The following is a 51,298-nucleotide window of genomic DNA, read 5'->3' as shown; positions in this document are numbered from 1 at the left end:
GAGCGCAGCCGCCAAGGCCGCGCCCAGCACGCGCTGGCCGGCGTGCGACCCGGCACTCACGGCCTCCGAGCCCGCGCCACCGCGCGCGATGGCGACCTGGGCGCCATGGCGGAAGGGGCCGGCGCCTCCGCGACGCGCCTGCCAACGCCCGAGGGCGTCCGCCCGGCGCGCTCCTCCCCCGCCATCCTTCGCGGCCACGCGCCCCAGACGGCGCCTCGTCCTCTCTTCCACGTGTCCTCCTTCTGCAGGCTTGTCGCAGCAGTGCAAGCCCTTTCGCGTATTCTCTTACTTATATATAGGTAGGGTTCTCTTCATTGCGAGCCGCAAGATGCCGCACCGCTAGAGCGACTCCCGCAGCTGCGGCGCACGCCCGAGCGAGATCTTCAGGTTGCCGTTGAGGCAGCGCAGCTCATCGATGAGCGCCTTCTCCTGCCCGGGCTGGCGCATCCGCAGCTGATACTGGAGCTGGAAGAGGCTGCCCATGTTGGTGGTCTGAACCTCCACGAGCGCGTATTCCGCAGCGTAGCGACCAAGCACCTCGTCAAAGACGCCGTCGTACTCGAGGTCTTCGGGGATGGAGACCTTGAGGGTCTTGCCGGGCTCGTGCGGGCGGCCGAAGGGCGTCGCCACGAACAGCACGTTCACCACCGCCACGATGGCCGTGAACACAACCGCGAGCACCAGGTACCCCATGCCCGTGGCCAGGCCGACGGCCATGGCGAGAAACACGCTGCCGATATCCTTCGCGCTGCCGGGGATGGAGCGGAACCGCACGAGATTGAACACGCCCATGACCGCGATGCCTGCACCCAGGTTGCCGTTGACCAGGGTGATGACCATCTGGACGATGAGCGGCAGCAGGGCGAGCGTGACCACGAAGTTCTTCGAGTAGCTGTGACGGAACATGTAGACGCCTGCGCAAGCCATGCCCAGCACGATGGATGCCAGGCAGCAGACGAGGAAGTCGGCGGGAGACACGGCCGAGACGAGCGAATCGGCCGTGCCGAAGACAGAGGTGAATGCCGCATCAAGCACAGCGGCCTCCTTTCACGAGCGAGCGCCAGTTTTTCGGGCGCGGATGGCACTGATTGGCGTTTTGGTACGGTGGCGGGGACGATTCGGGGGCGATTTGCTGGCCTTGAGGGGGATTTCGGCGCTCGCCGAAAATCTGACCTGGGGAAACGCCGGAGCCTGGAGAGAGCTGGCCAGCCTGCACCGTACCAAAACGCCAATCAGTGCCATTTTCGGCGGGAAAGGTGGCTTTCGCGGTCAGCTGATAGGCCGCGCCGTACTTGGAGAAGGACGCGGGGTAGGCGCGGACCTCGGCGAGGAGGGCCGCGAGCCAGCGCGGGTAGGGGCCGGCGTTCTTGATCTCCATGATGGCCTCGGCAGCGGGAATGACGGGATGCCATGCCAAGGCGGAGGCGGGGGCGGGGGCGGGAGCAAGCGGCACGGAGGCAGGGCCGAGAGGCGCTGCGCCGTCGGGGCCAGGAAGCGCCGCGGCATTGGAGCCGAGGGGCAGCGCGCCGTCGGGGCCGGAAGACGGCGGGAGGCCGGAGCGGAAGTCGAGGAAGACCAGGCGGTCGTCAAAGGTGACGCGCGGTCCGGCCTCCGCCGGGTCGCGTGGCGCCCAGGCCACGCGCTCGCAGCGAATGGCCATCGAGGGCGCGAGGCGACCGTGCCGGACGAGGGCCGCGTCTAGCTCGCGGGCGATCTGGCGGCTGCGCGGCGCGAGCGACGCCTGCTGAAGCGCAGCATCGGCCAAGGGGCGTGCCGCGCAGGCCTCCTCGTAGGGCACCCCGTCGAGGTAGGCGACGGCAGCGCCCAGCGAGAGGCTGACGCGTCGCTTGTAGACGACGCCGCGAAACTTCTTCTTGATCTCGAGGAACACCGGCATGCCAAGATCGGCGGCAGCCGGGGCGGCCAGGCCTGCGCCACCCGAGACGGCAGCCGGGGCGGCCAGGCCTGCGCCGCCTGCGAAGGCAGCCGCGAGGGCGCGGCCGGCAGGCTCGCCGTAGGCGCGGAGACGCAGCTTCTCCTTATAGGGCGGCTTCTCGAGCGAACGGTCGATGAGCGTGCGCTCCGGGGTGTCGAGGTAGAGGCTCGTGATGCACGCGCGCCCATAGCCGTCCGGCGCCAAGGCCGCGGCCAGACCCTCCTCCAGGGCGGCGCGTCGGGCGGCGTCCAGCCGGTACTTCTTCTCCACGCGCTGGAACACGTCGGCATAGGCGGGCATAGGGCATCCTCTCGGGGCGTCGGTCGGCAAGGGGCTCCGGCGAGGCCACGGCCCCGCCGGACGGGAGGGGCGCCGCCGTGCCGGGCAGAAGCCGGTGACACGGCGGCGTGCGGAGGCGCGGCTCGTCAGACGAACGACCGCACCGCCGCAGGTGCCGGGGAACACCGCAGCGCATCCTACGGGAGGGCGCTGAAAACTTCCTGAAACCCCCGCCCGTCCCTTTCAGGAACTTTTCAGCCGGCCCGCTACAATGGGGGCATGAGAGAAGGAGGCCCCGTGCGCATACTCATCGTGGAAGACGACGTCAGCCTGGCCGCCGCCCTGGCGCGCATCCTTGAGGACAACGGGTACGCAGTGGATGTCGTGCACGACGGGAACGCAGGCGTGGCCTGGGGAGAGAGCGGACTCTACGACGTGATCATCCTCGACGTCATGCTGCCAGGCCAAGACGGGTTCTCCGTGGCACGCGCCCTGCGCCGCTCCTCGGTGAGCACGCCCGTGCTGCTGCTGACGGCGCGCGACGCCACCGCCGACAAGATAGCCGGGCTCGACGCCGGCGCCGACGACTACATGACCAAGCCCTTCTCCCCCGCCGAGTTGATGGCGCACCTGCGTGCGCTCACGCGTCGCCAGGGCGATGTGGTGTTCGAGCGGCTGGCCGCCGGCGACTTGTCGCTCGACCTGGAGGCCATGGATCTGGGCTGCGGCGGCAAGACGCTGCACCTCTCCGCCAAGGAGTTTGCCCTGATGAGGCTGTTTATGGGAAATGTGGGGCAGGTGCTCTCGAAGGACACGCTCATCGAGCGCGCCTGGGACGTGGGCTCGAACGCGGGCGACAACAACGTGGAGGCCTACGTCTCGTTCCTGCGCAAGAAGCTGCGCCACCTGGGCTCGACTGCGCAGATAGAGACCATTCGCGGTGCCGGGTACCGCCTGGCGGAGCACGCGGAGGACGCACGGTCATGAGCGGCGATGCCGGGGCGGGAGCAGCCCAGCCCATGCTGCGGCGCCTGCGGGTGAAGTTCGTGGCGCTGTCGATGACGGTGGTCACCCTCGCCCTGGTGGCGGCCCTCGCGGCCATCGGCTACCTCGACTACCGCCAGAGCGTCGACGACGTGTACGACGAGCTGCGCCAGACCCTCGGCCTGGCCGCATCGGTCGACGCCGGGCATCGCGGCGACGGGAGGCTCTTCGGCGAGCCGACCCTCATTCCCGAGAAGCGCCACCCCCTCGGCGAGAAGGCGCAGGGAGGCGAGGCGCCGGAGGCTCCCGCGCCGCCTAGCGCTGAGGAGCCCCCAGCGGACGAGGCGCCGAGCGACGACACGCCAGCGCCTCCGGAGATCGGGCGCGGCGACGGCCAGGGCCTGACGCCCATGGCGGTCTACCGCGTGGACGCCCAGGGCACGGCGACGGCTCTCGGCCGGTTCACCACGGCCTCCGTGGCGCCCGACTTGCTCCCCAAGGCCCTAGCCGACGCCTTGGAAGACGGCAGCGCCCAGGGGTACTTGGGCGACCTGGGGCTGTTCTTCGCCACCCGTCGCGCCGGCAGCGACGTGCTGGTGGCCTTCGCCGACCAGACCGCCGCCTCGTCGTGGCAGAACCTGGCCCTCACGCTGATCGGCGTAGGCGCCGGCGCGCTGCTCATCTTCCTGGCGGTGAGCATCCTGTTCGCCCGCTGGGCTCTGCGCCCCGTCGAACGGGCATGGGAGCAGCAGCAGCGCTTCGTCGCCGACGCGTCGCACGAGCTGAAGACCCCCCTCACGGTGATCCTGGCCAACCTGGCCATCGTGCGCAGCCGCGGCGAGGAGCTGGTGGCGGCCCAAGACCAGTGGCTGGCCGGCACCGAGGTGGAGGCGCGACGCATGCAGTCGCTCGTCGGCGATCTGCTTGACCTGGCGCGCACGCCCGATCCGGCGGCCCTGCGCGCGGGGTTCAGCACCGTCGACCTGAGCGACTTGGCGGAGGGCGAGGCGCTCCAGTTCGACTCCGTGGCGCTTGACCGCGGGGTCTCCATCGCGTGCGATCTGGAGCCAGCAGTGCGTGTGGAGGGCGACGCGGCGCGCCTTGAGCGGCTGGCCGCCGTGCTCATCGACAACGCCTGCAAGTACGCCGAGCCCGGCAGCGAGGTGACCGTGCGCCTGGCCTCAGAGGGCCGCGAGGCCGTGTTGAGCGTGGCCAACCGCGGGCCGCTCATCGCGCCCGAGAACCTGGCGCGCGTGTTCGACCGCTTCTTCCGCGTCGACGCGGCGCGCACCCGCGGGCTCGTCGCCGACGCCGACGAGCCCGCAGCCGGCGGCTACGGCCTGGGCCTGGCCATCGCCCGCGAGATAGCCCGCGACCACGGTGGTGTCATCAGCGCCGCGAGCACGCCCTGCGCCCCCTCCGCCGAAGACGGCGGGGAGGCTATCACGGTCTTTACCGTGAGGCTCCCGAAGGCGTAGCGCGAGGCCGTGCGGGCGCCGGGCGGGCGGCGAAGGAGCGGGGCTGGCGCACGTGGTCGCGGGAGCGACGGGCGGCGAAGGCGAGGCGACCGACGCCCCGGCCCGCGACTGCGACCCGGAGGAACCCGAGGGCTCGGACGAGGCGCCGGAGCTGGACGAGGGCCCGCACTCCGCCGACGCCGCCTCTTCCTCTGAGCCCTCGGAGGCGCGGCTGGCCATGCTCGGGGAGATCGGCAGCCAGGCCGAGGCCGGCGCGAGCACTGCAGGCAGCGCCGACCAGCTGCGCCTGCAGTGCGAGGCCATCGCCAACACCTATCTGCTCTCCAAGCGGGAGGCCGAGGTCATGTTCTTCCTAGCGCGCGGCTTCAAGTCGTCTTACGTCCAGGAGAAGCTCTACGTCTCCGAGGGCACCGCCAAGACCCACATCCGCCACATCTACCGCAAGCTCGACGTCCACAGCCAGCAGCAGCTCATGCGCCTGGTGGGCACGGTGGAGCTGTAGGGAGGCGCTAAGCCCCCGAACGGCGAGGCTCGCCGTTCGGGGGCTTAGCGCCCTTGCCGCACGAAAAGCGCTGAAGCGTGCGGGGCTCCGTGCGGGCGGCGGCACCCGGCGGTGGAGGGCGGCAGTTGGGGGTTGCCCGGCCACCCAAAACCTTCGGAAAACGGGGCCCGTCTGCAAATTGGGACGGTTTTGCACTCTTGGCATGGTGCTTGGCGACCGCTTTGCAAGCAGTCGCCCCTATGCGAACCCCACTCACCTGGCCTTTTGCGAGCAGTCTCCCGAACGCCCCTTCGTCGCAGCCCGGAAGAGAGTGCAAAACCGTCCCAATTTGCGCGCAGGGGGGCGTTTTTCGAAGCACGTCCGCTGCGAGGCGCCTTGACGCTCTCCCGATACTCGCCACCTGCCGGGTGGGCCTGCCGAGGCGCCGCCTGCCCGGCGCGCTCCTCGGCGCTAGCGCTCCGCCAGTCCGCGCCTTGCGCCGGGCGGCAATGGCAGCGGCTTGCCGCAGCGGGCGCAGCGCACCTCGCCAGCGGCGTTCTGGGTGCCGCAGAACGCGCAGTAGCCCGCCGGCCTCACCCGCGCGTCGGAGGACGGCGGGCCGCACTTGCCGCAGTGGATGCACGCAAAGCACCGGGGCATGACCGCCGCCTACTCCGGACGTCGGGCCACGAGCGCCCGCATGGGATGGACGAGTCCAATGACGGCTACCACGACGGCAAGCCCGATAAGCACGGGAAACACGGCATCGAGCCCAAGGCCGGGCAGCGCCACCATGGATGCGGAGAACACGTAGGGAGCGAGGAACGGCCCCAGGTTCATCATGGAGGTCATGACGCCGCTGACAAAGGGCACGCGATCGGGTGGCGCGATGTTGCCTGCGGCGTTCTGGGCCGCCGTGAAGAAGGCCGACCCCGCGAACCCAAGGACGAACACGCCCAGGGCGTAGACGAGCGGGCTCTCAGCTAGAAGGCACGGGACGATGCCCACGGCGATAAGCAGGGCCGCCACGCCGAACAGGCGCCCCCTGAGCCAGCGGATGAGCACGGGGAACAGCAGCCCGCACAGGATGGTTCCGATGCCGCAGCAGTTGATGACGAGGGCCGCCTCGCCCGGGCCGGCCAGCCCGCGCCAGTCGAGCACCGACGACGTGACCACCTGCACGGTGACGACGCATGTCCACCCCGCCAGAGCGAACAAGGCGTAGCCGGCTACCGCCGGCGGCACCGCGCTCCTGGCGCGGCCCCCTTCCCCTGCGTCAGCGCCCGCGTGCGACGGCGCGGCCTTCACGGCGTCTTTGGCCTCAGGCATCCACGCCAGCACCGCCGCGAGCGGCACGAGCCCGACGAGATAGGCCAGAAACGAGTAGTTCCAGCCTAGCTCGGTGAGGTAGCCGGCCACCGTGGTGTAGATGATGTTGAAGACAAACTGGATGGTGATGCCCAGGCCCAGAAGCCGCGAGCGCTCTTCACCCTCGCACAGGGCGATGATAGCGGCGTTGCCCACGGGGAACATGACGCCCAGGCCCAGACCCACGACGACGCGCGAGACGATGACGATCCCGTAGTCGGTGATGTCAGGCAGGAGGAAGGGGAAGGCGCCGCCGAGGGTCATCACGAGAATGCCCCCGATGGCGGCCCGCCTGAATCCCACGCGGGGCAGCAGGGCGCCCGACGCGACGCTGACCGGAACCGACACGATGCCGGTGATGGAGTTGGCCAGCATGATGGTGGTGATGTCCGTGCCTACGAAGTGATGGGAGAACGCCGCGATGGACGGCGTGAGAATGGCGAACTCGCTCATGGTGCAGAACAGGGCGAGAATGCCGATGACGCTCGTCGTGCCCAGCGAGCGCGACGAGGAAGCACGCAAAGCCACAACCCCTCCTCTCTTGGGTTGACGGACGCGTCCGCCAACCCGGCAAGGGCCGGCCGGGCACTACGTCCGGCCGGCCCCACGAGGCGGCGCGGCCACCCCGCCGCGCCGCGCTCGGCGGATGTCTAGAGCTCGAGCTCGCAGGGAGTCCACAGCACCTGCTTGGGCTTGCGGGCTAGCTCGACGGCCATCTCCTCGATGGTACCGAAGCGGATCACGTCAGCCAGGCAGTTGTGCATGCACACCGGCTCGCGGCCGTCGCGGATGCGGTCGGCGCACAGGTCGCACAGGTCGGTGGGAACGGGGATCTTGTTCCAGTTGAAGCAGCTTCCCTCGTCCTTGGCGTCGTCCTTCCGCCACGGGCCGTCGTCCATGACGCGGATCCCCCACTTCCCCACGGGGAAGTGATGATGCTCCTTGCAGCTGACCTCGCAGCTCTGGCATCCCGTGCAGAACTCGTAATCGATAAGCAGTCCGTACTGGGGCATGATCTACACCAACTTTCCGAATTTCTCGTCGAACGCGGCCATGTCCACGTCGTAGCTTTCCTTCAGGGGCACCACGTTGCAGCAGGCGCTCTTGTAGGGCGCGCCCAGGCCGAGGGCGTTGTTGTGGTGCGCGGGAACGAGGTCGTTGCAGTTGGACTGCCACACGCCGAACAGGCTGGGCTCGCTGCCGTCCTGCTCGGGGAACCACCAGCCGTGATCCACCTCCACGTGACCCTCGTGCACCGTGGGCATCACGCGGGCCTTGAACTTGGCGCTGCCGAACATGTTGGATATCTCGCACCACTGCCCGTCGGCCAGGCCGATGCGCTCGGCGTCTGCGGGGTTGATCTCGATCATCGGGTTCGGGTCGAGCTCGCGCAGCACGGCCACCTGGCGATGCTCAGAATGGAACGAGGAGTAGCGGCGATGGCCCGTAGACATGATGAAGGGGTACTTCTCGATGATCTCCTCATGGGGCAGATCGCGCTCATGCCACTTGGCGTCGAGTTCCTCGGGGACGAGCGGGTTCTTCTTGAGCTCCAGCTCCTCGGCGGACTTTTCCGGGATGCGCGGGCTCAGATCGGGCTCATAGTAGTAGGGCAGCGGATCCATGCCGTTTTGGGCAAAGGCGGACGACCACAGCTCCACGCGGCCCGTCGGGGTGAGGAAGCCAGGCTGGCCGTCAGGGCGCAGCTTGCCGGTCTCGTACTTCCGGTAGTACACCTTGCGCTTGAACTTGACCAGCTCGCGCACCTCGTTAAACGAGTGACGGCCTTCCAGGCGGTTCTTCTCCAGGTAGTCGTGATAGTCCGGGTACTTCTCGTGGGCGAAGCGGGCCTTGGGGTCGTCGGGGAACATCGCGGCCATGCGCTCGGCCAGCAGGCAGTAGATCTCCAGGTCGGACTTGGCCTCGCCCACGGTGATGGCCTTGTTGCCGCAACCGGTGGTGATGGACGCCGCGCCGTAGTGGGTGCGGTTCACGCCGTCATGCTCAGCCACGGTGGAAAGCGGCAGGAACACGTCGCACACGGCCTGGATGGTGGGCGTGATGAAGCAGTCGGTGCCGAAGGCGAAGTCGATGGAGCGCTGGAAGGCGGCGTGCCAGCGGGTGGGCTCGGCGGAGTTGGTGGGCGCGAGCAGGTTGGTGTTGGCGATCCACGCCATGCGGATGGGGTACGGCTCGTCAGTCTCCAGCGTGTCGAGCACGCAGTCGGCCTGCGCGCCGGTAATCTGGTTGCAGTAGAGCGGGTACTTGTCCATGCCGATGCACTTGTCGCGTTCCTCGTCGGTCATCTGGTACCAGCCCTCGGTGATGAAGGCGCGGGTGTCGGTGTTGTGAGCCGACTGGCCGGCGGCCGCGGCACCCGTGAGGTCCTCGGGCATGGACAGGTCAGCCACGATGTTGCCGCCTGGCACGTCCAGGTTGCCGCACAGGCAGATCATGGCGAGCACGCACTGGCCGGCCTGCATGCCGTTGGTGTTCTGGTCGAAGGCCAGGCCCCAGGCGATGGAGGCGGGATGCGCGGCGGCGTACATGCGAGCCACCGTGTAGATGTCCTCGACGGGAACCTCGCAGATGCGGGCAGCGTCCTCGGGCTTCATGTAGGCCACGCGCTCGGCGAACTCGTCGAAGCCGTAGGTCCACTTCTCCGCGAACTCGTGGTCGTAGAGGTCCTCCTGAATGATGATGTTGCACAGGGCCATGGCGAGCGCCGCGTCGGTGCCGTTGCGCAGGCGCAGCTGCAGGACGGAGCGGGTGGCCAGCCAGTTGACGCGCGGATCGATGGTCACGAGTTTGGCGCCGCGCTTCATGAGGTCGATGATCGCATGGCCGAAGAAGCCGTCGGGGTTGGAGGCCAGCGGCATCTTGCCCCAGAGGATCATGAGCTCGGGCACCGTGTACTCGGGATCGTCGTAGCCGCCCTCCAGGCCGCCGGCGTAGTCGAGCTCGGGATAGAGCGCGCCGAGCACCATCTGGGACGACATCATGCGCGGCTGGTAGCACGCATAGCCGGACTGGGTGTAGGCCAGGTTGGGCGTGCGGAAGATGGACAGCTGGAAGTCCTGCGAGAGCATGCCGTCGCGACCGGTGCCGACGAAGATGGCGAGCGTCTCGCGGCCGTACTCGTCGGTGAGGCGGCGCCAGTTGTCCATGATGATGTCAAGGGCCTCATCCCAGCTGCAGCGCTCCCAGGCCTCGGCGTTGCCGCGCTCCTCCCGGGCGCGCTTCTGGGGGTAGATGACGCGCGTGGGGTTGTAGATGTAGTCCTTGAGCGCCACGCACCGCGGGCACAGGCGGCCGCCGGTGACCGGGTCGTTCTCGTCGCCCTCCACGTGGTCGAGGCGACCGTCCTTGTCGACGTAGAGCTTGATGCCGCACCCCACCGGATGGCAGCCCGGGGGCGACCACACCGAAGACCGGATGACGGTGAAGTCCCCATCTTGGAACTTCCACGGCTTGCCAAGGTCGTTCTTGAATTCCATGCTTCCTCGTTCCTCTCTACTCTCTTGTTTCTCTTCTCAGATGACGGATAGGCAGTTGGATGGCGCGGGGCGGCTAGGCGGCGCGCTTGGCGTCACGGGCGCGGATGACCGCGAACAGGGCGACGGAGCCGATGATGAGCACCGCGCCCACGCCCACGAGCAGGCCGGTGCAGGCACCCCAGCCGGCACTCGACACCACCACGCCCACGAGGCCGAACAGGATGCCGCCGACGCACTGGCCGCAGCTCATGAGCGAGGAGGAGATGCCCGCCAGGTCGGGCCGCGGGGCTATCTCGGCCACCATGGTGAAGAAGATGGCCGGCACCACGCCGTTGGACAGGCCGAACACGATCAACCAGGGAACGAGCAGCTCCTCGCTGATGGAGTACGCCAGGGAGAACGACGCGCCGAGCACAACAGAGGCCGCTACCAGGATGACCAGGCGCTGGCCGTTGCCCGTGACGAAGTTCATGACGACGCCGATGGCGATGCCGCCGACCACCACGGCGATGTTCGCGATGTTCATCATGCCGTTGGCGGCCAGCTGGTCCATGCCCATGGTCTGAACCAGGTAAAGCGTCTCGAAGTTCATGACGCAGGCGGTGCCCAGCGAGAACGCCGCGAAGGCGATCATGGAGATCCAGCAGGACAGGCTCTTGAAGCCCTCGGACATCTTGGGCTTGGGCGCCGCGGGATCCCGCTCCTCGAGGTAGGACACCTGCGGGTCACGGATGGCGGCCACCCACAGCACCGTGACGATGACCAGGAGCGCCACCACGAACCAGAACACGTTGTGGTAGGTCTGCGGGTCGCCAACGGTGAAGAAGAAGCCGGAGCTAGCCATGATGAACATGGAGCCGAGCGGCACCCACACGGAGAACAGGCCCATGGGCACGCCGCGCTTGGACGGCGGGAACCACTCGGAGATGATGACCGGCACCGTGGAGCCGATGCAGGCGTAGCCGACGCCCTCGATGAGGCGGCCGACCATGAGCACCGCCACGTCCGTGGCCGCGGCGCTGATGATGGCGCCCGCCACGGCGCAGACCAGCACGAGCGTGGTGGCCTTGCGCGCCCCGAATCGCATGATGACGGCGGCCACGACGAACGTCATGATCAGGCCGACGTAGCCGTTGAGCGACATGATGTTGGCGAACATGCCCTCATCCATGCTGAGCGCCGGAATGACCAGCGACGCGGTGGCCGGCAGCTTGTTGCTGTTGACCGAGATCAGAATGGAGGCGATGATGGCAATGCACGCCACGATCCACGCCCTGCCAGACTGGAATACCTCAGCTCTCTTCTCTTCCTTCGTCATAGGCGACCCCTTCTCCCCTTCCATGTGATCGATGGCCTTTCGTCTCATTCGACGACAGGAAGAAGGTAGGCGGCGAACGGAGGCTAACTCAAGGAGCGATGGCCTTGGAGCGTTCCGAGTGATGGGACAAATCTGGCAAAACGTCCTTTTAGGTTAGATTTTCATCCTCGATCGCACTATGATCGACTTTGCATTCCGGACTTCCGTCCTTAGCAGACAGGAGACGCCATGGCAAATCAGGCAACCTCGCACAACCGAGTCTACTCGCGCTCATACCTCACGAAGATGAAGGTAGCCGAGGCCATGGACAGGCTCTGTCACCAGAAGCCCTTCAGCAAGATCCGTATCGAGGACATCGTGCGCGAGTCAGGCGTGAGCCGCTCGAACTTCTACCACAACTTCGAGGACAAGAACGCTGTGGTCAACTGGCTGAGTCGGCAATGCCACACCAATGGGATCTTCCGCATCGGCCGCGACCTCACGTGGTTCGAGGGGCACCTGATCACCACCCGCGACATGGCGCGGTTCACCTGCCTCTTCCGCGAGGCGTCCAACTGCGATGACTACGACGCTGCCGTGCCGTCCTTCGTACGCGGACGCCAGCAGAACCTGCGCGAGACCATCCTCGAGTTCCAGCGCAAGCCCCTCACCGACCAGCTGGAGTTCGAGATACTCGCCTTTCCGACCTGCGAGGTGGTCATGGCGTCGCGATTCCGCAACAACGAGCTTCCCTATACGCTCAAGCAGTTCTGCGAGCACCTGGTGGACATGACGCCGCGCGCCCTCTACCAGGCCCTTGAGCACCCTGTCTCAGCGCCCCTCGCCGGGGAGATAGCCGAGGCGCGGGGCTAGACGCGCTCCGGAGGATTCCGCGCCCCCCCTCGCGGCGCTCAACCTTTTGGTTTCAGATGGCCTCTGAGGCTGTTACGGATGAGGCTGCCAAGAGGCCCTTCGTCCATGCCACCTCCACAATGGGGGAATCACTGGCATCGACATGAGAAGGCGAGGGCCTATGAAACTTCCTGACATCAGCCGGCGCACCTTCGTCGCCACCGCCGCGGCGGGCGGGGCGGCCGTGGGACTGGGCGCCGTCGGGGGCGCCGATCCCGCTGACGCGCTCACCCCAGCCGAGCCCCTCGGGGGCAGCTGGGTGCGCACCACCTGCTCGCCCAACTGCACCGGTGCCTGCGGTGTCGAGGCGTGGGTGGAGGACGGCCAGGTGCGCATGGTGCGCCAAGCCGCCGACTACCCCTACGAGCACTACAACCCGCGCGGGTGCCTCAAGGGACTCTCCGTCAACACCATCCTCCACGGGCCCGACCGCCTGACCATGCCCCTCGTGCGCAACGAGGCCGGCGAGCAGGTGGAAGCGGACTGGGACACCGCGCTCGACGACGCCGCCGGCCGGCTGCGCGCCATCATGGACGAGTACGGCCCCAACTCCGTGGGCGTCATCTACCAGGTGCAGGGCACCGGCCACATCCAGAAGGGCGCGCTCGTGCGCATTGCCAACACCTTCGGCTGGTCGGTCATCGGCGGCTATGAGCTCAACGGCGACCTGCCGATGTTCTGGCCCGAGACCTTCGGCTGCCAGAGCGAGGAGCTGGAGTCCTACTGCTGGGAGGACTCGCGGCTCACGCTCATCTTCGGCTCCAACATCATGGTCACGCGCATGCCCGACGCGCACTTCCTCACCTATTCCCAGGAGGCGGGCGGCAAGGTCATCTACTTCGATCCCAACTACTCCGCCTCGGCGGAGAAGGCCGACGAGTGGGTGCGCATCGCGCCCGACTCCGACGGCGCCTTCGCGCTGGCCATGGCCAAGGTCATCATCGACGAGGGGCTCTACGACGCCCACTTCATGGCCACCTACACCGACGCGCCCCTGCTCATCAACTTGGCCACCGGCAAGCGCATCCTGGCCGACGACGTGGCGGGGCTCGCCGCCGTGCCCGACGTTCCCGACTATCGGTCGAGCTTCGTGGCCTTCGACCAGGCGAGCGGCGCGCTGGCCGCGGTGACGCCGCTTGAGCTGCCTGACAACGCCTACGCGCTGACCGGCTCCTTCGACGTGCCCCTCAAGGACGGCAGCACCGTCCAGGCCAAGACGGGCTTCCAGCTGCTGACCGAGCAGCTGGAAGCGTATACGCCCGAGGACGCCTCCGTCATCTGCGGCATCGACCCCGACGTCATCACGCGCATCGCCCGCGAGGCCGCCACGGTGAAGCCGATGCACATCATCTTCGGCGGCGGCACCCAGCAGTGGTACCACGGCGACCTGAAGGGCCGCGCCTGCGCGCTCGTGGCGTGCCTGACGGGCAACATCGGCCAGCTGGGCGGCGGCATCTCCACCTATGTCGGCCAATACAAGACGCGCTTCAACACCGCCAGCTGGATGGTGCCGCCCGACGCCGTCAAGGCGTCCTGCCCGTTCCACTACGCGGTGAACGGCCCCACGCCGCTCATGAAGGCCACCTACCCCAAGGACGGCTTCAAGGCCCTCGTGGTGGGCTGGGGCAACCCGCTCGAGCAGCACAACGTGGCCGACTGGCTGCGCGGCGCGCTGGCCTCGGGCCAGATCGAGTGCCTGGTGAGCCTGGACTTCCAGCGCACCCTCACCGTGGCCGAGTCCACCGTCGCCTTCCCCTGCGCCAGCTGGTACGAGAAGACCGAGCTCACCACCACCCCGCTGCACCCCTACGTGCAGCTCCAGCAGCGCATCGTCGACCCGCCGGGCCAGGCCCAGGAGGAGATCTGGGTGCTCACCGAGCTGGCCAACCGCATCGACCCGTCGAAGGCCGAGGCGTGGCCGCGCTTCGCCCCGGAGGACTCGGAGAAGCGCGCTGACGAGGTGCTGGCGCTGCTGCTGCGCGAGGGCGGCCCCACCATTAACCACCTCACGCCTGAGCTGCTGCGCGAGGGCCCGGGCAAGCTGGCCCACAGCAACCCCGGCGAGAAGCGCATACCCTTCTGGGAGCAGGTCAACGAGCGCATCCCCTTCCCCACCGTCTCGCGCCCGAACCCCCTCGACGTCACCTCCAAGTTCGTGCGCTCCGGGCGCATCGAGTTCTACCGCGACGAGGACATCTTCCTCGACCTGGGCGAGCAGCTTCCCTGCTACAAGCCACCCTTCGAAGACACGGAATACGCCGCCAACCCCGACGCGCGCGAGCTCTACCCGCTGGGCTACACCACACGCAACAGCGCCTTCCGCGTCCACGCCACCTACGTGAACAGCCCGTTCATGCTGGAGATGCAGGACAACACGCCCAAGGTGTGGCTCAACCCCGCCACCGCCGCCGAGCGCGGCCTCAAGAACGGCGACTGGGTAGAGGTCTACAACGACCGCGGCGCCGTGCAGGGCCAGCTCGTGGAGGATCCCGGCGTCTACCCCACGCAGTGCATCTTCGATCAGGGCTGGTGGTCGCACTACGACAACGGCACCAGCTACAACTCGCTCATCTGGCCGTGGATCAATCCCACTAACGAGGCGTACTACCTGGTGAGCGTCTGGTCGCCCAACATGGCCTGGAACGAGACCGCCTGCAACGTGCGCCTGTACGAGGGAGGCCGGCCTCAGGTGGTCACCGACACCGGCAAGAGCGTCCTCCAGGGCGGCGCGGGGGCGGCCTCGCCCGTCGAGTACGGGAAGGAGGCGTAGATCATGCGATACGCCATGGCAATCGACCTCGACCGCTGCATCGGGTGCCGGACCTGCGCGGTGGTCTGCAAGAACTTCAACGCCCAGCCCCAGGGCATCTGGTGGAACCGCGTGTTCACCAGCGGCACCCCGGAATACGACGTGGCCGTGAAGGTGGACGGGCAGCTGCGGATGGAGTTCGTCCCCATCAGCTGCCAGCACTGCACCGACGCCCCCTGCGTCACCGCCTGCCCCACGCAGGCGTCCTACGTTGACGCGGACACGGGCACGGTGCTCATCGACTACGAGCGCTGCATCGGGTGCCGCATGTGCGCGAGCGCCTGCCCCTACGGCGTGCGCCAGTACAACTGGGGGAAGCCCGCCAAGATGGTGGGCCTGGGCGACACCGTCTACGAGTACGGCTACCCGCGCGACTACCGCGACGACGGCCACCTGGTGTACGCGCCCGAGCGCCCCGAGGGCGTCATGGAGAAGTGCACCTTCTGCGCGCAGCTCACCTCCCAGGGCGAGGATCCGGCCTGCTGCACCGCGTGCCCGGGCAACGCGCGCATCTTCGGCGACCTAGACGACGCGAGCTCGGCCATCCGGACGTACCTGGACGGCACCGACCGCGAGCCGTTCACCTTGGGCGACGAGTACCACACCGAGCCCAACGTCTTCTACCTGGCATCCCATGAGGTGTCGCAGGAAAACCCGCTGGAAGACGCGGCTGACGAGAAGGGGGCGTAAGGTCATGGAGAAGTCAACGCGCATCGTGGGCATCGTCGGCGCCGTGCTGCTGGTCGCCGGCGCCGTCGGCTGGGGAATCCAGCTCTCGGGGGGCCTGCTCGCCCACTCGGGCATGACCAACATCTTCCTGTGGGGCGTCATGATAGCCATGTTCGCCTTCCTGGTAGGCTTCGGCGCCGGCTCGCAGCTGGTGGCCAGCGCCATCTGGCTGACCGGCCGCGAGGATCTGCGGCCGCTGGCGCGCACCGCCGCCACGTGGGGGCTCGCCTGCGTGGCCGGCGCCGGCGTGGCCATCCTGGCCGACCTGGGCGCCCTGCGCAACATCCTGGCCATGATCGTGGGCCTGAACCTGCGCTCGCCCCTGGCCTGGGACATGATCGCCATGACGGCGTTCATCGTGCTGGCCGTCATCGAGCTGGTGGCCATGGCCCGGCAGTCCCCGCGCACCCAGCTGTGGGCGGTGCTGGCCGGCGTGGCCGCAGTGGCGCTCCAGGTGGTGGAGGGGCTGCTGTTCTCCACGCAGAGCGCGCATAGCTGGTGGGCCACGCCCATCATGCCGGTGGACTTCCTGGCCGTGGCCTTCGTGAGCGGCTCGGCGCTCATGCTGCTCATCGCCTGCGTGAGCGGCCGGCTGCGGAATGAGGGCGCGGCCGAGGCCCCCAGGGCCGACCATGCCGCCCCCGCCGAGGAGGGCGCCGGGGCCGCGGGGGCCGTCTCGTGGCTGGCGCGCTTCTGCGCCTGGGCCATCGCGGCGCACCTGGTGCTCGCCCTGGCCGACCTGGCCCTGGTGGTCGCCGAAGGTACGCCGCAAGCCGGCGGCGTGCTGGATGTGCTGGGCGCCTACGCGCCGCTGTACGCGAGCGAGCTGGTGCTTCCCGCCATAGCCATGGCCATCCTGTTCTCCGTGGGCCGCAAGGGCAGCCGGCCGTGGTGCGCGACGGCGGCCGTGCTCACCATGGCGGGCATCCTCGCCCACCGGATGATGCTGCTGTACCCGGCGTACAACGCGCCGTCGCTGTACCTCCAGCTGTCGGGGACGCCCTACACCACCGGGCCCTACCCCATCTCGACCGGCCGCTACCTCGACTGGGACGCCACCTTCGGGCTGGCCACGGCCTACGTCCCCGCGCCAGCCGAGCTGCTGGCCACGCTGCTGCCCGTGGGTGTCGCCCTGCTGGCAGCCGCCGTGCTCACCTGGATGGTGCGCCGCGCCGCCTGCCCCGGGGCGCACGCCAACTGCGACTTGTAGGCAACGGGGGGGGCGGGCGCCGCTCGGTGAGCCCACGGGCGCCCGCAGCGGGGCCTGGTCGGGCGGCCTGGTCGAACGTGAGTGGGGCGCCGCTTCCTCGCGCGTGCCCCACTCACGCCTTCACGCAAGAGGGGCCCCGGCGCCGCTTGGCGCCGGGGCCCCTCTGTTCCGCGCGTTCCTACGCGTAGAACAGGATCTCGTTGTACGTGGGCACCGGCCAGTGCTCGTGGGCGACGATGATCTCCATGGCGTCGACGGCCGCGCGCAGGTCGTCCATGACGGGAATGATCTCGTGCGCGTTCATGTTGGCGCGCTCCTGCTGGTCGGTGATTTCGAGCGAGGCGTAGTGCAGCTCGTGCAGCTTCTCGAGCAGCACGTTGACGCGAGCCGCGCCCTCGGTCAGCTGGCGCAGGCGCGCCTCCTGCGGGCTCAGGTCGGCATCGGCCATGACCCCGCGCACCTGGAAGATGTTACGCGCCACCTCGGCCGCGTAGTTGTTGATGGCCGGCAGGTAGTCGCGGCGCACCAGGCGCTTCATGGTGCGGATCTCGATGTTCATGATCTTGTTGTACTTCTCGAGCTTCACCTCGTAGCGGCTGCGCACCTCGGTCTCGGAGAGCACGCCGAACTCCTCGAACAGATCGATGGACTTCTGCGCCACCAGGCAGGGCAGCGCGTCAGCCGTGGTGCGGTTGTTGGCCAGCCCGCGACGGGCGGCCTCCAGGGGCCATTCGTCGGAGTAGCCGTCGCCGTTGAAGATGATGCGCTGGTGGTCGGTCAGCGTGCGCTTGATGTAGTCGATGGCAGCGGCCTCGAACTGCTCGGCCGGCACGGCCTCCATGGTGTCGGCGAACTCCTTGAGCGACTTGGCCATGGCGGTGTTGAGGATCATGTTGCTGTCCGACAGGTTCTGCGCGCTGCCGGGCATGCGGAACTCGAACTTGTTGCCCGTGAAGGCGAAGGGGCTCGTGCGGTTGCGGTCGGTGTTGTCCTTGAGGAAGTTGGGCAGCACGTCCACGCCCAGGTCCATGGCCACGCGCTCGGCCGAGGTGTAGTCATGGTCGTCCACCAGCGCGTCCACCACGGCGCCCAGCTCGTCGCCCAGGAAGATGGACACGATGGCCGGGGGCGCCTCGTTGGCGCCCAGGCGATGGTCGTTGCCGGCGCTGGCGACCGACATGCGCAGCAGCTCCTGGTACTCGTCGACCGCCTGGATGACGCCGGTGAGGAACACGAGGAAGCGCAGGTTCTCGATGGGGTTCTCGCCGGGGTCGAGCAGGTTCTTGCCGCCGGCCGAGATGGACCAGTTGTTGTGCTTGCCCGAGCCGTTGATGGACTCGAAGGGCTTCTCATGCTGGAGGCACACCAAACCGTAGTGGCTGGCAAGCAGCTTCATCTCCTCCATGGTGAGCAGGTTCTCGTCGATGGCGCGGTTGGTCTCGGCGAAGATGGGCGCCAGCTCATGCTGGGCCGGGGCCACCTCGTTGTGCTTGGTCTTGGCCGACACGCCCAGCTTCCACAGCTCGTCGTCGAGCTCCTTCATGAAGTTATTGACCGTGGGACGGATGGCACCGAAGTAGTGCTCCTCGAGCTCCTGGCCCTTGCACGGCGGGTAGCCGAACAGCGTGCGCCCGGTGAGCACCAGGTCGAGGCGGTTCTCGTAGTCCTTCTCGGAGATGAGGAAGTACTCCTGCTCAGCGCCGAGGGTGGTGGTCACGCGGGTGGCGGCATCATCGCCGAACAGCTCGAGGACGCGGTGGGCCTGATCCTCGATGGCGCGCATCGAGCGCAGAAGCGGCGTCTTCTTGTCGAGGGCCTCGCCGGTGTAGGAGCAGAAGGCGGTGGGGATGCAGAGCACCTCGTCCTTGATGAAGGCGTAGGAGGTGGGATCCCACGCGGTGTAGCCGCGGGCCTCGAAGGTGGCGCGCAGGCCGCCAGAGGGGAAGCTCGACGCGTCGGGCTCGCCCTGGATGAGCTCCTTGCCGGAGAACGTCATGATGGCGCGACCGTCGTCGGTGGGGTCGATGAAGCCGTCGTGCTTCTCGGAGGTGATGCCGGTGAGGGGCTGGAACCAATGGGTGTAGTGAGTGGCCCCCTTCTCGATGGCCCACTCCTTCATGGCATGGGCGACCACGTTGGCCACGTCGATGTCGAGCGGCACGCCCTCCTTGATGGTTCGCATGAGCTGCTTGTAGGTGGCCTTGGGCAGGCGCTCCTGCATCGTGTGCTCGTTGAACACCATGGATCCGTAGATGTCTGAGACTTTCGCCATCGGGGTACGCTCCTCACTTGTCTCCGTGTCCCGGTCGGCTCCCTGCTCGCCGCGGACGCGTATCTGGAAAAGATACCACGCGAGATCGAGAGCCTCCCTCTCAACTGCCGTCTATCAAGCTAAAGGCCGAATGTTTCCAGGAGTTTTCTAGGCAGGGAAGGCTGTGTTGCGTGACCGGCACGACGCGACCGGCGCCAGCATTTTGCGGACAGGCTTCGCGTTTCTGTTGACTTTTGTTAGATATAGTCTAATATAGGTATTGGTCTGAAGCACAGGAGAAGCCGGGATCTCACCCCCTAGAGATTCCGGCTTCTCCCGTTTTCACCCCCCCCCGAGCGAGCTCCCGCGCCGGGGGCTTGCGCGCCAAGCCGGGCGCGTCGAGTCGCCCCCGCCCTGCCGCCTCACGCCGAGCGCCCCTTGGTGGGAGACCCCCTGGCGAGCCCCCCCCCTGGCAGGAACCCCGGCCGAAGCGTACTGTTCCTGGCGAGCCCTCCCCTGGCGGGCACCCCGACGCCCCCCCCCGATGGCGCGCCACCTCCCGACTGCGGAAGGTGCAGCCGAATGCACGTTCTTCGCCGAAATTTGGCCATTTCGTTCGAAATTCCGAGGCATGGCAACCCTCCAACACCTTGCTTGACAACGTTTGCCCAGGTCGGAAAAAACGACCAGTCGCAACCATCAAAAAAGACGCCGGCAAAGCCCGCTCCCTCTCGGAATTTCGAACGAAATGACCAGAAACGGCCCTTCCTGCTGCGCCAAGCCGCGGAAGGGCGCCGAAAACCGTCCGATGGAAGGAGTCACCCATGCCCGAGAACACCTCCGCGACCGCGCCGGCGACCGCAGCCGGCGCCGAGCCCACGGCACCGGCGCTCGACCCGCAGGCCCGCGCGGCGCTGGCTGCGCTCATGACCAGCCGCGCCAACGTCTACCGCTTGCCCTCACGTTGCTACCGCAGCGAGGTAGACAACGCCCTGGCCCGCGATCTGACCAGCGAGTTCGCCTTCGCGAGCGATGACCCGACCCTCGTCGAGGCGCTGGATACCATGCGCACGGCGCTCGCTGACACCGACGAGGCCGCCCTTGAGCAGCTTGCCGTCACCTTTGACCGGGTGTTCTTCGGCATGGGCCCGCTGACCGCGCGCCACGCCTTCCCCTACGAGTCGGTGTACACGAGCGACCGCGGCATCATGATGCAGGACGCCTACGCCCAGGTGGTGCGCGCCTACCGCGAGCAGCACCTGGCCAAGGACGCCTCCTTCACCGAGCCGGAGGACCACCTGGCCGTGGAACTAGCCTTCATGGCCACGCTAGCCGACCGAGCCGAGTCCTTCCTCACGACAGGTGACGCCTCCGGCGACGAAGCGGCCGACCAGACGGTGCGCCAGTCGCTGGCATTCGCTCAGAGCCACCTGCTGAGCTGGGTCGATCGCTTCTGCATCGACCTCGATGCTGCGGCATCGGCCGACGGCGCGGACGGCTTCTACCCGTCGCTCGCCCGCTTCACTGCGGCCTTCGTCCGCGAGGACGCGCTGCTGCTGAACGACATGCTGGACTGACGAGGCGCCGCCCGGCCTCCGCAAGGCCGGGCGCCCTTCGCAGGAGCGCCTGGCTCTGCGTGTCCGCGAAGGGGTCCGAGCACGAGAACCAAGGGGGAAAGAGATGAAGGGGATGGATAAGGACAACGCCGCCCCCCAAGGGGCGGAGGGCACAGGAAAGGCCAACGACGCGCAGGTCACGCGCCCGAACGCCGCGGCGGTTCTGGAGAACGGGAGCAGCGCGGCGTCGGGAACCGTGGCGGCAGGCGTCGTGGGCGCCGCACTCGACACCACGCCCACGGCGACCGCCGACGCACCCGCAACCTCCGCCACCACCGCGCCCGCCGACGCGGCACCCATGGCACCCGCAGCGACCGTCGACGCCGTGCCGGCGCTGACCCCAACGCCGCGCGCGGTCGCAGCAGCCTGGCGGCGCAGGGCCTGGTGCTGGCCGTGCTGCTGGCGGTATCGCTGGTGGTCCACTTCCCCGCGTTCTGCCTGTTCTGCCCCATCGGGCTGGCGTTCGGAACGCTGTTCGCGGCGAGCCGCATGTTCGTCACCTGGCAGCCGGGCTGGGAGCTCATCGCGTTCCCCGCCATGCTGCTGGCCGAGGTGTTCCTGCTGCGGCGTTGGTGCGCGGCCATCTGCCCGCTTGGCTTCTTCTTCAGGGTCATGGCCAAGCTGCACGTGCGGCTCCCGTTCCTGCCGCGGCCGCGCGCCCGCGCGGGGAAGTGCCTCTACGGCGAGGGCTGCCGCACGTGCGCCACCGTCTGCCCGGAGGACCTCTGCGTCGCCACCGCCACCCCGCGTGACCTGGAGGACTGCACCGGCTGCCTCGACTGCACAGAGCACTGCCCCACCAAGGCCGTCACGCTGAGCAAGCCGAAGGAGAAGTAGGCTCGCACTCGGAGAGCCCCCGGGGGGATCAGGGAAGGCGAGCGGGACGCGAGAAGCCTCGGGCGCGCCTCCGGAGAAAGCGCGCGCAGGAAAGGCAAGCCGCTGCACGCGAAGTAGGGGGTGCCCGCAAAGGCACCCCCTACTAGTTAGAGGCTCCAGTCGGCCTGGCAGGTGTGGAGGAGGTGGTGGGCCCTCTCGGAGAGAGGGGCTCCCAGGAACTCATCGTAGGCAGCTGCCACCTGGGGATTCTCGTGGCTGAAGCGCGTGGGGCGCTGACGGTCCAGGCCGTAGAGCACCTGGCCGCGCTCACCGGCCAGCTCGCGTCCTTCGCGGATAGGCTGCCCGCCGCCACCCGCGCAGCCGCCGGGGCAGGCCATGACCTCCACGAAGTCGTACGCCGCCTCGCCCGCCTCCAGGGCGTCCAGCAGCCGGGCAGCGTTCGCCAGGCCGCTCGCCACGGCCACGCGCACCGGCGTGCCGTCCAGGTCGAAGGTCTTCTCGCGCCAGCCGTCCAGGCCGCGCACCTCGCTGAAGGCGTCCGGGTCGGGGTTCTTTCCCACCGCCAGGGCGTAGGCGCTGCGCAGGGCCGCCTCCATCACGCCGCCGGTGGCGCCGAAGATGACCGCCGCCCCCGTGCCCTCGCCCATGGGGTCGTCGAAGGCCGACTCGCCCAGCGCAGCCGGGCTCAGCTGCTTGACGCGCATGAGGCGCGCCAGCTCGCGCACGGTGAGCACGGCGTCCACGTCCGGCTGGTCGCCGCGCGCCATCTCCCCCACCGCAGCCTCGTACTTCTTGGCCACGCAGGGCATCATCGACGCGCAGAAGACGCGCCGGCCGTCGGCGTCCATGCCGAGCTTCGGGCCCACGTACTCCTTGAGCGTGGCGCCGAACATCTGCTGCGGCGACTTGGCCGAGGACAGGTTCCCCAGCCACTGCGGGCGATGCGCCTTCAGGTAGCGCACCCAGCCGGGGCAGCACGAGGTGAACATCGGCAGCGCGGGCACGGCGCCAGGGCCGGCCCCCGCGACGCCCGCCGCCCCGGCAGCACCGCAGGCACCGCCCTCCGCGGCGCCCGCCGCCCCGGCGTGCGCCAAGCGCTCCAGGAATTCCGACCCCTCCTCCATGATGGTGAGGTCGGCGGCGAAGTCGGTGTCGAACACGTAGTCGAAACCGAGGGCGCGCAGGGCGGCCACCAGGCGGCCCTCCGTAGCTTCCTCACGCGAAATTCCCAGGTCATCACCCCAGGCGGTACGCACGGCCGGCGCCACCTGCACCGCAGTGACCACGTTCGGGTCGGCGAGGGCGGCCAGCACCGCCGCCGTATCGTCTCGCTCGCGCAGAGCGCCGGTCGGGCAGTGGGTGACGCACTGGCCGCAGAGCACGCAGCCGGCCTGGTCGATGGGCAGGCCGTCGCGCACGGCCACGTCAAGGCGCGTGGCGCGGTTGCGCACGTCCCACACGTCGCAGCCCTGCACCTTCGCACATACCTGCACGCAGCGCAGGCAGCGCACGCACTTCGCGCTATCGCGAATGAACGGGAAGCTGGCATCCCACGCATCGCGGGTGATGGCGGTCTCGTAGGGGACGTCCATCACGTTGAGATCGCGCGCGAGCGACTGGAGCACGCAGTTGCCGCTGCGCACGCACAGAGCGCAGCGCGCATCATGCTGGGAGAGCAGCAGCTCCACGTTCACGCGACGCGCCTCGAGCACGCGCGGCGTGTCGGTGTGCACCGCCATTCCCTCCTCGAGCAGCGTGTTGCAGGCGGCGGCCAGCCTCTCGCGGCCCTCCACCTCCACCACGCACACGCGGCATGCACCGATGTCGGAGAGCCCCTCCATCGTGCACAGCGTAGGAATGCGGAATCCCGCCGCGCGGGCAGCCGCGAGGATGGTCGCGCCCTCCGGCGCCTCGACGGGCGCTCCGTTGATGATGGCCCTTACCATGACAGGCTCCTTCCTCCGCGCAGCGCGCCCAGCCCGAAGCGGTCGCAGCGCAGGCACCGGCCGGACTCCTGGGCGGCCTCCTCGTCAGTCAGGCAGCCCTCCACCGGGGCGAAGTCGCCTCGGCGCTCGGCCGCAGGGCGCTCCGGCGCGTCCGCGCGCCCGCAGGGCCCGCATCCTCCGCCCGCCGGGGCGGGAATGTCGCCGTCGAAGCGGATGTCGTGGCTGAAGCCCAGGTGGGCGTCGATGTTGCGCGCCGCCGCCTTGCCAGCCGCGATGGCGCGGATGACCGTAGCGGGGTCCGTCTCGCAGTCGCCGCCGGCGAACACGCCGGGCAGCCCCTCCACCTGGCCGAACGAACCGGCCACTACCCGGCCCCACTCCACAGGGACGCCGTCATCGACCAGGCCGTCTGAGTCCACGCCCTGGCCGATAGCCACGAGCACGCGGTCGCAGGGCAGCGTCATCGGCGGCGCATCGGCGGCGCGCGGCTTCGGACGGCCGCGGTCGTAGGCGCCGATGACCTGGGGCTGAACCTCCAGCCCCGTCACGCGCCCACCCTCTGCCACCACACGCAGGGGGGCGTGCAGCGCCAGGATGTCGCAGCCTTCCGCGATGGCGCCCTCCACCTCCTCGCGCTGGGCGGTCATGTCCTCCGCGCGGCGCCGGTAGACCACGGTTACGCTGGCCGCGCCCAGGCGCACCGCCGAGCGCGCCACGTCCATGGCCACGTTGCCGCCGCCCACCACGGCCACGCGCTCGCCGGAGAAGTCCGGCTGGAGCCCGTCGCCGATAGCGCGCAGCATCTGCACGGCGGAGAGCACGCCCTCTGCGTCCTCGCCCGGAACGCCCAGGCGCTTCTCCGCGTGGGCGCCGACAGCCAGGTACACGGCGTCGAACTCCTCGCGCAGGGCCGTCAACGTCACGTCGCCGGGCACCGACACGCCCGTGCGCGCCTCGATCCCCTGGGCCAGCAGCCAATCCAGCTCGCGATCGAGCTCCTCGCGCGGGAACCGGTAGGCGGGGATGCCGTAGCGCATCATGCCGCCCAGGCGGTCGCGTTGCTCGAAGACGACGGGCGCGTGTCCCATGAGCGCCAAGTAGTAGGCGGCGGTGAGACCCGCAGGCCCGCCGCCCACCACCGCCACGCGCCGACCCGTGGCCGGATGGCGGAAGGGCGCGGCGGCGGGGCTGGCGGGGTCGAAGGCCTCGGGGGCACGCTCGACCGCGTAGCGCTTGAGGCCGCGAATACCCACCGGCGCGTCCACCACGCCGCGACGGCACGGCACCTCGCAGGGGTGCTCGCAGATGAGCGCGCAGGCCAGCGGGAAGGGATTGTCCTTGCGGATGAGGCGCACGGCGTCGGCCGGGCGGTCGGCATGCACGAGGGCCACGTAGCCGGGGATGTCCACGTGCGCCGGGCAGCCGGAGCGGCAGGGCACCGCCTCACGCGGGCCGGCGGCGCAGCGCCCGCACCCCACATGGGAGGCGAAGTCAGCCGCATGGCCGTCCAGGGCCCGCAGCACCGCGGCGCCCGCCTCGTAGCCGATGGCGCAGTCGGCGCTCTCATAGGCCGCGCGGGCCGTGCGCTCCAAGGTGCGCAGGTCGGCCGCATCGGCGCCGCCGTCGAGGATACGGCCGATGAGCGCGGCCATCTGGGCCAGGCCCACGCGACACGGCACGCACTTGCCGCAGGACTGCGCGGCGCACAGGCCCACGAGCGCGCCGGCCAGCTCCACGGGGCACGCCCCTGCCGATCCGGAACGCGCGCGGCGGGCCAGCTCCTCTCGCACGTCGGCCATCGCCGCCTGGGCAGCCGTCGGCCTCTCGATCTCCATCAGGGGCATGTCGCTTCCTCCTACTCCTCGGGGGGTGCGAAGACTGATACGCGCAACCTTATCATTACCGCCCGCTCCCCCTGACGCCGGTGGCGGGCGCTTCGGCCTGCGGCGCACAGGCATCGGAAGACACCGTGCTAGAATGCTCGGCCATACCGACGCACGGAAAGGAACCGCATGACCCTCGCCACGCCGCGCACGCCTTCGAGGCGCCGAATCGCCGCCCTCCTCCTCGCCGCGCTGACGGCGCTCGCCGTCTTCACCATCGCGGGATGCGCAAGCCCTGCGCCCTCCCCCTCGACCGACAACCCGGCGCCCGGCGGCGCACCGGCCGAGGAACCCGTGACGCTGCGCGTGGCCTCGCTCAAGGGCCCCACCTCCATCGGCCTGGCGTCGCTCATCGCTGAAAGCGACAGGCTTTCCGCTGACGACGACCCTGCCGCGCCGGACCCCAGCCAGGGCGATACAGCGCCCGCTGCGATGGGCGACGCCGCAGCCTCCGGTGAGTCGCCGGCCTATGCCTTCACCATCGCCGGCACCGCCGATGAGATAGTTCCCGCCCTGGCCAGCGGGGATGTGGACATCGCCCTCATCCCCGCCAACCTGGCGGCCACCCTCTACCAGCGTACGGACGGCGGTATCCGCGTCATCGACGTGAACACGCTCGGCGTCCTCTACGGCCTGTCCGGCGACGAATCCGTGCGGTCGATGGCCGACCTGGCCGGCCGCACCGTCTACCTGACCGGCAAGGGCACCGTGCCGCAGTACACGCTCGAGTGCCTGCTCGACGCCGCGGGCGTGCCGCTCGACGCCCTCACCTTGGAATACCGCTCCGAGCCGGCCGAGGTGGTGGCGCTCCTCGCCGCCGACCCGAGCGCCGTGGGCATCGTGCCGCAGCCCTACGCCACGGCCGCCCTCGCGCAGAACGAGACGCTGCGCACGGTGCTCGACCTCACCGAGGAGTGGGACCTGCTGGCAGCGCGCAGCGACCAGTCGGCGCGCGTCTTCGGACGCCTGGTCACCGGCGTCACCGTGGCCCGCGCCGCGGTGATCGACGAACACCCCCAGGCCGTCGCCGCCTTCGTGGAAGCCCACCGCGCCTCCGCCGCCACCGCCGTGAACGACCCTGCCGCCGTGGCGCCGACCGTGGTCGACCTGGGCATCGTCGGCAGCGCGGCCGTGGCGGAGCGTGCCATCCCCCAGTGCAGCATCGTCTGCCTGACCGGCGCCGAGATGCAGGATGCCCTCGCCGGCTACCTGGCCATGCTGGAGGAGCGGGCGCCCCAGGCCATCGGCGGCCAGCTTCCCGACGACGACTTCTACTACCTGGGCTAGCCTGCCATGCGGAAGGGAGCGATGGAAGGGGACCGGAGCGAACGCGAGGGCGGCGGCCTGCGCCGCGTCGCACGGCGCGGCGCCATCGTCCTCGCCTGGCTCGCGCTCTGGCAGCTGGCGGCCCTGGCCGTGGGCAACGCGCTCCTGCTCTGCGGCCCCGTCGAGGCAGCCGCCGCCCTTGCCCGCAACCTGGCCGACCCTGCGTTCTGGGCGGCGACGGCACGCTCCTTCGAGCGGATCGCCCTCGGGTTCGCCGTGGCCTGCGCCCTGGGGCTGGCCGCCGGCGCCGCAGCCGCGCGCTGGGCAAGCGTGCGCGACTTCCTGGCGCCGCTCCTTCACGTGGTGAAGAGCACGCCGGTCGTATGCGTCATCGCGCTGCTGCTGGTAGGGGCCGGCGCGAATCGCGCCACCTCCCTCGTGGTGGGGCTCGTGGTGGCGCCGCCGTTCTACTTCGCCGCCCTCGAGGCACGCGGCGCCCGCGATCGGGCCCTCGACGAGATGCTGGCCGTTTTCTCCGTGCCGCGCCTGCGCCGCTGGACGTGCGTGCGCTGGCCCGAGGCCGCCCCCTTCCTGCGCGCCGCCGCCAAGACCGCCGTCGGCATGGCTTGGAAGGCGGGAGTGGCCGCCGAGCTCATCGGCCTGCCCGCGCGCTCCATCGGCGAGCACATCTACCTGGCGAAGCTCTCGCTCGACACCGCCGACATCATTGCCTGGACGGTGGCGGTGATAGCCCTGGGCTGGCTTTGCGAGAGGGCCGTCGTGGCGCTCATCGACGCCCTCGCCCGCCTGCCCCGCCTCCTCCTGCGCGAGCGCCCGGACGGCGGATCGCACGCTTCGCCCAGCGCGCCGGCGCCCTCGCCCGCCGCCGGTGCCAACGCCGGCGGCCCAGCTACCGCACCCGCCCCCGACTCCATGCCCGGCGCCCGCGTGCAGCTGAGCGGCGTCGCCAAGTCCTTCGACGACCACCTCGTGCTGGACGACCTCTCGCTCGACGTGGAACCTGGCGGCCGCCTCTGCGTCATGGCGCCCTCTGGCACCGGGAAGACGACGCTCTTGCGCCTGGTAGCGGGACTCGAGCGGCCTGATGCGGGCGCTGTTCAGGTACAGCCGCCCCGGGTGAGCATGGTGTTCCAAGAGCCGCGTCTCGTCGAGGAGCTCACCGGTCGAGAGAACCTCGCCCTCACCGCCCGCGACCCCGCCGAGCGTGCCCGCGGCACCGCCTTGGCCGACGCCCTCCTTCCCGACGCGCCCGGCCTCCTCTACCGCCCCGTCGCCCAGCTCTCCGGCGGTCAGCGCCGCCGCATCGAGCTGGCCCGAGCGCTGGCCCATGACGCCGCCCTCGTCATCCTCGACGAGCCCTTCGCCAACCTCGATGATGCCTCTCGGGAAGCCGCCGCGCGCCTCACCCTCCAGGCCCTCGGCTCGCGCACCCTCCTCATCGCCACCCACCACCTCGGCACCCCCGAGGCCCTCCGTGCCCGCATCCTCACGCTCAATTGAGTTAAACGTTTAACACCTTCGTCCTGAATTCCCCATGATTGAGTTAAAAATCGCCCGATTTTTAACTCAATCATCTCCTTATCACGCCTACTGAGTTAAAATAGCGACAGAATTTAACTCAATGAGAAGGTTCGCCTATGACTTACCGAGACCTCCGCAAGCTCTTCCACGACCCCGCAGCCGATGCCGATGGCGCCTACGAGAGCCGCTTCAACGACCCGCGCACCCTGCACCTCGACACAATGGTATCCGGCGCACCCGCCTTCGTCTTCATGGCCCCCGAGATCTACGAGGCCATGTTGGAGGCGGCCCGGCTCGACAAGGAAATCCTCAAGCTCGAACTGTCCCTGCCCGGCCGCGCCCTTGAGAGCTACCGCGACAGCTGTCTCATCGACGAAATCGTGCTCACCAACGAGATAGAGGGCGTCCGCTCCACGCGGCGAGAGATCGGCGAGGTGCTCGAGCGCCTGCGCGAGAACGACCGCAACGGCCGCTTCCTCGGCATCGTGCAGAAGTACGCGCTACTCGAAAGCCGCTCCCCCGTCGCCACCGAGACCTGTCCCGACATCCGCGCCATCTATGACGACCTCGTTCTCGCTGAGGTGAGGGCAGCAGACCCCGGCAACGTCCCCGACGGGCGCTACTTCCGCCGGGGGGTCGTCCACGTTGTCGACCAGGCCGGCATCCCCATCCATGACGGCCTGGAGCCCGAGAGCCGCATCATCGAGGAGCTCGACAACGCCCTGCGCCTGCTCAACGACGATGGCGTCGAGCTGCTCGTCCGCGTGGCGCTGTTCCACTTCCTCTTCGGCTACATCCACCCCTTCTATGACGGCAACGGGCGCACCAACCGCTTCATCAGCAGCTACCTCATCGCCCAGGAGTACGAGCCCCTCGTGGGGCTTGCCCTCTCCTTCGCCGTCAAGAACGACATCAACAAGTACTACAAGGCCTTCACCACCTGCGAGCATGCGCTCAACCGCGGCGACCTGACTCCCTTCGTCATCTCCTTCTGCGAGATCATCGTGCAGGCTATGCGCAACCTCCGCGATTCCCTCGTCGAGAGGCGACGCGCCTTCGAGCAGTGCGTGACCGCGACCGACCGCCTCGTGCCGCCGGAGAGCCGTGACGTCGCCGAGGTACTGGCCACCGCCACGCTGTTCTCCTTCGAGGGTATCAGCGGCATCAACATGGCCCGCGCAGTCGGAATCTCCCGCCAAACGCTGTACAAGCGCCTTGAGCCCCTGAAGGAACTGGGGCTTGTCGAGGCGTTCAAGGTGGGGCGCAAGACCCACTACGCCCTCGATCGGGAGCGCCTTGAAGCGCTCGTCGCCGAGGCCCCGCTTTCCCCGGCTGACCCGGAATTGAGTTAAACGTTTAACACCATCGCCTGAAATTCCCGCAACTGAGTTAAAAATCACCCGATTTTTAACTCAGTAAGCCCCACATCCCCTCTTGCTGTTAACCGCTTAACACCTGCAACAAAAAAGGCCTGCTCTTTCGAGCAGGCCTTCTCTGGTATCGCGTACGCGAAACTAGCGCTTGGAGAACTGCGGGCGCTTGCGAGCCTTCTTCAGGCCGTACTTCTTGCGCTCCACCATACGGGCGTCGCGGGTCAGGAAGCCAGCCTTCTTCAGCTCGGCGCGGTAGTCGCCAGCAGCCAGCAGGGCGCGGGAGATGCCATGGCGCAGGGCGCCGGCCTGGCCGGACACGCCGCCACCGGTGATGTTGGCAATCACGTCGAAGTGACCCTGGGTGTCAGTCACCTTGAACGGGGTCTTCGCGTAGTTGAGCAGAGCCTCGCGGCCGAAGTACTCCTCGCCATCGCGGCCGTTGACGGTCACCTTGCCGGTACCGGGAACCAGGCGCACGCGGGCGACGGCGTTCTTGCGACGGCCGGTGCCGTAGTACAGAGCTTCACCTGCCATGATTAACCCTCCATCTCAATCTTGCGGGGCTGCTGAGCCATGTGCGGGTGCTCCGCACCGGTGTAGACCTTGAGCTTCTTGCCCATGGCGCGACCGAGCGTGTTCTTCGGCAGCATGCCCTTGACGGCATGCTCGATCACGCGCTCCGGATGCTTGGCCATGGCCTCGGTGAAGGTCTCGGACTTCAGCCCGCCGGGGAAACCACTGTGGCGGTAGTAGCTCTTGGACGCGGCCTTCGTGCCCGTCACGCGAATCTTGTCCGCGTTGATGATGATCACGAAGTCACCGGTGTCCACATGGGGGGTGTACTGCGGCTTGTGCTTGCCCTTGAGAATCTGAGCGGCCTTGGTGGCCACGCGACCGAGCACCTGGTCAGTGGCGTCGATCAGCACCCACTCGCGCTCGACCTCGCCGGGCTTTGCATGATACGTCTTCACTTACGTTCCTCCAATTAGCTTGCAGGTCCTGTCCGGCGGCTGAAGCCTCCGGCCCACGGGGTCGCGCGTAGCCATGAGACCGCGCCCGCTCCCGCGAGCGGCGGAGCCCGCCTCGCAGGGGTGTTTGTTTTCAAAAGTGCAGCTGACCTCGGGTGTTGGTTTCCTACGCCAACGCACGCGGTGTGGGCCTGGACTCCCTCCTTGCGCGCTTCCGAACTCGCACTGCCGTTACGGGGCTTTTGAAAGCGAACTTTTGCATTGTATATACGCGCTTCGACCAAAGTCAACGAAAACCAGGCAAAGCTGACGAAAATTCCCAGCTAAAGCGGGCAAAGCGGCTGGATCGACAACCGCGCCGCACCCAGAGAACGGCCCGCGGAACCGCCACGACGGCACGGCCCGACCGGAAGCATCGGCGCCGACGGGCGCGTCATCCGAGGTGTACCCGATGTCGCTTCCTCAGGCAACGCGGAGGGGCCCGACTGAAGTTAGCCTTAGTTTACGCTCGCTAAAGAATCGCCTTTCCTGACATCGTCGAGGGGTTTCATCATTATTATATTTGGGTAACTTTCGTCCCCACCCTCTCCGGAAGGCTGTATCGCGCCATGGAATCGATGGATCCGTTTCTGTTCATAACCCTCGTCACCCTGCTGGCCGGTGCCGGCGGAACGGGGCTGGGCGGCCTGGTCGGCGCCCTGTTCAAGAGCGAGTCGAACCGCACGGTCAGCCTGCTCCTCGCCTTCGCGGGCGGCGTGATGACCGCCATGGTATGCTTCGACCTGCTTGCCGAGGCGGTGGAGGCGGCTCAGGAGGTCCACGAGCACGGGGTGTTCATCGCCGTGGCGGCCGTGGCCGTCGGCGTGGCGGTCGTTTACGGACTCAACTACGTCATCGACCGGCGCACGCGCCACGAGGTGCCCCACGTGGCCGACGCCGACCACCCCGCCACCCATGACGACATCGACGAGCTCATTCACGCCGACCACTTCAACGAGCACAAGCGCAACAACGACTCACGCGTATCGCTGGTGGTGGCCGGCGTCGTCATGGCCTGCGCCATCGCGCTGCACAACATCCCCGAGGGCATGACCATCGGTGCCAGCTTCGCCATCTCGGACAACCTCATGCTCGGCACCGGCATGGTGATGGCCGTGCTCATCGGCCTGCACAACATCCCCGAGGGCATGGCCGTCGCCGTGCCGCTCATCAGCGGCGGCATGGGCCGCGTGCGCGCCACGCTGCTCACGGCCGCCTGCGGCGCGCCCACGCTGCTGGGCGCGTGGCTCGGCTTCTGGCTGGGCGACATCGGGCCGCTCGGGCTGTGCCTGTCGCTTGGCTTCGCATCGGGCGCCATGCTCTACGTGGTGTTCGGCGAGATCCTGCCCGAGGCCTACCTCATCTACCGGTCGAAGGCCCCCGCATTCGCCATCATGGCCGGTCTCGCACTCGGCCTCATCATGATCTGCCTCTAGGATCCGTCGCCCTTCCTCCGCACCTCGAAGGCGAGGGGGCCGCTCGTCGCCTGGCCCTCGGCTATCCATCGAGCTGGACGGGCGGCGCCGAGTCGCCGCCCGTCGCTGACAAGCTTGCCCCACAGTCGGAGGCTGTCGGCCGCCTTCCGACGCGACCTGGTCACACGCCCCACGAGAGCGCGGCAGGCTGCACTCATCGCTCCTCCCAATTCCGTCGTCGCCAGCACGCGAAGACGGCCGCACCTTGCACGCGATTTGAGCGTTTCTGGCCATTTGCTTCGAAATTCCGAGACAGAGCTGGCAAAAACCCCGATTTTCCGCCTTGGATCACATCGATGAAAAATGCTGACCAGGCAAAACGGTGGCAAGCGCATGGAGGGAACAGGGTCACGCCTCGGAATTTCGAAGCAAATGGCCAGAAACGCCCCCTCCGCCTGCAACGGGCAGAACCAAAGCGGCCCAGTGTTTCACGTGAAACACCGGGCCGCGCGCAGGCGATCGGGGTCTCCCAGCTCCTCGACGCCCTTAGATGGCCGCCAGCGCCTGGTCCAGATCGGCGATGAGGTCCGCGGCGTCCTCGATGCCGCAGGACAAGCGCACCAGATCCGGCCCTATGCCGGCAGCCGCCAGCTCCGCCTCGGTCATCTGGCGGTGGGTGCTGGCCGCGGGATGCAGCACGCAGGTGCGCGCATCGGCCACGTGCGTGGCGATCTGCGCCAGCCGCAGGTTCGCCATGAACGCCTCAGCCGCCTCGCGCCCGCCGGCCACGCCGAAGCTCACCACGCCGCAGCTACCCTCCGGCAGGTACTTGGCCGCGCGCTCATGCTCAACGTCGCCCGGCAGCGACGGATGGCGCACCCAGGCCACCTTCGGATGCGCTGCCAGATACTCGGCCACCGCCAGGCCGTTGGCCGCATGACGCGCCATTCGCAGGTGCAGGCTCTCAAGCCCCAGGTTGATGAGGAATGCGCTCTGCGGGCTCTGGCAGCAGCCGAGGTCGCGCATGAGCTGGGCCGTCGCCTTGGTGATGAACGCCCCGCCTTGGCCGAACCGCTCGGTATACACCACGCCGTGGTAGCTCTCGTCAGGCTCGCACAGACCGGGGAACCTGTCGGCATGCGCCTGCCAGTCGAACGTGCCGCCGTCCACGATGACACCGCCCACGGTGGCCCCATGGCCGTCCATGTACTTGGTGGTGGAGTGCGTCACGATGTCGGCTCCCCACTCCAGCGGCCGGCAGAGCACCGGCGTGGGGAACGTGTTGTCCACCACCAGCGGTACTCCGTGGGCGTGGGCCGCAGCCGCGAATCGCTCGATGTCGAGCACGGTGAGCGCCGGGTTGGCGATGGTCTCGCCGAACACGAGCTTCGTGTTGGGGCGAAACGCCGCCTCGAGCTCGGCGTCCGAGCAGTCGGGCTCGACGAAGGTGCACTCGATGCCCATGCGCCGCAGCGTGTGGGACAGCAGGTTGAACGTGCCGCCGTAGATGGACGCCGACGACACGATGTGATCGCCCGCCCCCGCGATGTTGAAGACGGCCATGAAGTTGGCGGCCTGGCCCGACGACGTGAGCATGGCGGCGGTGCCGCCCTCCAGCTCGGCGATCTTGGCCGCCACCGCATCATTGGTGGGATTGGCCAGGCGCGTGTAGAAGTAGCCGGACTCCTCCAGGTCGAACAGGCGGCCCATGGCCTCGCTCGTGCCGTACTTCCACGTGGTGTTCTGGTAGATGGGAACCTGTCGCGGGTCGCCGTCGCCGGGGCGCCAGCCGCCCTGGACGCACGTAGTGCCGATGGTCTCGCTCATGGGATAGCCTTTCGTCGTGCCGGAGAAGAACGCCGCCTATTGTACGATGAGGGCACAGCTGGCGTCTCCCTCGCATTCGATATAGCCAGCTACCCGATAAACGAATAAGCAGATAACCGCTCTGCGCCTCCGCCCGCGTAGCCTTCTTATATAGTAGGATGCGCCAAACGCGCGCCCCTGTGCCCGCACAGCCGCGCGCCCGCGCCGCCGCCAGCAAGCCGGCCAGGCGCGACCCTGCCCCAACCAAAGGAGCCCGCCATGCCCATACGCATCCCCGACTCGCTACCCGCCACCCAGGCGCTCGAAAGCGAGAACATCTTCGTCATGACGGAGTTTAGGGCCATGCACCAGGACATTCGCCCGCTCAAGCTGCTGCTGCTCAACCTGATGCCCACCAAGATCACCACCGAGACGCAGATCCTGCGCAAGCTGTCCAACACGCCGCTGCAGGTGGAAGTCGAACTGCTCCAAACCGCCAGCCACGACTCCAAGAACACCGCCGCCGAGCACCTTGAGGCCTTCTACACCACCTTCGACCAGGTGCGTGACCGCCACTTCGACGGCATGATCATCACCGGCGCCCCGGTAGAGCAGCTCGACTTCGAGGACGTCGATTACTGGGACGAGCTGTGCGACATCATGGCCTGGTCCGCCACGAACGTGCACTCCACGCTCCACATCTGCTGGGGTGCGCAGGCCGGCATCTACTTCCACTATGGCGTGCCCAAGCACGGGCTGGACGAGAAGATGTTCGGCGTGTTCGCGCACCGCCTGACGAAGCACACCTCGCCGCTCGTGCGCGGCTTCGACGACGACTTCTGGGCGCCCCACTCGCGCTATACCGAGGTGCGCGCCGCCGACATCGAGGCCCATCCCGACCTGGAGCTGGTGGCCATCTCCGACGAGGCCGGCGTCTACATCGCCAAGTCCACCGACAGCCGTCACTTCTTCGTGTTCGGCCACCCGGAGTACGACCGCGAGACCCTGCGCGCCGAATACGACCGCGACATCGCGAAGGGCCTGGCCATGGCGGTGCCGGCCCATTACTTCCCCAACGACGACCCCGCCCGAGAGCCCGTCGCGCGCTGGCGCTCGCACGCCCAGCTGCTCTACACCAACTGGCTCAACTACTACGTCTACCAGACCACCCCCTACGACATCGACGCCATTGGCACCGACGAGGAGGCGGAAGGCCCCAGAGCCGAAGCCCGCACGAATGTTTCACGTGAAACATCGTCGGAAGCCCCGGCCGCCCGCACCTCCTGCGAGGCAGCGGGCGGCGCCGATGAGAGCGGCACGGGCGAGAAAGGCGCGGAAGGCGCGAACGCGAACGCGGAGGGCGCGAACGCGAACGCGGAGGGCGCGCGGGACAGGGACGCAAGCGCCGAAGCCCGCACGAATGTTTCACGTGAAACATCGGCGGAAGCCCTGGCCGCCCGCACCTCCCGCGAGGCAGCGGGCGGCGCGCGAATCGCAAACGCGGGCGCAAGCCGCACCGACGCGGAAGCAGGCGCATAGCGATGGCCATCGATCCGCGGAAAGATCCGAACGCGACCGTCGTCACCACGCCGCTGCCAAGCCAGCTCGCCCGGAAGCAGGCCGCCCGCGCGGCGGCCGAGCGCGCGGGCGGGTCGGGCACGGCGGAGGCGCCCACACCGCCCGACCCCTTCCGCCGCCCGGCCAACGAGGACGACGACGGCTACGACCCCTACTCCGACCGTCCCGCCGACAACCCCCTCTTCGAGCGCGATCCTTGGAATTAAGAGGGGGCGGACGCACGAGGGGCCCCTTCTCGAAGGGGCCCCTCGTCGTCTTCGGCTACTTCCCGCCGCGGACCGCGTCGTCCGGATGGATGCTCATGGACTGGAAGCGATGCTCCATGTAGGCATTGTCGAAATGCCTGTCGTAGAAGCTCTGGATGGGTGTGTCCACCTGGTTGCCCGAGAGGCGCTCATACCAGCAGTCGAGCGACTGCAGCGTCATGATGGCGTCGGCCAGCATGAGCGCGGCGCACACCGTGGTCACCGCATAGCGCCAGTTCCACGGGATGAGGTTCACGATGCGCAGCATCACCGGCAGCAGCAGCTTGATCCACACCACGCCGAGCACGCCCCACATGATCATGAACAGCCCGCACGTCCGCCCGCCGATGGAGAGCCACATGCCCGTGTAATCCCAGGCCACCGCGCCGAAGGCATACTGCATGAACACGCTGGTGAAGTACTCGAACGCCCCGCCGATCACCGCGCTCACGAAGAAGATGAGCACGACGTTCTTCTTATGGAACCGGTTGAGGAACACCGTCATCAGCACCGCGCCGATGCCGTAGATGGGCGAGAACGGCCCGAACAGCAGCCCCGCGCGATCCTGGTACTGGCCAGGATCCACCACCAGGAAGTGGTAGACCGTCTCGATCCCCAGGCCCAGCACCGAGCACACCACGAATATCCAGAACAGGTTGAAGAAGTTGAGCGTGATGAAGCCCCGGCCCGTCTCGTCCAGGCCCAGCGTGCCCGCCTCGGCCTCGTCTCGCAGGTCCATGTCGCGCAGCTTTCGCCGCAGCTCGCGCTCCTCGGCGAGCGACGGGTCGAGATAGGACTGCATGGCAACGGCAAACACGAGCAGCACGCCATAGCCGATGAGGTAGTACCCGATGCCCTGGAGCATGACCGAGCACAGCACGCCCACCACCAGCAGGATGAGGATGAGGTCGAGCGTGAGCGCGGCCAGGCGCCGGCGGTTGCGCAGCAGGCGCAGGCCGAAGAAGGCGAACGACGCCAGCAGCAGCGCGTAGTCCGTCGTCATGGCAATCTGCACCACGAGCGTTGAGATGCCCAAGGCCTCGATGCTCTCGGGCTGGAACAGGCGCCACGCCTCCAGCACGCCCCAGACGACGCCGGCCAGGTTGTACACGCCAGCCACCAGGCACAGCACGCCGAGCACCTTCATGGCCAGCGGCAGCTTCTTCTTGTCGCTCGGCCCCTCGGTCTCGCTGACGATGCGCTGGCCGACCTCCTCGATGGCCTCGCGCCGATGCTCGACCGCCTGCTTGGCAGCCTCCAGCTCGCGCGACGGATGGGCCAGGTCATCGGCGAGGCGCTCCACCTTGGCCGTCTCGCGGGCCACGGCGGCGGCCGCGCCCTCGCGCAGCGCCTCCGGGTGCGTGAGCAGCTCGGCCGCGCGACGGAGGTCGGCCTCCTTGCGGCGGGCGCTCTGCCCGGCAGCCGCCCGATCCATCTCCAGCTCATGGCGGGCAGACGAGATGCCCTCGACCAAGCCCTCCTTGGCTCGGCACTCCGCCTCTCTCACCTCGCGCTCCGCGACGGCTTCGGCCGCGGCCGCGTCCTCGCGCACGATGCGCGCGGCCTTCTCGGCCTCCTCGCTCAGACGCTCCTCTGCTCCGGGGGCGTGGTGACGCTCGGTCATGGGGGAACAACTCCTCGACAACGGGAAGGTACAGTCCCTCTGATTATAGGCGAGCCTGCGCGCGGACCAAGAAGTCGTCAGGATTCAGTTGACTAAACCCACGGATGACCAGGTCGGCCTCAGCCGCCAGGTCGTCATAGGAGCCGGCCAGGTCGTTATCGTAGACGCCCACGGTGCCGTAGCCGGCCGCGGATAGGGTGCGCACGGCGTACAGCGCGTCCTCGAAGCCCCACGTCTGGGCGCGCGTGGTGCCCAGCGGCTCGCGGGCGCGGTCGTACACCGCCGGCTCGCGCTTGGAGGCTCCCACGTCATCCACCGACACGATGTCCGCCAGGTAGGGAGCGAACCCCGCATGGACGAGCCCTGCGCGCAGCAGCGGCGCCGGTGTGGACGACGCCACGCTCTGGGGCACATCGCGCTCGGCCAGGGCGCGCACGAAGGCGAGCGCGCCGGGACGCTCCTGGGCGCGGTTCGCGTAGAAGTCCATCATGAACTCGTCGATCATCCCCTTCACCGCGGCGCCCGACGCGCCCAGCCCGAACTTCTCGTGGAAGAAGTCGCCGCACTCGGGGATGGTGAGGGTGGTGATGTGGTCGGTGTCGGCCTTGGTCAGCGTGAAGCCGCCCTGCGCCGCCAGCTCGTCCTCGAGCGCGCGCCACACCCCCATCGAGTCGATCAGCGTCCCGTCGCAGTCGTAGACGACGCCCACTCGCGGACTTTTCCCCTGCATCGGCAATCTCCCTTTCCCGTCAATGTCAGCAAGAGGCCCCCTGGCTTTCCAGACGCCCCGAGAACGCGAGAACGCGCACCTTCGATACGCGACGATCGTTCGCAGGGAGCAGCCGGAAAGCCAGGGGGCCTCGCAGCATCAGCCGGCCCGTCGTTGCGTCAGCGACGACGAAGCCGCCTACTCTTCCACGCGAATGAGCGACGGCTCGGCGTGCAGCACGTCTTCCAACGCCGCTATCTCGTCGATGACGGCGCGGATGGCCTTCTCCTGGGCGGTGTGGGTGACGTACACCACGTCCACCACGCCGCTCTTGCCCTTGCCACGCTGCACCACGGAGTGCACGCTCACGTTGTGCTGGGCGAACACGCCGGTCATGGCCGCCAGCACGCCGGGGCGGTCGGACACGCTGAAGCGGATGTAGTACTTCATCTCCAGCTCCTCCATGGGGAGGATGGGCAGCGCGTCGGTGCAGGTGCAGCCGACGATGGGGCCCACGCCCTGCTGGATGTGGCGCGCCACCTCCAGCACGTCGCCCATGACGGCGCTCGCCGCGGGGCCCGAGCCGGCGCCGGCGCCGAAGAACATGGTCTCGCCCACGGCGTCGCCCACCACGTAGATGGCGTTCATTACGCCGTTCACCGTGGCCAGCTGGTGGGTGTCGGGGATCATGGTGGGGTGCACGCGCACGTCGATGCCCTCGGGGCGACGGTGCGCGATGGCCAGCAGCTTCACCACGTAGCCCATGTCACGGGCGGCCTCCAGGTCCACGGGGCTGATGGAGGTGATGCCGCTCGTGTACACGTCGTCCATCACCACACGCGAGTTGAAGGCGATGGAGGCCAGAATGGCGATCTTGGCCGCCGCGTCGAAGCCGTCCACGTCGGCGGAGGGATCAGCCTCGGCGAAGCCGGCGGCCTGGGCCTCGCGCAGGGCCTCGTCGTAGTCCATGGCGTCGTCGGCCATGCGGGTGAGCATGTAGTTGGTCGTGCCGTTCACGATGCCCATGACCGACGTGATCTCATTGGCGATGAGCGAGTGCTTGAGCGGGTCGATGATGGGGATGCCGCCGCCCACGCTCGCCTCGAAGGCGATCTCCTTGCCGGCGGCAGCCGCGGCGTCCATGACCTCCTGGCCGTGGGTGGCCATGAGCGCCTTGTTGGCGGTGACCACGTTCTTGCCAGCGGCCAGGGCCCCCAGCACCACGGTGCGCGCGAAGGTGGTGCCGCCGATCAGCTCCACCACCAGGTCGATGTCGGGGTCATTGATGACCTCGTTGAAGTCGTCGGTGAACAGGTGCCCCACGCCATGCGCCTCGGCCTCTGCCGAGCTGAGCGAGCACACGCGCGCCAGCTCCACGTCAATGCCGTAGTGGCGCTTGAAGTCGTCCTTGTGGTTCTGCAGGATGTCGATGCAGCCACCGCCCACGGTACCCGTCCCGACTAGTCCAATCCTCACTGCCATGGATTCTCTCCTATCGCTGCCAAGGCCTGCGGGCCCGGCTCTTCCCTAGAGGTCTCTCGCGTACAGGTCATTATACGTCTCGCGCCGGGTGACCACGCGGGCCTGCCCGTCGCGCACGAAGACCACAGCCGGGCGGGGCTGCCCGTTGTAGTTGCTGGCCATGGTCATGTTGTAGGCGCCCGTGCCGAACACGCACACCACATCCCCCAGGTCCGGGTGCTGCAGCGGCATGTCGATGACCACCGCGTCCCCGCTCTCGCAGTGCTTGCCGCACAGGGTGACGATCTCGGTGCGCGGCTGGCCCGCCTTGTTGGCGATGACCGGCTCGTAGTCCGCATGGTAGAGCGCCGTGCGGATGTTGTCGGACATGCCGCCGTCCACGGCCACGTACTTGCGGATGCCGGGCAGCGTCTTCAAGATGCCCACCGTGTACAGCGTGACGCCGGCATTGGCCACCAGGCTGCGGCCCGGCTCCACCAGCAGGCGCGGCAGGGGCAGGTCGTGATCGGCGCAGAACTCGCGCACCGCCGCGCAGGTGACCTCGGCGAAGTCGTCGATGGAGGACGGCTTGTCCTCGGCCGTGTAGGCGATGCCCAGGCCGCCGCCCAGGTCGAGCTCCTCGATGAGGTAGCCGTAGCCCTCGCGGATGCGCGCCATGAACTCCACCATCACCTGGGCCGCCTCGCGGAAGGAATGCAGCGCGAAGATCTGCGACCCGATGTGGCAATGCAGGCCCGCCAGGCGCACGTTGGGCGCCGCCAGCACGTCGGCCACGCACTTATAGGCGAAGTCCTCCAGCATGGTGAAGCCGAACTTCGAGTCCTCGCAGCCGGTGCGGATGTACTCGTGGGTGTCGGCCTCCACGCCCGGGGTGATGCGCATATATATGTCCTGCGTCTTGCCCAGGCGCCCCGCTATCTCGGACACGCGCGCCAACTCGATGCGGCTGTCGAGGATGATGCGCCCCACGCCGGCGGAGATGGCCTCCTCCAGCTCCTGCGGGGTCTTGTTGTTGCCGTGGACGAACACGCGCTCCATCGGGAACCCGACGCTCTGGGCGCAGGCCAGCTCGCCGCCGCCCGACACATCCAGGCACAGCCCCTCGCGCTGGGCCAGGCGCAGCACCTCCTTGTTGAGGAACGCCTTGGAAGCGTAGATGATGTCGGAGTTCTCGTAGCGGGCGCGGAAGGCCTCGCGGTACGCCTCCATGCGCGCCACCAGGTCGGCCTCGTCGAAGACGTAGAGGGCCGTGCCCTGCTCGCGGGCCAGCTCCACCATGTCCACGCCGCCGATGAACAGGTGGTCGTCGCGCACCTCGGCGGTGGCGGGCAGCACCGCGCCCAGCTCCATGGTGGTGCGCAGATCGGGCTGCTTGGTCAGGTCGGATGCAGGAAGTGACATGCCGCGTCCTTTCTTCATCGCGCGCGCCCGTCACGACCGCCTGCGCGCCTCAGCGCCAGGCCGGCCGCCGACGCGCCACGCCGTCGGTTCTCGTGAATTCCCGCTATCTTACCAGCCGACCTGGCGGTTTCCCATGTCCACCCCGTTAAATCACGCGAGAGCGAACCAAGCGGCACGCGCCCTTATCCTCGGATGTGGTATATTCTCCCCGGCAGATAAAGTCTACCGAACAAGTAAGCTTTAAGCGAAAGGTGGCACCATGGCGAAGACCGAACCCTCCGTCGACCAGTGGCTTGCCGAGGCCAAGGCCGATCCGGCGGCGGCCCAGTGCGGCATGTTCCTCACCCACAACGGCGTCGTGCGCGTCACGCCCAAGAAGCAGGTGCGTGAAGGCGTCGAGGGCCTGGGCGAGGTGGTGGCCGTCGAGTTCTCCTACGACGCCGAGGGCCTGGCTGCAGCCGAGGCCGAGGCGCTCACCTGGCCGGGCGTCTACTACGTGCGCACCTGGCTCAACGAGGGCCGCTGCGAGGTGGGCGACTCGCTCATGTACGTGCTCATCGGCGCCGACATCCGCCCCAACTGCATCGACGCCCTCCAGAAGCTCGTCGGTCACATCAAAAACGAGCTGGTAGTGGAAAAGGAAATCTTCGCGGAGTAACGCACGCGAGGTCATGTCGCGACCGCAAAGGGGGCCCGCCGCGTACTGCGGCGGGCCCCCTTCGTCATGCGGCGCAAGATTCCTCGGTCGTCCCGCCTGGCCGCAGCTGGTCTCCGCCCCGCCGCCGGGGAGAGCCCTTGCGTCGCGCGGCCTCGGGTTCGCCGCCCCTTCGCGCAGATCACGTTACGCCCTGCCAACCACCGCGGGACGCCGGTACGAGAGCGGGCTCACGGGCCTACACTGGAAGCTGAGAGAATCAGTCAGACTTTCGCGAATGCGAGGACGCCATGCCCTACCTCCTCGACTACCTGGATACCGAGTTCGCCCCCTTCGAGCGCGAGCCCTTCAACGTGCTCGACGCCGCCGTACTCACGCAGTTCGCCATGATCCGCAGCAAGGGGGTCATCCCCGCGCTGCGCGAGCGCGCTGGGTTCGCCGACGTGCGCACCGTCGTGCGCAACGCGCTGGGCCCGCGGCGTAAGCCGGCTCGTTTTCGCGAGCTGCTGCGCGCCGAGGACTTCCCCACCATGTTCACCGGGCTTGACCCCGACCGCATCAAGCAGTGCCTCTTCTCGCTGGCCGCCAGTCCGCGCTTCCGCGACATGACGGCGCGCGACTACCTGAGCCTGCTCGACACCGAGCGCGAGACGCAGTTCGCGGCCGTCACCCTCGTCTACAAAAACGACTTCGCCTTCATCGGCTTTCGCGGCACCGACACCTCGCGCACCGGTTGGAAGGAGGACTTCAACATGACGTTCTCCGCCCCGGTGCCAGCCCAGGAGCACGCGGCGCGCTACCTGGAGACAGTGGCCCCGCACCTGCCGCGCCGCCTGTTCATCGGCGGCCACTCCAAGGGCGGGAACCTGGCGGAGTATGCCGCGCTCAAAGCCAGCCCCGCCGTCCAGGACCGCCTGGAGAAGGTGTTCATCCTCGATGGCCCCGGCTTCAAGGACGGCCTGTTCGCAGCCGAGGACTACGCGCCCGTGGTCGGGCGGATGCACAAGGTGATCCCCGAGGGCGCGCTCGTGGGCATCTTGCTGGACTCCCTGGCGCCGCTGCGGGTAGCACCCAGCAGCGCCAAGGGAATCGCCCAGCACTCGGTGTTCACCTGGGAGGTTGACCCGGAGGCGCACGACTTCCGCTACCTGGACGACCTGCCCGACGCCACAAAGGACACGGCCGCCACCTTGCGGGTATGGCTCGACCGCTACGACGACGCCGAACGCGAGCAGGTGGTGGAGGCCCTCTTCCGCGCCATCGACGTCTCGGGCGCCGAGGACGCTCTGGACTTCCTAGCCGGCGGCCCGCACGCGCTCGGCCTGCTGACCAACGCCGCGCTGCGAGTGGACGGCGCCGACCGCGCGCTCGTCTTCGACGCCGTGCGCAGCTTCGTGGAGGTGTCAGCCGCCCAGGCAGCCGCCAATGCCGGGCAGGCCGTTCAGGGCGCCGCCATCACCGCCCAAGCCGTCGGCGAGGTGGTAGGAGAGATGATCGGGGAGGCCGTGGGCAACGCCATCGATCGTGTACAATCAGGAGCGTCCCCTAAGAATCGGAGGCTCCCATGATCACCCTGATCGCAATCATCGTCCTGCTCGTGCTGCTCGGCTGGATGAGCCTGTTCATCGTGCCCCAGCAGAAGGCGGTCATCATCGAGCGCCTGGGCAAGTTCAACCGCGTCACCGGCGCGGGCCTGCGCATCAAGATCCCGCTCATCGAGGTCATCGCCGCGCGCGTCGACCTGCGCACCCGCCAGGAGGAGTTCGCCATCGACGCCAAGACGCGCGACAACGTGACGGTAACCATGGCCATCGCCGCGCAGTACCGCGTGAGCACGGCGCCCGGCGCCACGCCGCAGCAGTCCGGCATCTACCGCAGCTACTACATGCTGGCCAACCCCGTGTCCCAGATGCGCTCGTACCTGATCGACGCGCTGCGCTCCTCGGTGCCGCAGTACACGCTCGACGAGGTGTTCGACAAAAAGGACGCCATCGCCTCCGACGTGAACCGCACCGTGTCCGACCTGATGGTGGACTACGGCTACGATGTGGTGTCCACGCTCATCACGAGCATCGACCTGCCCGCCGACGTGGAGCAGTCCATGAACCGCATCAACTCCGCCCAGCGTGAGAAGGAAGCGGCCCAGTCGCTCGCCGAGGCCGAACGCATCAAGGTGGTCACCGAGGCCCGCGCCCGCGCTGAGGCCATGGAGCAGGCCGGCCGCGGCATCGCCGCCCAGCGCAAGGCCATCGCCGACGGCATCTCCGAGTCGCTCGCGGTCATCAAGAGCTCGGGCGTGTCGGCCACCGAGGCCAACCAGCTGTTCATCTTCACCCAGTGGACGGACATGATGAGCGAGTTCGCCCGCAACGGCCGCCAGACCACCGTGGTGCTGCCAAGCGACTTCTCGCAAACGGCCTCCATGTTCGAGCAGATGCTCGTCGCCAACGGGGCGGAGGAGGAGAGCGAGTTCGTCATCGTCGAGAAAGACGAGTAGCGCTCCTGCGGTCCGCTATCGCCAGGTGGCGGAGCCACGCGCGTCCGCCACTGCCACGTTTTGCCGCCAAAATGGCACTGATCCCGAGTTTGGTACGGTGAGACAGCCGAGATTGGGCGCACGGCATTGCATTTGCCCAGGAAAAGGAAGGGTCCCGACCTCCAAAATGGAAGTCGGGACCCTTTTTACCGTACCAAACTCGGGATCAGTGCCATCCCACGCCGAAAAAGCGGCGGTGAGCCACTACTTGGCGTCAGCCTTGGGCGTCTCGGCGGTCTCGGCAGCCTTCGCAGCCTTCGCAGCCTTCGCAGCGGCCTTCTCCTCCTTCGCCTTCTCGCGATTCGAGAGGCGGAACCCGCTGCCGAACAGACCGCGGCGCGCGGGCTTCTCGTCCTTCGGCTGCTCCTCGGCCGCCTGCTCGGCGGCGTTGGCCTCGGCAGCCGCCTTCTGCGTCTTGGGGTTGCGGCTCGCGTTCTTGCCCGACCCCTTCTTCGACGACGCCTGGGCTGCGGCGCGGGCGGCAGCTCGCTCCTCCTTCTTCTGCTTCGCCTCCAAGGCGACCATGCGATCCTGATACGCACGGCGCTCCTTGCGAATCTTCGAGAAGTCGACATAGAACGCGGCAATGATCAGGGCGTACGCAGCCACGATAATGCCCATGGACACCGCGTCGCCCAGCGACTCGCGCAGGAAGAACGAGCCGGCCGTGCACACCACGGCACCCCCCAGCAGGCCCCACCACAGACGGCGGAGGCGCTTGTACTCCTTCGTATCGGGGTTGTAGTACTTGCGGTCGAGCGCACGCTGCTCATCCTGGGCCTTGCGGCGCGCGGCCTTGGCATCGGCCTTCTTCTGCTGCGGCGTCTTGGAGGACGTCTGCACCACCACCGAGGCTGCCGCCTTGCTCTTGGGCTTGGCCGACGCGGCGCTCTTGCGCGTCTTGCCCTGGTGATCCTCGGACTGATAGCGCTCGTTCATCGGGTTTCGCTGGGACATGATTCTCCTTGGGGTCTATCGCTCGAAGGTGCGGCCCGTGATGATCTCGCAGGCCTGGATGTACTTCTCGGACGTAGCGTCGATGATCTCCTGGGGCAGGCGCGGCGGGTTGCCGGTCTTGTCCCAGTTGGCGGTGAGCCAGTCGCGGACGAACTGCTTGTCGAAGCTGGGCTGGTCGGCGCCCTCCTCGTAGGTGTCGCCGGGCCAGAAGCGCGAGGAGTCGGGCGTGAGCACCTCGTCAGCCAGAATGATCGCGCCGTCAACCACACCGAACTCGAACTTGGTGTCGGCGATGATGACGCCGCGCTCGGCCGCGTGGTCGGCCGCGGTCTGGTAGACGCGCACGGCCAGGTCGCGCAGAGCGGCCGCGTCGGCCTCGCCGATGAGCTCGGCGCAGCGCTCGAAGCTGATGTTCTCGTCGTGGTCGCCGATCTCGGCCTTGGTCGACGGCGTGAAGATGGGCTCGGGCAGCTTCGCCGAGTTGACCAGGCCCTCCGGCAGCTCGATGCCGCAGACCGTCCCCTCACGCTGGTATTCCTTCAGCCCGCTGCCGGCCAGGTAGCCGCGAACGATGCACTCAACGGGGAACATGTCCGCCTTCTTCACCAGCATGAAGCGGCCGCGCAGGTAGTCGGCGTAGGGCTGGAACTCCTCGGGCAGGTCGGCCACATCGGCGGAGATGAGGTGGTTGTCCACCACGTCGCCGAGAAGCTCGAACCAGAAGCACGAGAGCTGCGTGAGCACCTGCCCCTTGTAGGGAATCTCGTCCTCCAAGATGTAGTCGAACGCCGAGATGCGATCCGTGGCAACCAGCAGCAGCCTGTCGCCCAAATCGTACAGATCGCGAACCTTGCCCTGGGCATCGGGCTTGATGTCGATTCCCGTCATGGCGAACCCTCCCCTTCATAGAAAAACCCACGTTCGAACGCGCGACTAACCATTATCGCACAATCTCAAGGAGCACACGGGGAAAGCCCGCCCCGCCGTCCCATCCGCCCTCAAGAAGCAGAAAGGCGCGAGGCAGGGAAGTCGGCCCTACCCGATCTTGCCGCTGTTGTGGGCCTTGGCCTTTCCCTGCTTGGCGGCGCGGGCCTGCTTGGCGGCCTCCTTGGCCTGGGTCTTCTCGCGAGCGCGGGCGCGCTCCTCATCATAGAGCGGGATGTGGATGGTGAAGCAGGCCCCCTTGCCCTTCTCGCCCTCCACCTGCACCCAGCCGCCGTGGCGGTCGACGATCTCCTTCACCACGGCCAGGCCCACGCCCAGGCCGCCGCTCTCGCGGGTGCGGCCGGCATCGGCGCGCCAGAAGCGCGAGAACACCATCTTCGCCTCCTCGCGCGAGAGGCCGATGCCCGTGTCCTTCACCGCGATGGACGCCATGATGTCGCCGCGCCTCACGCTCACGTCGATGGTTCCGCCCTCGGGGGTGTAGCGCACAGCATTGGAGATGAGGTTGGCCGTGGCCTGGCGAATCATGTCCGGGTCGCCCATGACGTACACGTCGGGCTGAGCCTCGTAGCGCAGCGTCAGGCCGGAGTCGGAGACGAATATCTCATGTGTGGCGATGATGCCCTCGATGAGCTCGCCGACGTTGACGATCTCCTCCTTCATGGGGTTGGCGCGGTTCTCCAGGCGCGACAGGCGCAGCAGCGCGTCCACCAGGCGCGACAGGCGCTGAACCTCGGAATTCACCGTCACCAGGCGCTCCTCGTCGGCCTCGTAGACGCCGTCGACCATCGCCTCCACCGTGGCCTGGATGGCCATGAGGGGCGTGCGCAGCTCATGGGCCACGTCGGTGGTGAGCCGCCGCTCGAGCATACGATCCTTCTCCACCGACTCGGCCATGGCGTCGAACGTCTCGCCCAGGCGGGCGATCTCGTCTTCGCCGTGCAGCTCGGTGCGGGCGGACAGGTCGCCCTCCTTGATGGCGCGCGCCGTGGAGGTCATGCGGTTGATGGGGGCCACCAGGTTACGCGCGAACAGGAAGCCGATGCACGACGCCAGCACGATGGCCACCAGGGCGGCGATGCCCATGGCCTGGTAGGAGTTGTCGCGGAACTCCTGGTCGGGCTGGCGCATGAGCGTGTCGGAGCCATACACCCAGATGCGCACCGACCCCACCGCCACGCCATCTACGACGATGTTGGCCATGGCCACCTGGGAGGCGTCGTTAGGCTCGAAGGAGCGCTGGAAGCCGTCGACGTCCTCGTCGATGACGATGGACGAGTCGAACGGGGTGCCGCCGGCGGCGTCGATCACCTTCACGCCCACGCCGGTGGTCATCTCAACCACCTGGGCAGCGGGCTTGGTGGTGTCGGGGTTCCACAGATCCCCCGTGCGCTCGTAGATGGTCGCGATGCGTTGGGCCGTGATGTTGGCCGTGTTGCGCATGTTGTCGGTGGTGTAGGTCTGGAAGTGCTGCTCCCACACGAACGACACCACGCCGATGGCCACCAGGGCCGTCATGGCCGCTATGAGGGCGAAGGCCAGGGTGACGCGCGTAGTGTAGGAGAAGCTCGACCAGGCGAGGCGCTTCTTGTCTTCCACGGGGCCGCCCTACGAGGCGCTCTTGGTGGGATCCTCGAAGCGGTAGCCGACGCCGTGGACGGTGTGCAGCCACTTCGGGCTGCGCGGGTTGTCGCCGATCTTGGCGCGCAGGTTCTTCACGTGGGAGTCGATGGTGCGCTCGTAGCCCTCGAAGTCGTAGCCGAGCACCTTCTCCACCAGCTCCATGCGGGAGTACACGCGGCCGGGATAGCGGGACAGCGTGGTGAGCAGCTTGAACTCGCTGGCCGTCAGGTCGATCTCCTCGCCGGAGACGAGCACCTTGTGGCCGGACACGTCGATGGTCAGCTCGCCGAACTCCAGCACCTCGCGCTGGGGCTCGGAGTCGGCGTGCACGCGGCGCAGCAGGGCGCGGGCGCGGGCCACCAGCTCGCGGGGGCTGAAGGGCTTCACCAGGTAGTCGTCGGCGCCCAGCTCCAGGCCGATGATGCGGTCCTCCACCTCGCCCTTGGCGGTGAGCATGATGATGGGCACATCCGACGTGTCGCGGATGACGCGGCAGACGCGCTCGCCCGGCACGCGGGGCAGCATGAGGTCGAGAATCACCAGGTCGAAGTGGTGCTTCTGGAATTCCTCCAGCGCCTCCTGGCCGTCGCCCACGGCGGTCACCCAGTAGTTCTCGCGCTCCAGGTAGGCGGTCACCGCATCGCGGATGGCCTTCTCGTCCTCGACGAGGAGAATGCGGCGGGTTTCGTTGCTCATGATGGTTGCTCCTCAGGTTGGCGTTCGCTCACAGCAAGCCGCCCGCGAACACCGCGGAGCGGCGAAAGTTGCCCGATAGGGTCGTGTTTGCGTTTATTGTAGCAATTGCCCGGAAGGGCCCTTTGAGCTGTGCGTGAAATGACACAATAGCCCCATGCCACAGAAGAGGATCAAGCACGTGCGCTCGTCGGCTTCGCCTTCTCGCCGCTCCGCCGGCGCCGGCCCCCGAGCCACGTCTGCCGCCCCCCGGGGCGGCCATAGACAGAGAAGCGTCGCCAAAGGCCCCAGCGCCGCCCGGTCAGGGCGCTCGCGCGCGGCCCATCGCGCCGCGCCCTCGGGGCCCCAACGTCGCGTACCCGCCGACGGGGCGGCCGAGGGCCCCCGCGTCGCGCTGCCCGGCGGGCGCGAGGTGCTGCTCACCCGCCGCCACTTCCTCTACGGCGCCGCCGGCCTGGCGGCCCTGGCGGCCGTTGGCGCAGGAGGCTATGCGGCCTCCCGGGCCGCATCGTCTGGCAGCGGCGGGCTCGCCACCCTCAAGGTGCCCGAGAGCGCCGTGTTCACCTCCGAAGACTGCGAGCAGATCGAAGATCCTGATACCGTCATGCGCCTGATCACCACCAAGGAGCTGCCCTACGGCAGCCTGGTCTGGGCCAACGACGATGACGTAGCCGCCTGCCTCATGCCCACCGACCAGGCCCGCCCGCTCTGCACCGTAGGACTGCTCTCGCTCTCGTCCGGCACGGTGAACACCGTGCTCAAGCAGGCCGTCGGCCAAGACGAGGGCTTTGAGGTGTACGACGTGCGCGCCTGCTCCCGCGGCGTGGTATGGGCCGAGGCCGATATCCTCGACGGGCTGTGGCGCGTCTACTCCGCATCGAGCGACGGCGCCTCCATCGGCCAGCCCGCGCTGCTTGAAGAGGGCACCACCGACTGGGAGATGCCCACCCTGGCCGCATCCGGCGACTACGCCTGGTGGCAGGTGCTCCCCCGCCTAGAGGGGCCCAAGAAGACCGAGGCGTCGCTTCTGAAGCGCGCGCCCTTCGGCAGCACTCAGGCAGAGAAGGTCTACTCGTCCAACGGGCGCATGACCACCCCGCCCTGCGCCGTGGAAGGCGGCGTGGTCATCACGCCGCGCGCCGCCACCAGCGGCACCTACTACCAGCTGACGCGCCTCGATGCCGCGACGGCCCAGGTCACCGACGCCGTGGTGCTCCCCTCGTCCATGCGCCCGCTTGAGGCCGCCTACGGCCCCACGGGCTTCAGCTTCGCCTTCGATGCCATCTACAACTACGGCGACGGCATCAAGAACCTCGGCACCTACGTGCCCGCCAGCGCCGTCTCCGTGGAGGCGCCGGCCGCCGAGAGCGAAGCCGACGGCGACTCCTCGCCAGTGCGCACGCTCGACGCTGCGGGGGCCTCCGCCTACGGCGCGGCGCCCTGGTTCCGCTTTCCGCGCACCCCCACCGCTCCGCCCGCCTGGTGCGGCAAGTGGTTCATGGTGAAGTCGACGAAGGCCGTGTGCGGCATCGATCCGGAGTCGCGACGCTACTTCACGCTGGACGTGAAGAACGGCACCGACGATTACGGCGACTACCTGGCCTCCACCGGCAGCGGCAGCCGCGTGGTCACCTTCTCCAACATCGACTACACCCCCCTCGAGGGCGACCCCCAGCACCACTGCCTCGTCCGCGTTTGGAGCCCTGCGGAGTAAGGGACGCAACCGCCAGACGGCGCTCAAGCTTCACGCTCCAGCCACGCTCTTCCTCCTGATCCGCCGCTCAGCGTTCTCGACTTTTTGTCCCCGCTATGTAAAAAGATTTCGAAATGGTTGATATAATAAATTTATAACTTATTTGTCTATAGAGGAGGAACTATGACTCTTCCGCTGCCTCAGATTCGGCCCATCAGCGATCTTCGAACCGACCTCAACGATGTGTGCGCGATGGCTCGCGAGAGTCAGGAGCCCATATTCATGACAAAGAACGGCAAAGCGTCACTCGTGGTCATCGACTGCGAGGCCTATGAGAACCAGCGGCAACGCGACCGCTACGTGCAGAGCCTGCGCGAGGCCGAGATAGAGGCGCGGTATCATCCCGACACGGTAAGCCGCAACCAGCTCGACGACACGATGTCCCGTGTCTTCGCGCAGTGGGGCGTTTGATGCGCACCCCCGCCTTTCGTCCACGCGCGGCGCTCGACCTCGAGTCCCTTGTCGTGTACCTCGGCGAGGTGTTGCGCTCCCCGCAGGCGGCGCGCGACACCTACGCGGCCATACTCGATGCGGTCGACCGCCTCTGCGAGATGCCCACGCTCGGCCGGTCCTTCCTCGACGACTCCCTCGAAGGCGAGGCCTACCGCTGGCACCTGGTCGGCCAGTATCGCATCTTCTACACCCACAGCGCCGAGACGCTCACCGTCTGGCGCATCCTCCACACCCGCCAAGACCTCGACGGATACGCTCTCATCGACTGGGGGGAATAGCGCAGTCGAAACAGGATTTCTGGCCATTCTTGCCATGCTTTACGCAGCTAGCGCATCGCGGCAAGCAACTGGGAACGATCTCCCCCACACCTGACCTGGGATTATTCAAAAGCGAAGTCGCGGCCAAGCCCTAATCCGGCGTAAAGCGCGCCCTTTTTGGCCACAAATGCCACGCCGCGCAAGAGGCGCGGCCGGCACTTCGTCAGCCTCGGATCGGCGCCAGGGTTCGAGAAGCCCCTGAAAGCCAAAGCCCGGCGGCAGATAGTCCGGCGCAGGCGCATCGCCGCCAGGTCCTTCCGCGAAAGCATCCAGGCTCAGGGAAACGCCGACGGCGGGAATGCCGCGCCCTCCTCCCCGGCCCAACCGGGGCAGAGCCGTCCCACGATACGCGAGCGCCCCCCTCGCACCCCCCGCGCCGCGCACTCCCTACCCCCCCGCCACCCC

General features: G+C 68.0%; 42 protein-coding genes and 1 pseudogene. 21 read left to right on the top strand and 22 right to left on the bottom strand.

Features of this window, described 5'->3' with window-relative positions:
• The 3 genes from D1643_RS02140 to D1643_RS02130 form a co-directional block, all read right to left on the bottom strand.
• On the bottom strand, nucleotides 1-231 hold a 231-nt coding region (locus tag D1643_RS02140; RefSeq protein WP_160708138.1), incomplete at its 3' end, for a hypothetical protein.
• A 108-nt stretch (nucleotides 232-339) separates the two neighbouring features.
• Complete coding sequence (locus D1643_RS02135) at nucleotides 340-1,035, bottom strand: DUF4956 domain-containing protein (protein WP_160708136.1); 696 nt, start codon at nucleotides 1,033-1,035, stop codon at nucleotides 340-342.
• A complete protein-coding gene (locus tag D1643_RS02130; RefSeq protein WP_160708135.1) occupies nucleotides 1,028-2,236 on the bottom strand; it encodes a polyphosphate polymerase domain-containing protein in 1,209 nt (402 codons plus the stop codon). The genes D1643_RS02135 and D1643_RS02130 overlap by 8 nt, the downstream gene beginning before the upstream one ends.
• Nucleotides 2,237-2,512: 276 nt before the next feature.
• On the opposite strand from D1643_RS02130, the gene D1643_RS02125 reads away from it, so the two are divergent.
• From D1643_RS02125 to D1643_RS12200, 3 genes are read left to right on the top strand one after another with little or no spacing between them, the layout of a single operon-like run.
• Nucleotides 2,513-3,202 (top strand): response regulator transcription factor, encoded by a 690-nt coding sequence (locus D1643_RS02125; RefSeq protein ID WP_160708133.1) that lies wholly within the window; start codon nucleotides 2,513-2,515, stop codon nucleotides 3,200-3,202.
• Nucleotides 3,199-4,677, top strand: a complete 1,479-nt coding sequence (locus D1643_RS02120; protein ID WP_236643306.1) for a cell wall metabolism sensor histidine kinase WalK — start codon at nucleotides 3,199-3,201, stop codon at nucleotides 4,675-4,677. The genes D1643_RS02125 and D1643_RS02120 overlap by 4 nt, the downstream gene beginning before the upstream one ends.
• Nucleotides 4,678-4,729: 52 nt before the next feature.
• Nucleotides 4,730-5,179: a response regulator transcription factor gene (locus D1643_RS12200; protein ID WP_370520262.1), complete on the top strand. Its 450-nt coding sequence runs from the start codon at nucleotides 4,730-4,732 to the stop codon at nucleotides 5,177-5,179.
• Between the two features lie 450 nt (nucleotides 5,180-5,629).
• Here D1643_RS12200 and D1643_RS02110 read toward each other — a convergent pair whose 3' ends face one another.
• From D1643_RS02110 to D1643_RS02090, 5 genes are all read right to left on the bottom strand, one after another.
• Entirely contained in the window at nucleotides 5,630-5,818 is a 189-nt protein-coding gene (locus D1643_RS02110) for a hypothetical protein (protein WP_160708131.1), read from the bottom strand.
• Nucleotides 5,819-5,827: 9 nt separating this feature from the next.
• Nucleotides 5,828-7,054: an MFS transporter gene (locus D1643_RS02105; protein ID WP_160708129.1), complete on the bottom strand. Its 1,227-nt coding sequence runs from the start codon at nucleotides 7,052-7,054 to the stop codon at nucleotides 5,828-5,830.
• Nucleotides 7,055-7,176: 122 nt separating this feature from the next.
• Nucleotides 7,177-7,539 (bottom strand): oxidoreductase, encoded by a 363-nt coding sequence (locus D1643_RS02100; protein ID WP_160708127.1) that lies wholly within the window; start codon nucleotides 7,537-7,539, stop codon nucleotides 7,177-7,179.
• Nucleotides 7,540-7,542: 3 nt separating this feature from the next.
• Nucleotides 7,543-10,023 carry a molybdopterin dinucleotide binding domain-containing protein gene (locus tag D1643_RS02095; protein ID WP_160708125.1) on the bottom strand — a complete coding sequence of 827 codons (2,481 nt, stop codon included), beginning with the start codon at nucleotides 10,021-10,023 and terminating at the stop codon, nucleotides 7,543-7,545.
• 73 nt (nucleotides 10,024-10,096) lie between these two features.
• Nucleotides 10,097-11,341 carry an MFS transporter gene (locus tag D1643_RS02090; RefSeq protein WP_160708123.1) on the bottom strand — a complete coding sequence of 415 codons (1,245 nt, stop codon included), beginning with the start codon at nucleotides 11,339-11,341 and terminating at the stop codon, nucleotides 10,097-10,099.
• A gap of 228 nt (nucleotides 11,342-11,569) precedes the next feature.
• Between D1643_RS02090 and D1643_RS02085 the strand changes: the two genes are divergently transcribed.
• The 4 genes from D1643_RS02085 to nrfD all read left to right on the top strand — a co-directional run bounded on the left by D1643_RS02085 (nucleotide 11,570) and on the right by nrfD (nucleotide 16,980).
• Nucleotides 11,570-12,193 (top strand): TetR/AcrR family transcriptional regulator, encoded by a 624-nt coding sequence (locus D1643_RS02085; RefSeq protein WP_160708121.1) that lies wholly within the window; start codon nucleotides 11,570-11,572, stop codon nucleotides 12,191-12,193.
• Nucleotides 12,194-12,353: 160 nt separating this feature from the next.
• Nucleotides 12,354-15,002 (top strand): molybdopterin-dependent oxidoreductase, encoded by a 2,649-nt coding sequence (locus tag D1643_RS02080; RefSeq protein ID WP_160708119.1) that lies wholly within the window; start codon nucleotides 12,354-12,356, stop codon nucleotides 15,000-15,002.
• Nucleotides 15,003-15,005: 3 nt separating this feature from the next.
• Complete coding sequence (locus D1643_RS02075) at nucleotides 15,006-15,731, top strand: 4Fe-4S dicluster domain-containing protein (RefSeq protein WP_160708117.1); 726 nt, start codon at nucleotides 15,006-15,008, stop codon at nucleotides 15,729-15,731.
• Between the two features lie 4 nt (nucleotides 15,732-15,735).
• On the top strand, nucleotides 15,736-16,980 hold the full coding sequence (nrfD, locus tag D1643_RS02070) for an NrfD/PsrC family molybdoenzyme membrane anchor subunit (protein ID WP_160708115.1): 1,245 nt from the start codon (nucleotides 15,736-15,738) through the stop codon (nucleotides 16,978-16,980).
• A gap of 178 nt (nucleotides 16,981-17,158) precedes the next feature.
• Here nrfD and D1643_RS02065 read toward each other — a convergent pair whose 3' ends face one another.
• The gene (locus D1643_RS02065) at nucleotides 17,159-19,252 is read right to left on the bottom strand and encodes a glutamine synthetase III (protein WP_160708113.1); all 2,094 of its coding nucleotides are present in this window, start codon (nucleotides 19,250-19,252) and stop codon (nucleotides 17,159-17,161) included.
• Between the two features lie 803 nt (nucleotides 19,253-20,055).
• Between D1643_RS02065 and D1643_RS02060 the strand changes: the two genes are divergently transcribed.
• The gene (locus D1643_RS02060; protein WP_236643305.1) at nucleotides 20,056-20,808 is read left to right on the top strand and encodes a molecular chaperone; all 753 of its coding nucleotides are present in this window, start codon (nucleotides 20,056-20,058) and stop codon (nucleotides 20,806-20,808) included.
• Nucleotides 20,809-21,231: 423 nt separating this feature from the next.
• Nucleotides 21,232-21,684 (top strand): 4Fe-4S binding protein, encoded by a 453-nt coding sequence (locus tag D1643_RS02055; RefSeq protein WP_370520261.1) that lies wholly within the window; start codon nucleotides 21,232-21,234, stop codon nucleotides 21,682-21,684.
• A gap of 146 nt (nucleotides 21,685-21,830) precedes the next feature.
• Here the strand turns inward: D1643_RS02055 and D1643_RS02050 are convergent, their stop codons facing one another.
• Both D1643_RS02050 and D1643_RS02045 read right to left on the bottom strand, forming a co-directional pair.
• Nucleotides 21,831-23,630, bottom strand: a complete 1,800-nt coding sequence (locus D1643_RS02050) for a [Fe-Fe] hydrogenase large subunit C-terminal domain-containing protein (protein ID WP_160708111.1) — start codon at nucleotides 23,628-23,630, stop codon at nucleotides 21,831-21,833.
• A complete protein-coding gene (locus D1643_RS02045; protein ID WP_160708109.1) occupies nucleotides 23,624-25,474 on the bottom strand; it encodes an NAD(P)-binding protein in 1,851 nt (616 codons plus the stop codon). The genes D1643_RS02050 and D1643_RS02045 overlap by 7 nt, the downstream gene beginning before the upstream one ends.
• Nucleotides 25,475-25,642: 168 nt before the next feature.
• On the opposite strand from D1643_RS02045, the gene D1643_RS02040 reads away from it, so the two are divergent.
• The 3 genes from D1643_RS02040 to D1643_RS02030 all read left to right on the top strand — a co-directional run bounded on the left by D1643_RS02040 (nucleotide 25,643) and on the right by D1643_RS02030 (nucleotide 29,673).
• Nucleotides 25,643-26,800 carry an ABC transporter substrate-binding protein gene (locus D1643_RS02040; protein WP_160708107.1) on the top strand — a complete coding sequence of 386 codons (1,158 nt, stop codon included), beginning with the start codon at nucleotides 25,643-25,645 and terminating at the stop codon, nucleotides 26,798-26,800.
• Nucleotides 26,801-26,821: 21 nt separating this feature from the next.
• Complete coding sequence (locus D1643_RS02035; RefSeq protein ID WP_160708105.1) at nucleotides 26,822-28,300, top strand: ATP-binding cassette domain-containing protein; 1,479 nt, start codon at nucleotides 26,822-26,824, stop codon at nucleotides 28,298-28,300.
• A 137-nt stretch (nucleotides 28,301-28,437) separates the two neighbouring features.
• Nucleotides 28,438-29,673 carry a Fic family protein gene (locus D1643_RS02030; protein WP_160708103.1) on the top strand — a complete coding sequence of 412 codons (1,236 nt, stop codon included), beginning with the start codon at nucleotides 28,438-28,440 and terminating at the stop codon, nucleotides 29,671-29,673.
• 162 nt (nucleotides 29,674-29,835) lie between these two features.
• Here the strand turns inward: D1643_RS02030 and rpsI are convergent, their stop codons facing one another.
• Both rpsI and rplM read right to left on the bottom strand, forming a co-directional pair.
• Nucleotides 29,836-30,228: a 30S ribosomal protein S9 gene (rpsI, locus tag D1643_RS02025; RefSeq protein ID WP_160708101.1), complete on the bottom strand. Its 393-nt coding sequence runs from the start codon at nucleotides 30,226-30,228 to the stop codon at nucleotides 29,836-29,838.
• Nucleotides 30,229-30,230: 2 nt separating this feature from the next.
• Nucleotides 30,231-30,665, bottom strand: coding sequence for a 50S ribosomal protein L13 (gene rplM / locus D1643_RS02020; protein ID WP_160708099.1), 435 nt, complete (start codon nucleotides 30,663-30,665; stop codon nucleotides 30,231-30,233).
• 605 nt (nucleotides 30,666-31,270) lie between these two features.
• On the opposite strand from rplM, the gene D1643_RS02015 reads away from it, so the two are divergent.
• Nucleotides 31,271-32,137, top strand: coding sequence for a ZIP family metal transporter (locus tag D1643_RS02015; protein ID WP_236643304.1), 867 nt, complete (start codon nucleotides 31,271-31,273; stop codon nucleotides 32,135-32,137).
• A gap of 525 nt (nucleotides 32,138-32,662) precedes the next feature.
• Here D1643_RS02015 and D1643_RS02010 read toward each other — a convergent pair.
• Complete coding sequence (locus D1643_RS02010) at nucleotides 32,663-33,943, bottom strand: O-acetylhomoserine aminocarboxypropyltransferase/cysteine synthase family protein (RefSeq protein ID WP_160708097.1); 1,281 nt, start codon at nucleotides 33,941-33,943, stop codon at nucleotides 32,663-32,665.
• Nucleotides 33,944-34,201: 258 nt separating this feature from the next.
• Here D1643_RS02010 and metA point away from each other — a divergent pair.
• Together metA and D1643_RS02000 are read left to right on the top strand one after the other, a co-directional pair.
• Nucleotides 34,202-35,104, top strand: a pseudogene (metA, locus tag D1643_RS02005) (homoserine O-succinyltransferase); the annotation flags it as partial.
• Nucleotides 35,105-35,463: 359 nt separating this feature from the next.
• The gene (locus D1643_RS02000) at nucleotides 35,464-35,706 is read left to right on the top strand and encodes a hypothetical protein (RefSeq protein WP_160708093.1); all 243 of its coding nucleotides are present in this window, start codon (nucleotides 35,464-35,466) and stop codon (nucleotides 35,704-35,706) included.
• 55 nt (nucleotides 35,707-35,761) lie between these two features.
• On the opposite strand, the gene D1643_RS01995 is transcribed toward D1643_RS02000, so the two are convergent.
• From D1643_RS01995 to lysA, 4 genes are all read right to left on the bottom strand, one after another.
• A complete protein-coding gene (locus tag D1643_RS01995) occupies nucleotides 35,762-37,369 on the bottom strand; it encodes a hypothetical protein (RefSeq protein ID WP_370520259.1) in 1,608 nt (535 codons plus the stop codon).
• 43 nt (nucleotides 37,370-37,412) lie between these two features.
• Complete coding sequence (locus tag D1643_RS01990) at nucleotides 37,413-38,099, bottom strand: HAD family phosphatase (protein ID WP_160708091.1); 687 nt, start codon at nucleotides 38,097-38,099, stop codon at nucleotides 37,413-37,415.
• Nucleotides 38,100-38,276: 177 nt separating this feature from the next.
• Entirely contained in the window at nucleotides 38,277-39,560 is a 1,284-nt protein-coding gene (locus D1643_RS01985; RefSeq protein WP_160708089.1) for a homoserine dehydrogenase, read from the bottom strand.
• Nucleotides 39,561-39,605: 45 nt separating this feature from the next.
• Nucleotides 39,606-40,961, bottom strand: coding sequence for a diaminopimelate decarboxylase (gene lysA, locus D1643_RS01980; protein WP_160708087.1), 1,356 nt, complete (start codon nucleotides 40,959-40,961; stop codon nucleotides 39,606-39,608).
• 259 nt (nucleotides 40,962-41,220) lie between these two features.
• Between lysA and D1643_RS01975 the strand changes: the two genes are divergently transcribed.
• The 3 genes from D1643_RS01975 (at nucleotide 41,221) to D1643_RS01965 (ending at nucleotide 44,113) form a co-directional block, all read left to right on the top strand.
• The gene (locus D1643_RS01975; RefSeq protein WP_160708085.1) at nucleotides 41,221-41,619 is read left to right on the top strand and encodes a molybdenum cofactor biosynthesis protein MoaE; all 399 of its coding nucleotides are present in this window, start codon (nucleotides 41,221-41,223) and stop codon (nucleotides 41,617-41,619) included.
• A gap of 287 nt (nucleotides 41,620-41,906) precedes the next feature.
• Nucleotides 41,907-43,184, top strand: coding sequence for an Mbeg1-like protein (locus tag D1643_RS01970; RefSeq protein WP_160708083.1), 1,278 nt, complete (start codon nucleotides 41,907-41,909; stop codon nucleotides 43,182-43,184).
• Nucleotides 43,181-44,113: an SPFH domain-containing protein gene (locus D1643_RS01965; protein WP_160708081.1), complete on the top strand. Its 933-nt coding sequence runs from the start codon at nucleotides 43,181-43,183 to the stop codon at nucleotides 44,111-44,113. The genes D1643_RS01970 and D1643_RS01965 overlap by 4 nt, the downstream gene beginning before the upstream one ends.
• Before the next feature lie 243 nt (nucleotides 44,114-44,356).
• Here the strand turns inward: D1643_RS01965 and D1643_RS01960 are convergent, their stop codons facing one another.
• The 4 genes from D1643_RS01960 to D1643_RS01945 all read right to left on the bottom strand — a co-directional run bounded on the left by D1643_RS01960 (nucleotide 44,357) and on the right by D1643_RS01945 (nucleotide 48,373).
• A complete protein-coding gene (locus D1643_RS01960) occupies nucleotides 44,357-45,109 on the bottom strand; it encodes a hypothetical protein (RefSeq protein ID WP_201750914.1) in 753 nt (250 codons plus the stop codon).
• Between the two features lie 15 nt (nucleotides 45,110-45,124).
• Complete coding sequence (locus D1643_RS01955) at nucleotides 45,125-45,997, bottom strand: phosphoribosylaminoimidazolesuccinocarboxamide synthase (protein ID WP_160708079.1); 873 nt, start codon at nucleotides 45,995-45,997, stop codon at nucleotides 45,125-45,127.
• A 147-nt stretch (nucleotides 45,998-46,144) separates the two neighbouring features.
• Nucleotides 46,145-47,653 carry a sensor histidine kinase gene (locus tag D1643_RS01950; protein WP_370520258.1) on the bottom strand — a complete coding sequence of 503 codons (1,509 nt, stop codon included), beginning with the start codon at nucleotides 47,651-47,653 and terminating at the stop codon, nucleotides 46,145-46,147.
• 9 nt (nucleotides 47,654-47,662) lie between these two features.
• Nucleotides 47,663-48,373, bottom strand: coding sequence for a response regulator transcription factor (locus tag D1643_RS01945; RefSeq protein WP_160708077.1), 711 nt, complete (start codon nucleotides 48,371-48,373; stop codon nucleotides 47,663-47,665).
• Between the two features lie 409 nt (nucleotides 48,374-48,782).
• Here D1643_RS01945 and D1643_RS01940 point away from each other — a divergent pair, with 409 nt between their 5' ends.
• The 3 genes from D1643_RS01940 (at nucleotide 48,783) to D1643_RS01930 (ending at nucleotide 50,854) form a co-directional block, all read left to right on the top strand.
• Entirely contained in the window at nucleotides 48,783-50,084 is a 1,302-nt protein-coding gene (locus D1643_RS01940; RefSeq protein WP_160708075.1) for a Tat pathway signal protein, read from the top strand.
• 162 nt (nucleotides 50,085-50,246) lie between these two features.
• The gene (locus D1643_RS01935; RefSeq protein WP_160708073.1) at nucleotides 50,247-50,534 is read left to right on the top strand and encodes a type II toxin-antitoxin system Phd/YefM family antitoxin; all 288 of its coding nucleotides are present in this window, start codon (nucleotides 50,247-50,249) and stop codon (nucleotides 50,532-50,534) included.
• The gene (locus D1643_RS01930) at nucleotides 50,534-50,854 is read left to right on the top strand and encodes a type II toxin-antitoxin system RelE/ParE family toxin (RefSeq protein WP_160708071.1); all 321 of its coding nucleotides are present in this window, start codon (nucleotides 50,534-50,536) and stop codon (nucleotides 50,852-50,854) included. The genes D1643_RS01935 and D1643_RS01930 overlap by 1 nt, the downstream gene beginning before the upstream one ends.
• Nucleotides 50,855-51,298: the final 444 nt, after the last annotated feature.

The organism is Enterorhabdus sp. P55, from assembly GCF_009911695.1.
Taxonomy (GTDB): Bacteria; Actinomycetota; Coriobacteriia; order Coriobacteriales; family Eggerthellaceae; genus Enterorhabdus.
Note: the sequence above shows the minus strand (reverse complement) of the source record. Positions and strands in the feature narration are given on the sequence as shown.

Excerpts from the sequence above, each read along its gene's own strand:
- D1643_RS02130 (WP_160708135.1), bottom strand. The coding sequence starts at position 2,236 with ATGCCCGCCTATGCCGACGTGTTCCAGCGCGTGGAGAAGAAGTACCGG.
- D1643_RS02120 (WP_236643306.1), top strand. The coding sequence starts at position 3,199 with ATGAGCGGCGATGCCGGGGCGGGAGCAGCCCAGCCCATGCTGCGGCGC.
- D1643_RS02110 (WP_160708131.1), bottom strand. The coding sequence starts at position 5,818 with ATGCCCCGGTGCTTTGCGTGCATCCACTGCGGCAAGTGCGGCCCGCCG.
- D1643_RS02100 (WP_160708127.1), bottom strand. The coding sequence starts at position 7,539 with ATGCCCCAGTACGGACTGCTTATCGATTACGAGTTCTGCACGGGATGC.
- D1643_RS02095 (WP_160708125.1), bottom strand. The coding sequence starts at position 10,023 with ATGGAATTCAAGAACGACCTTGGCAAGCCGTGGAAGTTCCAAGATGGG.
- D1643_RS02090 (WP_160708123.1), bottom strand. The coding sequence starts at position 11,341 with ATGACGAAGGAAGAGAAGAGAGCTGAGGTATTCCAGTCTGGCAGGGCG.
- D1643_RS02085 (WP_160708121.1), top strand. The coding sequence starts at position 11,570 with ATGGCAAATCAGGCAACCTCGCACAACCGAGTCTACTCGCGCTCATAC.
- D1643_RS02080 (WP_160708119.1), top strand. The coding sequence starts at position 12,354 with ATGAAACTTCCTGACATCAGCCGGCGCACCTTCGTCGCCACCGCCGCG.
- D1643_RS02075 (WP_160708117.1), top strand. The coding sequence starts at position 15,006 with ATGCGATACGCCATGGCAATCGACCTCGACCGCTGCATCGGGTGCCGG.
- nrfD (WP_160708115.1), top strand. The coding sequence starts at position 15,736 with ATGGAGAAGTCAACGCGCATCGTGGGCATCGTCGGCGCCGTGCTGCTG.
- D1643_RS02065 (WP_160708113.1), bottom strand. The coding sequence starts at position 19,252 with ATGGCGAAAGTCTCAGACATCTACGGATCCATGGTGTTCAACGAGCAC.
- D1643_RS02060 (WP_236643305.1), top strand. The coding sequence starts at position 20,056 with ATGCCCGAGAACACCTCCGCGACCGCGCCGGCGACCGCAGCCGGCGCC.
- D1643_RS02050 (WP_160708111.1), bottom strand. The coding sequence starts at position 23,630 with ATGGTAAGGGCCATCATCAACGGAGCGCCCGTCGAGGCGCCGGAGGGC.
- D1643_RS02045 (WP_160708109.1), bottom strand. The coding sequence starts at position 25,474 with ATGCCCCTGATGGAGATCGAGAGGCCGACGGCTGCCCAGGCGGCGATG.
- D1643_RS02040 (WP_160708107.1), top strand. The coding sequence starts at position 25,643 with ATGACCCTCGCCACGCCGCGCACGCCTTCGAGGCGCCGAATCGCCGCC.
- D1643_RS02035 (WP_160708105.1), top strand. The coding sequence starts at position 26,822 with ATGGAAGGGGACCGGAGCGAACGCGAGGGCGGCGGCCTGCGCCGCGTC.
- D1643_RS02030 (WP_160708103.1), top strand. The coding sequence starts at position 28,438 with ATGACTTACCGAGACCTCCGCAAGCTCTTCCACGACCCCGCAGCCGAT.
- rpsI (WP_160708101.1), bottom strand. The coding sequence starts at position 30,228 with ATGGCAGGTGAAGCTCTGTACTACGGCACCGGCCGTCGCAAGAACGCC.
- D1643_RS02015 (WP_236643304.1), top strand. The coding sequence starts at position 31,271 with ATGGAATCGATGGATCCGTTTCTGTTCATAACCCTCGTCACCCTGCTG.
- D1643_RS02010 (WP_160708097.1), bottom strand. The coding sequence starts at position 33,943 with ATGAGCGAGACCATCGGCACTACGTGCGTCCAGGGCGGCTGGCGCCCC.
- D1643_RS02000 (WP_160708093.1), top strand. The coding sequence starts at position 35,464 with ATGGCCATCGATCCGCGGAAAGATCCGAACGCGACCGTCGTCACCACG.
- D1643_RS01995 (WP_370520259.1), bottom strand. The coding sequence starts at position 37,369 with ATGACCGAGCGTCACCACGCCCCCGGAGCAGAGGAGCGTCTGAGCGAG.
- D1643_RS01990 (WP_160708091.1), bottom strand. The coding sequence starts at position 38,099 with ATGCAGGGGAAAAGTCCGCGAGTGGGCGTCGTCTACGACTGCGACGGG.
- D1643_RS01985 (WP_160708089.1), bottom strand. The coding sequence starts at position 39,560 with ATGGCAGTGAGGATTGGACTAGTCGGGACGGGTACCGTGGGCGGTGGC.
- lysA (WP_160708087.1), bottom strand. The coding sequence starts at position 40,961 with ATGTCACTTCCTGCATCCGACCTGACCAAGCAGCCCGATCTGCGCACC.
- D1643_RS01975 (WP_160708085.1), top strand. The coding sequence starts at position 41,221 with ATGGCGAAGACCGAACCCTCCGTCGACCAGTGGCTTGCCGAGGCCAAG.
- D1643_RS01970 (WP_160708083.1), top strand. The coding sequence starts at position 41,907 with ATGCCCTACCTCCTCGACTACCTGGATACCGAGTTCGCCCCCTTCGAG.
- D1643_RS01965 (WP_160708081.1), top strand. The coding sequence starts at position 43,181 with ATGATCACCCTGATCGCAATCATCGTCCTGCTCGTGCTGCTCGGCTGG.
- D1643_RS01960 (WP_201750914.1), bottom strand. The coding sequence starts at position 45,109 with ATGTCCCAGCGAAACCCGATGAACGAGCGCTATCAGTCCGAGGATCAC.
- D1643_RS01955 (WP_160708079.1), bottom strand. The coding sequence starts at position 45,997 with ATGACGGGAATCGACATCAAGCCCGATGCCCAGGGCAAGGTTCGCGAT.
- D1643_RS01945 (WP_160708077.1), bottom strand. The coding sequence starts at position 48,373 with ATGAGCAACGAAACCCGCCGCATTCTCCTCGTCGAGGACGAGAAGGCC.
- D1643_RS01935 (WP_160708073.1), top strand. The coding sequence starts at position 50,247 with ATGACTCTTCCGCTGCCTCAGATTCGGCCCATCAGCGATCTTCGAACC.
- D1643_RS01930 (WP_160708071.1), top strand. The coding sequence starts at position 50,534 with ATGCGCACCCCCGCCTTTCGTCCACGCGCGGCGCTCGACCTCGAGTCC.